Source organism: Streptomyces finlayi, assembly GCF_014216315.1.
Lineage (GTDB): Bacteria > Actinomycetota > Actinomycetes > Streptomycetales > Streptomycetaceae > Streptomyces > Streptomyces finlayi_A.
Window position 1 is genome coordinate 3,028,146 of the sequence record NZ_CP045702.1, and the last position, 55,316, is coordinate 3,083,461.

64 protein-coding genes, 4 tRNA genes and 1 pseudogene (2 of these 69 cut by a window edge) are annotated in these 55,316 nt (G+C 67.2%); 13 read left to right on the plus strand and 56 right to left on the minus strand.

Translation table 11 applies throughout. The features are described 5' to 3' along the window. A protein-coding gene (locus tag F0344_RS13770) for an ATP-binding cassette domain-containing protein (RefSeq protein ID WP_185299075.1) crosses the window boundary here: on the minus strand, nt 1–509 show its beginning. Its footprint begins 1,114 nt before the window's first position; 509 of the gene's 1,623 nt are visible here — the first part of the coding sequence; the start codon lies at nt 507–509; its stop codon lies beyond the left edge, outside the window. A gap of 228 nt (nt 510–737) precedes the next feature. On the opposite strand from F0344_RS13770, the gene F0344_RS13775 reads away from it, so the two are divergent. Further along, nucleotides 738–1,592, plus strand: a complete 855-nt coding sequence (locus F0344_RS13775; RefSeq protein WP_185299076.1) for a hypothetical protein — start codon at nt 738–740, stop codon at nt 1,590–1,592. An 18-nt stretch (nt 1,593–1,610) separates the two neighbouring features. On the opposite strand, the gene truA is transcribed toward F0344_RS13775, so the two are convergent. From truA to F0344_RS13940, 33 genes are all read right to left on the minus strand, one after another. After that, nucleotides 1,611–2,465, minus strand: coding sequence for a tRNA pseudouridine(38-40) synthase TruA (gene truA, locus F0344_RS13780; RefSeq protein WP_185299077.1), 855 nt, complete (start codon nt 2,463–2,465; stop codon nt 1,611–1,613). A 78-nt stretch (nt 2,466–2,543) separates the two neighbouring features. Continuing rightward, nucleotides 2,544–3,074 (minus strand): 50S ribosomal protein L17, encoded by a 531-nt coding sequence (rplQ, locus tag F0344_RS13785; RefSeq protein WP_185299078.1) that lies wholly within the window; start codon nt 3,072–3,074, stop codon nt 2,544–2,546. A 235-nt stretch (nt 3,075–3,309) separates the two neighbouring features. Continuing rightward, the gene (locus F0344_RS13790) at nt 3,310–4,332 is read right to left on the minus strand and encodes a DNA-directed RNA polymerase subunit alpha (RefSeq protein WP_024755423.1); all 1,023 of its coding nucleotides are present in this window, start codon (nt 4,330–4,332) and stop codon (nt 3,310–3,312) included. Between the two features lie 135 nt (nt 4,333–4,467). After that, nucleotides 4,468–4,872 carry a 30S ribosomal protein S11 gene (gene rpsK / locus F0344_RS13795; RefSeq protein ID WP_006376016.1) on the minus strand — a complete coding sequence of 135 codons (405 nt, stop codon included), beginning with the start codon at nt 4,870–4,872 and terminating at the stop codon, nt 4,468–4,470. A gap of 72 nt (nt 4,873–4,944) precedes the next feature. Continuing rightward, on the minus strand, nt 4,945–5,325 hold the full coding sequence (gene rpsM, locus F0344_RS13800) for a 30S ribosomal protein S13 (RefSeq protein WP_185299079.1): 381 nt from the start codon (nt 5,323–5,325) through the stop codon (nt 4,945–4,947). 198 nt (nt 5,326–5,523) lie between these two features. Then, nucleotides 5,524–5,637: a 50S ribosomal protein L36 gene (gene rpmJ / locus F0344_RS13805; protein ID WP_003956441.1), complete on the minus strand. Its 114-nt coding sequence runs from the start codon at nt 5,635–5,637 to the stop codon at nt 5,524–5,526. 60 nt (nt 5,638–5,697) lie between these two features. Beyond that, nucleotides 5,698–5,919: a translation initiation factor IF-1 gene (infA, locus tag F0344_RS13810; protein ID WP_014047798.1), complete on the minus strand. Its 222-nt coding sequence runs from the start codon at nt 5,917–5,919 to the stop codon at nt 5,698–5,700. A gap of 289 nt (nt 5,920–6,208) precedes the next feature. Beyond that, nucleotides 6,209–7,045, minus strand: a complete 837-nt coding sequence (map, locus tag F0344_RS13815; RefSeq protein WP_185299080.1) for a type I methionyl aminopeptidase — start codon at nt 7,043–7,045, stop codon at nt 6,209–6,211. Between the two features lie 122 nt (nt 7,046–7,167). After that, on the minus strand, nt 7,168–7,827 hold the full coding sequence (locus F0344_RS13820) for an adenylate kinase (protein ID WP_185299081.1): 660 nt from the start codon (nt 7,825–7,827) through the stop codon (nt 7,168–7,170). Further along, entirely contained in the window at nt 7,827–9,146 is a 1,320-nt protein-coding gene (gene secY, locus F0344_RS13825) for a preprotein translocase subunit SecY (RefSeq protein ID WP_185299082.1), read from the minus strand. The genes F0344_RS13820 and secY overlap by 1 nt, the downstream gene beginning before the upstream one ends. A gap of 224 nt (nt 9,147–9,370) precedes the next feature. Beyond that, nucleotides 9,371–9,826: a 50S ribosomal protein L15 gene (gene rplO / locus F0344_RS13830; protein ID WP_185299083.1), complete on the minus strand. Its 456-nt coding sequence runs from the start codon at nt 9,824–9,826 to the stop codon at nt 9,371–9,373. A gap of 1 nt (nt 9,827) precedes the next feature. Further along, a complete protein-coding gene (gene rpmD / locus F0344_RS13835) occupies nt 9,828–10,010 on the minus strand; it encodes a 50S ribosomal protein L30 (RefSeq protein ID WP_185299084.1) in 183 nt (60 codons plus the stop codon). Beyond that, the gene (gene rpsE, locus F0344_RS13840) at nt 10,010–10,615 is read right to left on the minus strand and encodes a 30S ribosomal protein S5 (protein ID WP_185299085.1); all 606 of its coding nucleotides are present in this window, start codon (nt 10,613–10,615) and stop codon (nt 10,010–10,012) included. Before rpsE ends, rpmD begins: the two co-directional genes overlap by 1 nt. 47 nt (nt 10,616–10,662) lie before the next feature. After that, nucleotides 10,663–11,046: a 50S ribosomal protein L18 gene (gene rplR / locus F0344_RS13845; RefSeq protein WP_073718380.1), complete on the minus strand. Its 384-nt coding sequence runs from the start codon at nt 11,044–11,046 to the stop codon at nt 10,663–10,665. A gap of 3 nt (nt 11,047–11,049) precedes the next feature. After that, on the minus strand, nt 11,050–11,589 hold the full coding sequence (gene rplF / locus F0344_RS13850; RefSeq protein WP_185299086.1) for a 50S ribosomal protein L6: 540 nt from the start codon (nt 11,587–11,589) through the stop codon (nt 11,050–11,052). A 21-nt stretch (nt 11,590–11,610) separates the two neighbouring features. Beyond that, the gene (gene rpsH / locus F0344_RS13855) at nt 11,611–12,009 is read right to left on the minus strand and encodes a 30S ribosomal protein S8 (RefSeq protein WP_014154584.1); all 399 of its coding nucleotides are present in this window, start codon (nt 12,007–12,009) and stop codon (nt 11,611–11,613) included. Nucleotides 12,010–12,233: 224 nt separating this feature from the next. Next, on the minus strand, nt 12,234–12,419 hold the full coding sequence (locus F0344_RS13860) for a type Z 30S ribosomal protein S14 (RefSeq protein WP_003948630.1): 186 nt from the start codon (nt 12,417–12,419) through the stop codon (nt 12,234–12,236). 2 nt (nt 12,420–12,421) lie between these two features. Next, on the minus strand, nt 12,422–12,979 hold the full coding sequence (gene rplE / locus F0344_RS13865) for a 50S ribosomal protein L5 (protein ID WP_185299087.1): 558 nt from the start codon (nt 12,977–12,979) through the stop codon (nt 12,422–12,424). Continuing rightward, on the minus strand, nt 12,979–13,302 hold the full coding sequence (gene rplX, locus F0344_RS13870; RefSeq protein WP_018550616.1) for a 50S ribosomal protein L24: 324 nt from the start codon (nt 13,300–13,302) through the stop codon (nt 12,979–12,981). Before rplX ends, rplE begins: the two co-directional genes overlap by 1 nt. 2 nt (nt 13,303–13,304) lie before the next feature. Next, nucleotides 13,305–13,673 (minus strand): 50S ribosomal protein L14, encoded by a 369-nt coding sequence (rplN, locus tag F0344_RS13875; RefSeq protein WP_003966950.1) that lies wholly within the window; start codon nt 13,671–13,673, stop codon nt 13,305–13,307. Nucleotides 13,674–13,779: 106 nt separating this feature from the next. Further along, nucleotides 13,780–14,064: a 30S ribosomal protein S17 gene (gene rpsQ, locus F0344_RS13880; RefSeq protein ID WP_185299088.1), complete on the minus strand. Its 285-nt coding sequence runs from the start codon at nt 14,062–14,064 to the stop codon at nt 13,780–13,782. After that, complete coding sequence (rpmC, locus tag F0344_RS13885; protein ID WP_014047786.1) at nt 14,064–14,288, minus strand: 50S ribosomal protein L29; 225 nt, start codon at nt 14,286–14,288, stop codon at nt 14,064–14,066. The genes rpsQ and rpmC overlap by 1 nt, the downstream gene beginning before the upstream one ends. Then, a complete protein-coding gene (gene rplP / locus F0344_RS13890; RefSeq protein ID WP_014154587.1) occupies nt 14,288–14,707 on the minus strand; it encodes a 50S ribosomal protein L16 in 420 nt (139 codons plus the stop codon). Before rplP ends, rpmC begins: the two co-directional genes overlap by 1 nt. Nucleotides 14,708–14,712: 5 nt before the next feature. Then, a complete protein-coding gene (rpsC, locus tag F0344_RS13895) occupies nt 14,713–15,564 on the minus strand; it encodes a 30S ribosomal protein S3 (protein WP_185299089.1) in 852 nt (283 codons plus the stop codon). Beyond that, nucleotides 15,564–15,911, minus strand: coding sequence for a 50S ribosomal protein L22 (gene rplV / locus F0344_RS13900; RefSeq protein WP_026290933.1), 348 nt, complete (start codon nt 15,909–15,911; stop codon nt 15,564–15,566). Before rplV ends, rpsC begins: the two co-directional genes overlap by 1 nt. A gap of 42 nt (nt 15,912–15,953) precedes the next feature. Continuing rightward, the gene (rpsS, locus tag F0344_RS13905) at nt 15,954–16,235 is read right to left on the minus strand and encodes a 30S ribosomal protein S19 (protein ID WP_103509564.1); all 282 of its coding nucleotides are present in this window, start codon (nt 16,233–16,235) and stop codon (nt 15,954–15,956) included. A 12-nt stretch (nt 16,236–16,247) separates the two neighbouring features. Next, a complete protein-coding gene (gene rplB / locus F0344_RS13910) occupies nt 16,248–17,084 on the minus strand; it encodes a 50S ribosomal protein L2 (protein ID WP_073718388.1) in 837 nt (278 codons plus the stop codon). A 40-nt stretch (nt 17,085–17,124) separates the two neighbouring features. After that, entirely contained in the window at nt 17,125–17,460 is a 336-nt protein-coding gene (gene rplW / locus F0344_RS13915) for a 50S ribosomal protein L23 (protein WP_185299090.1), read from the minus strand. Further along, nucleotides 17,460–18,110: a 50S ribosomal protein L4 gene (rplD, locus tag F0344_RS13920; protein WP_185299091.1), complete on the minus strand. Its 651-nt coding sequence runs from the start codon at nt 18,108–18,110 to the stop codon at nt 17,460–17,462. The genes rplW and rplD overlap by 1 nt, the downstream gene beginning before the upstream one ends. Nucleotides 18,111–18,114: 4 nt before the next feature. Next, nucleotides 18,115–18,759, minus strand: a complete 645-nt coding sequence (gene rplC, locus F0344_RS13925; protein WP_185299092.1) for a 50S ribosomal protein L3 — start codon at nt 18,757–18,759, stop codon at nt 18,115–18,117. A gap of 14 nt (nt 18,760–18,773) precedes the next feature. Then, on the minus strand, nt 18,774–19,082 hold the full coding sequence (gene rpsJ / locus F0344_RS13930) for a 30S ribosomal protein S10 (protein WP_003948644.1): 309 nt from the start codon (nt 19,080–19,082) through the stop codon (nt 18,774–18,776). A gap of 563 nt (nt 19,083–19,645) precedes the next feature. After that, nucleotides 19,646–19,855: a DUF397 domain-containing protein gene (locus F0344_RS13935; protein ID WP_185299093.1), complete on the minus strand. Its 210-nt coding sequence runs from the start codon at nt 19,853–19,855 to the stop codon at nt 19,646–19,648. Next, nucleotides 19,852–20,733, minus strand: a complete 882-nt coding sequence (locus F0344_RS13940) for a helix-turn-helix domain-containing protein (protein ID WP_185299094.1) — start codon at nt 20,731–20,733, stop codon at nt 19,852–19,854. Before F0344_RS13940 ends, F0344_RS13935 begins: the two co-directional genes overlap by 4 nt. Before the next feature lie 163 nt (nt 20,734–20,896). On the opposite strand from F0344_RS13940, the gene F0344_RS13945 reads away from it, so the two are divergent. The 4 genes and pseudogenes from F0344_RS13945 to F0344_RS13960 form a co-directional block, all read left to right on the plus strand. Continuing rightward, complete coding sequence (locus F0344_RS13945; RefSeq protein ID WP_185299095.1) at nt 20,897–21,322, plus strand: ATP-binding protein; 426 nt, start codon at nt 20,897–20,899, stop codon at nt 21,320–21,322. Nucleotides 21,323–21,620: 298 nt separating this feature from the next. Beyond that, complete coding sequence (locus F0344_RS13950; protein WP_185299096.1) at nt 21,621–22,607, plus strand: helix-turn-helix domain-containing protein; 987 nt, start codon at nt 21,621–21,623, stop codon at nt 22,605–22,607. Nucleotides 22,608–22,641: 34 nt separating this feature from the next. Continuing rightward, nucleotides 22,642–23,532 (plus strand): hypothetical protein, encoded by an 891-nt coding sequence (locus tag F0344_RS13955; protein ID WP_185299097.1) that lies wholly within the window; start codon nt 22,642–22,644, stop codon nt 23,530–23,532. 68 nt (nt 23,533–23,600) lie between these two features. Beyond that, nucleotides 23,601–24,488, plus strand: a pseudogene (locus tag F0344_RS13960) (PIG-L family deacetylase); the annotation flags it as partial. Between the two features lie 104 nt (nt 24,489–24,592). Here F0344_RS13960 and tuf read toward each other — a convergent pair. The 13 genes from tuf to F0344_RS14025 form a co-directional block, all read right to left on the minus strand. Continuing rightward, nucleotides 24,593–25,786 (minus strand): elongation factor Tu, encoded by a 1,194-nt coding sequence (gene tuf / locus F0344_RS13965; RefSeq protein ID WP_185299098.1) that lies wholly within the window; start codon nt 25,784–25,786, stop codon nt 24,593–24,595. A gap of 159 nt (nt 25,787–25,945) precedes the next feature. Continuing rightward, on the minus strand, nt 25,946–28,075 hold the full coding sequence (gene fusA / locus F0344_RS13970; protein WP_185299099.1) for an elongation factor G: 2,130 nt from the start codon (nt 28,073–28,075) through the stop codon (nt 25,946–25,948). Between the two features lie 38 nt (nt 28,076–28,113). Then, nucleotides 28,114–28,584, minus strand: a complete 471-nt coding sequence (rpsG, locus tag F0344_RS13975) for a 30S ribosomal protein S7 (protein ID WP_014154599.1) — start codon at nt 28,582–28,584, stop codon at nt 28,114–28,116. Between the two features lie 2 nt (nt 28,585–28,586). After that, nucleotides 28,587–28,958 (minus strand): 30S ribosomal protein S12, encoded by a 372-nt coding sequence (rpsL, locus tag F0344_RS13980; protein ID WP_003948652.1) that lies wholly within the window; start codon nt 28,956–28,958, stop codon nt 28,587–28,589. A gap of 456 nt (nt 28,959–29,414) precedes the next feature. Then, entirely contained in the window at nt 29,415–33,314 is a 3,900-nt protein-coding gene (locus F0344_RS13985; RefSeq protein ID WP_185299100.1) for a DNA-directed RNA polymerase subunit beta', read from the minus strand. Between the two features lie 94 nt (nt 33,315–33,408). Beyond that, nucleotides 33,409–36,894, minus strand: a complete 3,486-nt coding sequence (rpoB, locus tag F0344_RS13990) for a DNA-directed RNA polymerase subunit beta (RefSeq protein WP_185299101.1) — start codon at nt 36,892–36,894, stop codon at nt 33,409–33,411. Nucleotides 36,895–37,511: 617 nt separating this feature from the next. Then, entirely contained in the window at nt 37,512–37,895 is a 384-nt protein-coding gene (gene rplL, locus F0344_RS13995; RefSeq protein WP_185299102.1) for a 50S ribosomal protein L7/L12, read from the minus strand. 84 nt (nt 37,896–37,979) lie between these two features. Beyond that, nucleotides 37,980–38,537, minus strand: coding sequence for a 50S ribosomal protein L10 (gene rplJ / locus F0344_RS14000; RefSeq protein WP_185299103.1), 558 nt, complete (start codon nt 38,535–38,537; stop codon nt 37,980–37,982). Nucleotides 38,538–38,941: 404 nt separating this feature from the next. Further along, complete coding sequence (rplA, locus tag F0344_RS14005) at nt 38,942–39,664, minus strand: 50S ribosomal protein L1 (protein WP_185299104.1); 723 nt, start codon at nt 39,662–39,664, stop codon at nt 38,942–38,944. Between the two features lie 81 nt (nt 39,665–39,745). After that, a complete protein-coding gene (gene rplK / locus F0344_RS14010; protein WP_073740413.1) occupies nt 39,746–40,180 on the minus strand; it encodes a 50S ribosomal protein L11 in 435 nt (144 codons plus the stop codon). A gap of 174 nt (nt 40,181–40,354) precedes the next feature. Continuing rightward, the gene (nusG, locus tag F0344_RS14015; RefSeq protein ID WP_185299105.1) at nt 40,355–41,236 is read right to left on the minus strand and encodes a transcription termination/antitermination protein NusG; all 882 of its coding nucleotides are present in this window, start codon (nt 41,234–41,236) and stop codon (nt 40,355–40,357) included. A 73-nt stretch (nt 41,237–41,309) separates the two neighbouring features. Next, a complete protein-coding gene (gene secE, locus F0344_RS14020) occupies nt 41,310–41,597 on the minus strand; it encodes a preprotein translocase subunit SecE (RefSeq protein ID WP_185299106.1) in 288 nt (95 codons plus the stop codon). A 106-nt stretch (nt 41,598–41,703) separates the two neighbouring features. Further along, nucleotides 41,704–41,776: transfer RNA gene (locus F0344_RS14025), tRNA-Trp, on the minus strand. A gap of 216 nt (nt 41,777–41,992) precedes the next feature. On the opposite strand from F0344_RS14025, the gene F0344_RS14030 reads away from it, so the two are divergent. After that, nucleotides 41,993–43,219, plus strand: a complete 1,227-nt coding sequence (locus F0344_RS14030) for a pyridoxal phosphate-dependent aminotransferase (RefSeq protein WP_185299107.1) — start codon at nt 41,993–41,995, stop codon at nt 43,217–43,219. A gap of 131 nt (nt 43,220–43,350) precedes the next feature. Continuing rightward, entirely contained in the window at nt 43,351–44,364 is a 1,014-nt protein-coding gene (locus tag F0344_RS14035; RefSeq protein WP_185299108.1) for an adenosine deaminase, read from the plus strand. A gap of 119 nt (nt 44,365–44,483) precedes the next feature. Here the strand turns inward: F0344_RS14035 and F0344_RS14040 are convergent, their stop codons facing one another. The 8 genes from F0344_RS14040 to F0344_RS14075 form a co-directional block, all read right to left on the minus strand. After that, nucleotides 44,484–45,539 (minus strand): UDP-N-acetylmuramate dehydrogenase, encoded by a 1,056-nt coding sequence (locus tag F0344_RS14040; protein ID WP_185299109.1) that lies wholly within the window; start codon nt 45,537–45,539, stop codon nt 44,484–44,486. Nucleotides 45,540–45,608: 69 nt separating this feature from the next. Beyond that, on the minus strand, nt 45,609–47,042 hold the full coding sequence (locus tag F0344_RS14045; RefSeq protein ID WP_185299110.1) for an MFS transporter: 1,434 nt from the start codon (nt 47,040–47,042) through the stop codon (nt 45,609–45,611). A gap of 182 nt (nt 47,043–47,224) precedes the next feature. Continuing rightward, nucleotides 47,225–47,806, minus strand: coding sequence for a TetR/AcrR family transcriptional regulator (locus tag F0344_RS14050; protein WP_185302676.1), 582 nt, complete (start codon nt 47,804–47,806; stop codon nt 47,225–47,227). A gap of 112 nt (nt 47,807–47,918) precedes the next feature. Continuing rightward, complete coding sequence (locus tag F0344_RS14055) at nt 47,919–48,347, minus strand: MaoC family dehydratase (RefSeq protein WP_185299111.1); 429 nt, start codon at nt 48,345–48,347, stop codon at nt 47,919–47,921. Then, the gene (locus F0344_RS14060; protein WP_185299112.1) at nt 48,347–48,799 is read right to left on the minus strand and encodes a MaoC family dehydratase N-terminal domain-containing protein; all 453 of its coding nucleotides are present in this window, start codon (nt 48,797–48,799) and stop codon (nt 48,347–48,349) included. The genes F0344_RS14055 and F0344_RS14060 overlap by 1 nt, the downstream gene beginning before the upstream one ends. A gap of 102 nt (nt 48,800–48,901) precedes the next feature. Next, nucleotides 48,902–49,066 carry a 50S ribosomal protein L33 gene (gene rpmG, locus F0344_RS14065; protein WP_158989327.1) on the minus strand — a complete coding sequence of 55 codons (165 nt, stop codon included), beginning with the start codon at nt 49,064–49,066 and terminating at the stop codon, nt 48,902–48,904. Between the two features lie 90 nt (nt 49,067–49,156). Next, a tRNA-Met gene (locus F0344_RS14070) sits at nt 49,157–49,229 on the minus strand. Nucleotides 49,230–49,274: 45 nt separating this feature from the next. Beyond that, nucleotides 49,275–49,347 (minus strand) — tRNA-Thr (locus tag F0344_RS14075). 331 nt (nt 49,348–49,678) lie between these two features. Here F0344_RS14075 and F0344_RS14080 point away from each other — a divergent pair. Both F0344_RS14080 and F0344_RS14085 read left to right on the plus strand, forming a co-directional pair. Further along, entirely contained in the window at nt 49,679–51,019 is a 1,341-nt protein-coding gene (locus F0344_RS14080; RefSeq protein ID WP_185299113.1) for an amidohydrolase family protein, read from the plus strand. 34 nt (nt 51,020–51,053) lie between these two features. Then, nucleotides 51,054–51,710 (plus strand): SDR family oxidoreductase, encoded by a 657-nt coding sequence (locus F0344_RS14085; protein WP_185299114.1) that lies wholly within the window; start codon nt 51,054–51,056, stop codon nt 51,708–51,710. 179 nt (nt 51,711–51,889) lie between these two features. Here F0344_RS14085 and F0344_RS14090 read toward each other — a convergent pair. Then, nucleotides 51,890–51,971: transfer RNA gene (locus F0344_RS14090), tRNA-Tyr, on the minus strand. Between the two features lie 163 nt (nt 51,972–52,134). On the opposite strand from F0344_RS14090, the gene F0344_RS14095 reads away from it, so the two are divergent. The 4 genes from F0344_RS14095 to F0344_RS14110 form a co-directional block, all read left to right on the plus strand. Beyond that, nucleotides 52,135–52,623: a YajQ family cyclic di-GMP-binding protein gene (locus F0344_RS14095; RefSeq protein ID WP_185299115.1), complete on the plus strand. Its 489-nt coding sequence runs from the start codon at nt 52,135–52,137 to the stop codon at nt 52,621–52,623. Nucleotides 52,624–52,869: 246 nt separating this feature from the next. Further along, the gene (locus F0344_RS14100) at nt 52,870–53,400 is read left to right on the plus strand and encodes a methylated-DNA--[protein]-cysteine S-methyltransferase (RefSeq protein ID WP_185299116.1); all 531 of its coding nucleotides are present in this window, start codon (nt 52,870–52,872) and stop codon (nt 53,398–53,400) included. 49 nt (nt 53,401–53,449) lie between these two features. After that, nucleotides 53,450–54,103 (plus strand): alpha-ketoglutarate-dependent dioxygenase AlkB family protein, encoded by a 654-nt coding sequence (locus tag F0344_RS14105; protein ID WP_258049939.1) that lies wholly within the window; start codon nt 53,450–53,452, stop codon nt 54,101–54,103. A 63-nt stretch (nt 54,104–54,166) separates the two neighbouring features. Continuing rightward, a protein-coding gene (locus F0344_RS14110; protein WP_185298508.1) for an IS1182 family transposase crosses the window boundary here: on the plus strand, nt 54,167–55,316 show its 5' portion. 431 nt of this gene lie beyond the right edge of the window; only the first 1,150 of its 1,581 coding nucleotides appear in the window; its start codon is at nt 54,167–54,169; its stop codon lies beyond the right edge, outside the window.

Sequence of the window (55,316 nt, forward strand, 5' to 3'; positions counted from 1 at the left end):
CGCTTCTGCTCACCCCCACTGAGCGTCCGCAGCTCACGCCACTGCGCCTTCTCGTACGGGACGCCGAGCGCCGCCATCGTGCACATGTCCCACAGGGTCTCGGCCTCGTACCCCCGCACCTCCGCCCAGTCACTGAGCGCCTGCGCGTACGCCATCTGCGCGGCCTCGTCGTCGACGGTGAGGATCAGCCGCTCGGCGGCGTCGACGGCCGCGGCCGCGTCCCTGATCCTCGGCTGGGCCACGGACACCAGCAGGTCCCGTACGGTCCGCTCGTCCCGCACCGACCCCACGAACTGGGCCATCACCCCGAGCCCGCCACTCACCGACACCGAACCGCCGTGCGGCTGGATCTCACCGGCCAGCAGCCGCAGCAGCGTCGTCTTGCCCGCGCCGTTCGCCCCGACGAGAGCGACGACGGCGCCGTCCGCGACCCGGAACGAAGCATCGCCGAGCAGCACCCGCCCGTCCGGTAGGTAGTACTCCAGGTGCCCTGCTTCAAGATGTCCCATACCCAGCATTGTCACGGCCCGCGAAGCCCTGGCCCAACCGGTTTTGCCGCGGTCTTGGACCGACCGGCACATGGGGGGTGGAAGAAGGAGCGGGGCTGGGTACGTGCAGCTGCAAGGCGGAGGATTGAGGCAACGCGGAGCGTTGGTGATTGACGACAACGCCGCAGATGTGCGTGCCCAGCCCCGCGACGCCGCCCCCCATGTGCCGGTCGGTCTAGGATTCGCCGCATGAGCATTGGTCAAGGGGGGCCCTCCTGGGGGCCGGGGGGCAGTCACACGCCGGACTGGGCGGCGCTGGCCGAGGAGTCGGCCGCGCGCAGCCGGCGCAGGAAGTGGCTGATGATCGGCGGCGGCGCGCTGGCCACCGCGGCGGTCGCCGCGATCGTGGCCACGGCCGTGATCACGGCCAACGGCGACGACGGTCCGGCCCGGTCGGAGAAGAACGCGAGCGAGCTGCCCGCGCCCGCCGAGCTGCCCGAGGAGACCGCCACACCCGAACCGTCGTTCTCCTCGGTGGCGCCGCCGCCACCGCCGGACCCGAAGGACTACATCTCCGACGCCAGGAAGGACAAGGCGCCGATCACCGCCGACGCCTTCTTCCCCGGCAAGCGTCTGACCATGGGCGACCGGGTCCACATCAAGGGCGCGACGGCACAGACCCGCAACTGCGCCGGGACCACCCAGGGCGCGCTCGGCTCCATCCTCACCAGCAACCGCTGCGAACAGGTCATCCGCGCCACCTACCGCAAGGACGGCGTGGCGGTGACGGTCGGCCTCGCCGTCTTCAAGACCGAGGCACAGGCCAAGAAGGCCGCACAGCAGGCATCGGGCGGCATCGCCTCGCTCAACGGCGCCGGCGTCCCCACCTTCTGCCGCGGCGGCTCGGTGTGCCGCCGTACCGCCAACTCCTACGGCCGCTACGCCTACTTCACCGTGAGCGGCTTCACCGACGGCAGGAACGTCACCAAGGCGGACGCCGACGTGTTCGCGGTCGGCGACGACCTGACGAACTTCACGTTCCGTCAGATCCGTCACCGGGGCGAGGTCCAGGCGTCGGCGGACATCGGCGCGCCCGTCGGCTGACCGGCACCGCCCGGGGGCTCAGCAGCAGCCGCCCCCGGGCAACGTCCGTACGTTCCGGGCCTCCACCGCCCGCGCCGCCAGCAACGCGTCGGCGGGATAGGCGACTTCCTCCAGCGTCAGCCCGTGCGGCCTGACCACATGCACCGCGGGGTCCCGCACCCGCGCAGCCAGTACCTCCGCGGGCCACCGGGCGGGCCGGCGCCCGTCCCCCACGAACAGGGCCGCACCGATCAGCGCCCGCACCATGTTGTGGCAGAAGGCGTCCGCCTGCACGGTCGCCGTCATCACACCGGACGCCTCGCCCCGTACCCAGTCGAACTTCTGGAGCGTACGGATGGTCGTCGCACCCTCGCGCTTCTTGCAGTACGCGGCGAAGTCGTGCTCGCCCACCATCGGCGCCGCCGCCTCGTTCATCGCGTCCACGTCCAACGGCCTGTCGTGCCACAGGACGTGGCCCCGCAGCAGCGGGTCCACCCCGCCCGGCCGGTCCGCGACCCGGTACGCGTAACGCCGCCACAGCGCCGAGAACCGCGCGTTGAAGCCGGCCGGCGACTCGGCTGCCCGCCAGATCCGCACGTCCTGCGGCATCCGTCCGGCCATGCGCCGCAGCAGCTTCTCCTCGTGCTCGGCCCACACCTCGGCCGGCAGATCGACGTGCGCGACCTGCCCCCGGGCGTGCACCCCGGCATCGGTACGCCCGGCGACGGTCAGGTCGTACGTACGCGAGGACCGCGTCACCGTCCTCAGCGCATCCTCGATCTCCCCCTGCACCGTGCGCCTGCTGGTCTGCTTCGCCCAGCCGGAGAAGTCCTTCCCGTCGTACGAAAGGTCCAGCCGTACCCGTACGAAACCGGGCTCCACCTCGTCACTCACCCGCGCATCCTCTCAGAACAGAACGGGCCCGCATCGCCCCGAAGGGAGATGCGGGCCCGTCCAGTGGTCTCAGAACGCTCAGGCGTCCTTGCCGTCCACATCAGCCGCTGCCGCGGCGGGCGCGTCGGCCTCGGCGGCCGGCTTGGCGTCCTCGACGGACTCGGCCGGGGCCTCGTCCTTCTTGAGGGAGTCTTCCTTGACCGCACGCTTCGTCGCGGCCTCGGCCTCACCGGTGGCCTGCTGCGCCACGGTCAGCGCCTCGACCAGCTCGATGACCGCCATCGGGGCGTTGTCGCCACGACGGTTGCCGATCTTGGTGATACGGGTGTAACCACCGGGGCGGTTCTCGTACCGCGGGGCGATCTCGGTGAAGAGCGTGTGCACGATGCCCTTGTCCGTGATCGACTGCAGCACCAGGCGACGGTTGTGGATGTCGCCCTTCTTCGCCTTGGTGATGAAACGCTCGGCGACGGGGCGCAGGCGGCGAGCCTTGGCCTCGGTCGTCGTGATGCGGCCGTGCTCGAACAGCGACTTCGCGAGGTTGATGAGAAGAAGCTTCTCGTGCGCAGCGCTGCCGCCCAGACGGGCGCCCTTGGCGGGCTGAGGCATGGTATTTCTCCTTGTGTGCTGCACCGGCCGTATCAGGTACCGGTGTCAGTTCCCGCGAGGCGGCCGCCCCGCGGAAGTTCTTGCTCGCCGTGGCTCTCATCGGACAACAGCCCGAAATCAAGCGCTACGGCTCTCGCCGGACATCAGCCAAAATCAAGCCCGTCCGGCGATTGAGGACAAAGGCCCTCGGCCCGGCCGGGGCGCCCAATGATCCGGGCACCCCCGCCGGAGGCGATCAGTACTGCTCGGTCTCCACGAAACCGGCGTCCGCGTCGTCGTCCGCGCCGAACGCGTCAGCCGCGGCCGTCGGGTCGAAGCCGGGAGGCGAGTCCTTCAGCGCGAGGCCCATACCGGCCAGCTTCGCCTTGACCTCGTCGATCGACTTCGCACCGAAGTTGCGGATGTCGAGCAGGTCGGCCTCGGAACGAGCCACGAGCTCACCCACGGAGTGGATGCCCTCGCGCTTGAGGCAGTTGTACGAGCGGACCGTGAGCTCGAGCTCCTCGATCGGCAGCGCCAGATCGGCGGCGAGCGCGGCGTCCGTGGGCGAGGGGCCCATGTCGATGCCCTCGGCGTCGATGTTGAGCTCGCGCGCCAGACCGAACAGCTCGACCAGGGTCTTACCGGCCGACGCCATGGCGTCACGGGGACGCATGGCCTGCTTGGTCTCGACGTCGACGATCAGCTTGTCGAAGTCGGTGCGCTGCTCGACACGGGTCGCCTCGACCTTGTACGTGACCTTGAGCACCGGGGAGTAGATGGAGTCGACCGGAATCCGGCCGATCTCCTGGCCCGCCTGCTTGTTCTGGACGGCGGAGACGTAGCCGCGACCGCGCTCGACGGTCAGCTCCATCTCCAGCTTGCCCTTGCCGTTCAGCGTGGCCAGGACGAGGTCCGGGTTGTGGACCTCGACACCGGCCGGCGGGGCGATGTCAGCGGCGGTGACCAGACCGGGGCCCTGCTTGCGCAGGTACATCACGACGGGCTCGTCGTGCTCCGAGGAGACGACGAGCTGCTTGATGTTGAGGATGAGGTCGGTGACGTCTTCCTTGACGCCCGGCACGGTGGTGAACTCGTGCAGGACACCGTCGATGCGGATGGACGTGACAGCCGCACCCGGGATCGAGGAGAGAAGAGTCCGGCGCAGGGAGTTGCCGAGGGTGTAACCGAAGCCCGGCTCCAGCGGCTCGATCACGAACCGGGAGCGGAACTCGTCGACGACCTCTTCGGTCAGCGACGGACGCTGAGCGATCAGCATGAGGAGAATCCTTCAGTCGTGGGCACCCACTATTTGATGCCCTACAGATGGAACAAGGATACGGGCGGTACGCCTCGAAGAGACATACCGCCCGGACCTGGAAGAAACGCAACAACCGTTACCGGCCGTCGTGCGTCAGACGCGACGACGCTTCGGCGGGCGGCAGCCGTTGTGCGGCGTCGGGGTGACGTCCTGGATCGAACCGACCTCGAGGCCAGTGGCCTGGAGGGAGCGGATCGCGGTCTCGCGGCCGGAGCCCGGACCCTTGACGAAGACGTCAACCTTGCGCATGCCGTGCTCCTGCGCGCGGCGGGCGGCCGACTCGGCGGCCATCTGCGCGGCGAAGGGGGTGGACTTGCGCGAGCCCTTGAAGCCGACGTGGCCGGCGGAGGCCCAGGAGATCACGTTGCCCGCGGGGTCCGTGATCGAGACGATGGTGTTGTTGAACGTGCTCTTGATGTGCGCGTGCCCATGAGCGACGTTCTTCTTTTCCTTGCGACGCACCTTCTTGGCTGCGCCCTGACGACCCTTGGGGGGCATGTCTTTACTCCAGATGGAGAGGGGAGGTGATCGGTCCTACAGCGAAGACCGCTGGATAGCGTCCGCTGAGGACTACTTCTTGCCCGGCTTCTTCTTACCGGCGATCGCGCGACGCGGGCCCTTGCGGGTACGCGCGTTGGTGCTGGTGCGCTGACCGTGCACCGGCAGACCACGGCGGTGACGGATGCCCTGGTAGCAGCCGATCTCGATCTTGCGGCGGATGTCACCCTGGATCTCGCGGCGGAGGTCACCCTCGGTGCGCAGGTTGGCGTCCACGTACTCGCGGATCTTGACCAGGTCCTCTTCGGCCAGGTCACGAACGCGGGTGTTCGGGTTCACGCCGGCGCTGGCGAGGATCTCCTTGGACCGGGTACGCCCGATGCCGAAGACGTAGGTGAGGGCAACCTCCACGCGCTTTTCGCGCGGGATGTCAACACCTGAAACGCGTGCCATTCAATGGCTCCAGTTGTTATGTCGGGGGTCTTCCACAGTGTCACTCCCGGCCGCCGACCTCTCGTACGAAGTACTGAGGTGGTACGTCCGGGTCCCCGGCCCCCGCCGGAGGTGTCGTCAGCCGAAGCGTGGACGGGCACTGCGTATGTACGAATTACGTGCGTCGCGCGAAGTCTGCGAGATGCAGGGGGTCGTGCTTCAGCCCTGGCGCTGCTTGTGGCGCAGGTTGTCGCAGATGACCATGACCCGACCGTGACGGCGGATCACCTTGCACTTGTCGCAGATCTTCTTGACGCTCGGCTTGACCTTCATGGGATGTCAGGTTCTCCGGGTCAGTGCCATCACCGCGCCGAAGCGCGATGCGGGCAAGATCTACTTGTATCGGTAGACGATCCGGCCACGCGTCAGGTCGTACGGAGAGAGCTCCACCACGACCCTGTCATCCGGGAGGATACGGATGTAGTGCATCCGCATCTTGCCGCTGATGTGCGCGAGGACCTTGTGACCGTTCTGGAGCTCCACCCTGAACATCGCGTTCGGGAGAGACTCGATCACGGTGCCCTCAATTTCGATGGCACCTTGCTTCTTGGCCACGCTTCGCCTTTCGAATCGGCTACCTTGATCGACTTCGGCTTCCATATGCGGACACACGGATGCACGAGAGCCGACGAGTCAGTCTACGTCAGCGGATCCGAAAAGACGAATCCGTCAAGTTTGCCCAGCCACGGTGATCCTTAGACCTGCTGGGCGGCCCTGTCATCACCCCAGGGGGTCCGGCGCCGCCTCGATCCCGGCCCCTCCCCCACGCAGCCCTCGCGGGCTCGGCGCCGGAGCGCCTCACAGCTTCGGTCCGCCGCGCCGAGCTCCGCCCGCCGGCAGGCGGTCACCCCAGGGGGTCCGGCGCCGCCTCGATCCCGTACTGCGCCAGCTTCTCGCGGCCGCAGTCGGGTGACGTGAGGACCAGGGGGCCCTGCTCCGTCAGAGCGATCGAGTGCTCCCAGTGCGAGGACCAGGTGCCGTCGGTCGTCAGGACCGTCCACTCGTCCGCCAGGACCTTCGTCTGCGCCGTACCGAGGGACACCATGGGCTCGATGGCCAGGCAGACGCCCGGGACCAGCTTGATGCCCTTGCCGCGCTTACGGGAGACGTAGTTCAGCAGGTGCGGGTCCATGTGCATCTCGGTGCCGATGCCGTGGCCGCCGTAGTCCTCGATGATCCCGTACTTGCCGGTGGCCGGGCGGGGCTGGCGGCGGATGTAGGACTCGATCGCCTTGGAGATGTCGACGAGGCGGTTGTTCACCTTCATCGCGGCGATGCCGGCCCACATCGACTCCTCGGTCACCCGGGACAGCTCCACGAGCTCCGGGGCGTGACCGGTGCCGACGAACGCGGTGTACGCGGCGTCGCCGTGCCAGCCGTCGATGATCGCGCCGGCGTCGATCGAGATGATGTCGCCGTCCTTGAGGACCGTCTTGTCGTCCGGGATGCCGTGCACGACGACCTCGTTGACCGAGGTGCAGATGGTCGCGGGGAAGCCGCCGTACCCGAGGAAGTTCGACTTGGCGCCGTGGTCGGCGATCACCTTGCGCGCGACCTCGTCGAGGTCCTTGGTGGTGGCGCCGGGCACGGCCGCCTCGCGGGTGGCGGCGTGAATGGCAGCGACCACCAGGCCCGCCTCGCGCATCTTCGCGATCTGCTCGGGAGTCTTGATCTGCACCATTGCTCGGCGCCTCTCTACGTCTGTGGGATACGGGTGCGGCGTATCCCAAGATACGGCGCAAACAGTCGGCCGCGACGCCTGTGAGGCGCCGCGGCCGACTGTGAAGGTGCTACGGGGAGGTCTCAGCCCTCGTCGGACTTCTCGAGCGCCTCCATGGCCCGCTCGGTCACATCGGTGACCTTGCCGAGCGCGGAGATGGTGACCACCAGGCCCTGGGCCCTGTAGTAGTCGATGATCGGCTCGGTCTCCGTGTGGTAGACCTCCAGCCGGGTCCTGACCGTCTCCTCGCTGTCGTCGTCCCGCTGGTACAGCTCGCCGCCACAGGCGTCGCAGACGCCCTCGGTCTTCGGCTGGTTGTACGTCACGTGGAAGACGTGCGCGCTGTCGTTCCGGCAGATACGGCGGCCGGCGATGCGCTTGACCACCTCGTCCTCGGGGACCTCCAGGTCCAGGACCGCGTCCAGCTTCACGCTCTCGTTCCGGAGAATCCCGTCGAGAGCCTCGGCCTGTCCCACGTTGCGGGGAAAACCGTCGAGCAGAAAGCCGTCGACGGCGTCAGGCTGGGACATGCGGTCCTTGGCCATCCCGATGGTGACCTCGTCCGGCACCAGCTGCCCCGCGTCCATGTAGGAGCGGGCCTGCTTGCCAAGGTCTGTGCCCTGGCTGATGTTGGCGCGGAAGAGGTCGCCCGTGGAGATGTGCGGAATCGACAGGTTCTGGGCAAGGTACGCAGCCTGCGTTCCCTTACCGGCACCGGGCGGCCCGACGAGGACGATTCGCATCAGCGGAGGAACCCTTCGTAATTGCGCTGCTGGAGCTGACTCTCGATCTGCTTCACGGTTTCCAGACCAACACCCACGATGATGAGGATGCTCGTCCCGCCGAACGGGAAGTTGGCGTTCGCGCCGCCGAAGCCTGCCAACGCCATCGTCGGCACAAGAGCGATCAGACCCAGATACAGCGAGCCCGGCCAAGTGATCCTGTTGAGTACGTAACTCAGATACTCGGCGGTCGGGCGACCAGCCCGGATGCCCGGGATGAAGCCACCATACTTCTTCATGTTGTCCGCGACTTCCTCGGGGTTGAACGAGATCGCCACATAGAAGAAGGCGAAGAACACGATCAACAGGAAGTACGTCACGATGTAGTACGGGTGGTCACCCTTGACGAAGTGGTCCTGGATCCACGTCGCCCAGCCCGCGGTGGAGCTGGAGAACTGCACGATCAGGGCCGGGATGTAGAGCAGCGAAGAAGCGAAGATGACGGGAATCACACCCGCCTGGTTCACCTTCAGCGGGATGTACGTGGACGTACCGCCATAGGACCGGCGCCCGATCATGCGCTTCGCGTACTGCACCGGGATACGGCGCTGGGCCTGCTCGACGAAGACGACGAGCCCGACCATCACGAAGCCGATCAGGATGACGGTGGCGAACTCGATCCAGCCGTCCGCGAGCTTGCCGCTCGTCTTGATGGCCCACAGTGCGCCGGGGAAGCTGGCCGCGATCGAGATGAACATCAGGATCGACATACCGTTGCCGATGCCCTTGTCGGTGATGAGCTCACCGAGCCACATCACGGCGGCAGTTCCGGCGGTCATGGTGAGAACCATCACTACCGTGGTGAAGATCGACTGGTTCGGAACGATCTGATCAGCGACAGGACAGCCACTGAACAACGCCCCGCTGCGGGCGGTTGCCACCAGGCCCGTGCCCTGGAGGATGGCGAGCGCCACGGTCAGATAACGCGTGTACTGCGTGATCTTTCCCTGGCCCGACTGTCCCTCCTTCTTGAGGGCTTCGAGCCGGGGGATGACGACGGTCAGCAGCTGAAGAATGATGCTGGCCGTGATGTACGGCATGATGCCGAGCGCGAAGATCGTGATCTGCAGCAGTGCACCACCGCTGAACATGTTCACCAGGCCGAAGAGGCTGTTGTTGCCCTTGCTTGCCTGATCAACACAGGTCTGGACGTTCTCGTAGCTCACTCCCGGTACGGGAATGTGTGCCCCGAGACGGTAGAGCACGATGATGCCGAGCGTGAAGAACAGCTTCTTGCGCAGGTCGGGCGTCTTGAACGCCCGGGCGAACGCGGTGAGCACGGTGCCTCCTGCGACCCCCGCGCAATGCGTAGAGGTGACGGTCTTGAGGATCGACGATTAGGTAACAGTCAAAGGTCCCCGGGCGGACGCCCAGGGGGTTAGCACACAACAACGCTGGCCACCTTACCGGCGACCATGCCCCCCTAGGAACGACCAACCGGGGATGCCCCATATGAGAGGCATCCCCGGTCGGATGTTCAGGCCACCAGCTTGTCCGAGTTGTCTCAGACGAGCTCGGTGACAGTGCCGCCCGCAGCGGCAATCTTCTCCTTGGCGGAGCCGGAAACGGCGTCAACCGAAACCTGCAGTGCCACGGAGATCTCGCCCTGTCCGAGGACCTTGACGAGGTGGTTGTTGCGCACAGCGCCCTTGGCGACCAGACCGGCCACCGTGACCTCTCCACCCTCGGGGTAGAGCGTCGCGAGCTTGTCCAGGTTCACGACCTGGTACTCCGTGCGGAACGGGTTCTTGAAGCCCTTGAGCTTCGGGAGACGCATGTGGAGGGGCATCTGCCCACCCTCGAAGCGCTCCGGAACCTGGTAACGAGCCTTCGTACCCTTGGTACCACGGCCTGCGGTCTTACCCTTGGACGCCTCACCACGACCCACACGGGTCTTGGCGGTCTTGGCGCCCGGGGCAGGCCGGAGGTTGTGGGCCTTCAGCGGGCTGTTCTCCGCCATGTCAGTCAACCTCCTCAACCGTCACGAGGTGGCGGACGGTGTTAGCCATTCCGCGGAACTCGGGGCGGTCCTCCTTGACAACCGTGTCGTTCAGGCGCTTGAGCCCGAGCGAACGCAGGGTGTCACGGTGGTTCTGCTTGCTACCGATGTACGACTTGGTCTGCGTGATCTTGAGGCGAGCCATCAGACACCCGCTCCCGCAGCACGTGCACGCAGCAGAGCCGCGGGGGCGACGTCCTCGAGGGGCAGACCACGGCGAGCCGCGATCTCCTCGGGACGCTGCAGGCCCTGAAGGGCCGCCACGGTCGCATGCACGATGTTGATCGGGTTCGAAGAACCGAGCGACTTCGACAGGATGTCGTGAACGCCGGCGCACTCCAGAACGGCGCGCACCGGGCCACCCGCGATCACACCGGTACCGGGGGAAGCAGGCTTGAGCAGAACGACGCCCGCAGCCTTCTCGCCCTGGATCGGGTGAGGGATGGTGCCCTGGATACGCGGAACCTTGAAGAAGCTCTTCTTGGCCTCTTCAACGCCCTTGGCGATGGCCGCGGGAACTTCCTTGGCCTTGCCGTATCCGACACCGACGGTGCCGTCACCATCGCCTACCACGACAAGCGCGGTAAAGCTGAAGCGACGACCACCCTTCACAACCTTGGCGACGCGGTTGATCGCGACGACGCGCTCGACGTACGCGGTCTTCTCGGCGGCAGGGCCACCGTCACGGCCCTTCCGGTCCCGCCGCTCGCCGCCACCGGCACCGCTTCCGCGGCGCTGGGGTCCAGCCATTGGAATTACCTCTCTCTGTTACGTCCGCTGTGCGTAGGAACCGGGGCTTAGAACTTCAGCCCGGCTTCACGGGCGGCGTCAGCCAGAGCGGCAATCCGCCCGGCGTACTGGTTACCACCGCGGTCAAACACGACGGCCTCGACGCCTGCGGCCTTGGCGCGCTCGGCGACCAGGGCCCCGACCTGCTTGGCCAGGGCGCTCTTGTCACCCTCGCCACCACGGATGGAGGCGTCCAGGGTCGATGCCGAGGCGAGCGTGTGGCCCGCCACGTCGTCGATGACCTGAGCCACCATGTGGCGGTTGGAACGCGTCACAACCAGGCGCGGCCGCTCCGGCGAACCGGAGATGTGCTTGCGGACGCGGATGTGGCGGCGCTTGAGGGCGGCACGCTTGTAGGCGTCACCCTTGGCGATCTTTACACCGTATGCCATGGCTTACTTACCCGCCTTTCCGACCTTGCGGCGGACAACCTCGCCGGCGTACTTGACGCCCTTGGCCTTGTACGGGTCCGGCTTCCGCAGCTTGCGGATCTTCGCGGAGACCTCGCCGACCTTCTGCTTGTCGATGCCCTCGACACTGAACTTCGTGGGCGACTCGACCTTGAAGGTGATGCCTTCAGGGGCCTCGATGAGGATCGGGTGGCTGTAGCCCAGGGCGAACTCCAGGTTGGAGCCCTTCGCCTGAACTCGGTAACCGACACCGCTGATCTCGAGCGCCTTGCTGTATCCCGCGGTCACGCCGGTGATCATGTTCGCCACCAGCGTGCGGGACAGGCCGTGAAGGGCCTTGTTCTGACGCTCGTCGTTAGGGCGGACGACGCTGAGCACGCCGTCCTCACCCTTGGTGACCTCGATCGGCGCGGCGACGGTGTGCGAGAGGGTGCCCTTGGGGCCCTTCACCGCTACCGTGCGGCCATCGATGGTGACGTCCACACCGGCGGGAACCTGGATGGGGAGCTTGCCGATTCGCGACATGAGCTATTCCTCCGTTCCCGACTACCAGACGTAGGCGAGGACTTCCCCACCTACGCCCTTCTTGCTGGCCTGCTGGCCGGTCAGGAGACCGTGGGACGTGGAGATGATCGCCACGCCCAGGCCGCCGAGAACCTTCGGCAGATTGGTGGACTTTGCGTATACACGCAGACCCGGCTTCGAAATCCGCTTGATGCCGGCGATCGAGCGCTCGCGGTTCGGGCCGAACTTCAGCTCGAGAACGAGGCTCTTGCCGACCTCGGCGTCCTCGACCTTCCAGCCGGTGATGAAGCCCTCCTGCTGGAGGATCTCCGCGATGTGCGACTTGATCTTGCTGTGCGGCATTGCGACATCGTCGTGATACGCCGAGTTCGCGTTGCGCAGACGAGTGAGCATGTCTGCGATGGGATCAGTCATGGTCATGAGTTGGCCTTCGGCCTCTCTCGCCGGGGTTTCCTGTATGCGCCATCCCTCTCCCCACTCAGTGGCGGGACGGGTGCGGTGCGGGGACCTACGGCGTAGTAAGTCGGTCTAGGGCGGCAGGCGCCCAACCCCACAAGCCTACGGCATGTAAGGCGGGGCTCCTGCCGACCAGATACTTACCGAGAGTCTCCGGGTATTCCCAACGCCCAAAGGGCGAAGGAGAATTACCAGGAGCTCTTGGTCACGCCCGGCAGCTCGCCACGGTGAGCCATCTCACGAAGGCACACGCGGCACAGGCCGAACTTGCGGTAGACGGAGTGGGGCCGGCCGCAGCGCTGGCAGCGGGTGTACCCGCGCACGCCGAACTTCGGCTTGCGGGCGGCCTTAGCGATCAGAGCCTTCTTCGCCACGGTCAGTTCTCCTTGAACGGGAAGCCGAGGTGACGAAGGAGGGCACGACCCTCGTCGTCGTTGGTCGCCGTGGTGACCACGGTGATGTCCATGCCCCGGACCCGGTCGATCTTGTCCTGGTCGATCTCGTGGAACATGACCTGCTCCGTGAGACCGAAGGTGTAGTTGCCACGGCCGTCGAACTGCTTCGGCGACAGGCCGCGGAAGTCACGGATACGCGGAAGCGCGAGCGACAGCGTACGGTCCAGGAACTCCCACATGCGGTCACCACGAAGGGTGACGTGGCAGCCGATCGGCTGCCCCTCGCGCAGCTTGAACTGCGCGATCGACTTGCGGGCCTTGGTGACGGCCGGCTTCTGACCGGTGATCGTGGTGAGGTCCTTGACGGCCCCGTCGATCAGCTTGGAGTCGCGGGCGGCGTCGCCCACACCCATGTTGACCACGATCTTGACCAGACCGGGAACCTGCATGACGTTCTCGAAGGAGAACTCCTCACGCAGCTTGCCGGCGATTTCCTCGCGGTAGCGCGTCTTGAGACGCGGCGCTGTGGTGGTAGTCATCAGATGTCCTCACCGGTGCGCTTGGCAACACGGATCTTGTTGCCCTCGTCGTCAAAGCGGTAACCGACGCGAGTAACGACCTTGTTGCCGTCCTTCTCAACAACCAGCTGCACGTTGCTGACGTGGACGGGAGCCTCGGTCGTCACAATGCCACCGGTCTGCGAACCGCGAGCGGTCTGACCGGCCTTCGTGTGCTTCTTGACCCGGTTGACACCCTCGACGAGGACGCGGTCCTGAGCAGGGTAGGCAACGATGACCTTGCCCTGCTTGCCCTTGTCCTTACCGGTGATGACCTGAACCAGGTCGCCCTTCTTGATCTTCATGCTTACAGCACCTCCGGCGCGAGCGAGATGATCTTCATGAACTTCTTCTCGCGCAGCTCACGGCCCACCGGGCCGAAGATACGGGTGCCGCGGGGGTCGCCGTCGTTCTTCAGAATGACGGCAGCGTTCTCGTCGAAGCGGATGTACGAGCCATCCTGACGACGACGCTCCTTGACGGTGCGAACGATGACGGCCTTGACGACGTCACCCTTCTTCACGTTGCCACCGGGGATCGCATCCTTGACGGTGGCGACGATGACGTCACCGATGCCCGCGTAGCGGCGACCCGAGCCACCGAGAACACGGATGGTGAGAATTTCCTTCGCACCCGTGTTGTCGGCGACACGAAGTCGCGACTCCTGCTGGATCACGTCTATCTCCTGATCGTCTGCCGGTTCCCGGCGGGGGTCACTCCGTTACGGAGCGGACCCCCACCGAGCCTGGCGGAACTGTCCTGAGGGGAAACCCCCTCAGGGATTACTTGGCCTTCTCGAGGATCTCGACGATGCGCCACCGCTTCGACGCGGACAGCGGCCGCGTCTCCATGATGATCACACGGTCGCCGACGCCGGCAGAGTTCTGCTCGTCGTGGGCCTTGAGCTTGTTCGTACGGCGGATGACCTTGCCGTACAGCGCGTGCTTGACGCGGTCCTCGACAGCGACGACGACGGTCTTGTCCATCTTGTCGCTGACGACGAGACCCTCACGGGTCTTGCGGAAACCGCGCTGCTCAGTCGTCTCAGTCACATTCTTCTCGCTCATCAGACGCTCTCCACCGTCTCGATGCCGAGCTCGCGCTCGCGCATCAGGGTGTAGATCCGGGCGATGTCCTTACGGACGGACTTGAGCCGACCGTGGTTCTCGAGCTGGCCCGTCGCCGCCTGGAAGCGGAGGTTGAACAGCTCTTCCTTGGCCTCGCGGAGCTTGTTGAGGAGCTCCTCGTTGCCCAGTTCGCGCAGCTCGGACGCCTTGGTACCGGCCGACATCACGACTCACCTGCCTCGCGCCGAACGATCCGGCACTTCATCGGAAGCTTGTGAGCAGCGCGGGTAAGCGCCTCACGAGCAATCTTCTCGTTCGGGTAGGACAGCTCGAACATCACGCGACCCGGCTTGACGTTCGCGATCCACCACTCGGGAGAACCCTTACCGGAACCCATGCGGGTCTCGGCAGGCTTCTTCGTCAGGGGGCGGTCCGGATAAATGTTGATCCAGACCTTCCCGCCACGCTTGATGTGGCGGGTCATCGCGATACGAGCTGCCTCGATCTGGCGGTTCGTCACGTACGCCGGGGACAGCGCCTGGATGCCGTACTCGCCGAACGCAACCTGCGTGCCACCCTTGGACATTCCGCTGCGCTTCGGGTGGTGCTGCTTGCGGTGCTTGACCCTACGGGGGATCAGCATTTCGGTCAGGCCTCCGTTCCGGTGCTCTCAGCCGGAGCAGCGGCGACGGGAGCGTCGGCCTTGGGGGCCTCCGCTGCCGGCGCGGACTGCTGCGGCTTGCGGCCTCCGCGACCGCCACGCTCGCCGCCACCACCGCTGCCACTGCGGCCACCGCGGCCGGCGGGGCGCTCAGCGCCACGGGCCGGACGGTTGCCGGCACGGGCTGCGGCGTTCTCGGCGCGGACCTCGGCGATGTTCTTGACGTCGCCCTTGTAGATCCAGACCTTCACGCCGATACGGCCGAAGGTCGTCTTGGCCTCGAAGAAGCCGTAGTCCACGTTCGCGCGGAGCGTGTGCAGGGGCACGCGGCCCTCGCGGTAGAACTCCGAGCGGGACATCTCGGCGCCGCCGAGGCGACCGCCGCACTGGATCTTGATGCCCTTGGCGCCGGCCTTCATCGTGCTCTGCATGCTCTTACGCATCGCACGACGGAAGGAGACACGGGAGGAGAGCTGCTCGGCGACGGCCTGGGCCACCAGCTGAGCGTCCACCTCGGGGTTCTTGACCTCGAGGATGTTCAGCTGGACCTGCTTGCCGGTCAGCTTCTCCAGCTCGCCACGGATGCGGTCGGCCTCGGCGCCACGGCGACCGATGACGATGCCCGGGCGGGCGGTGTGGATGTCGACACGGACGCGGTCGCGGGTGCGCTCGATCTCAACCTTCGAGATACCGGCACGCTCCATGCCCTTCGTCATCATGCGACGAATGGCAACGTCTTCCTTGACGTAGTCCGCGTACAGCTTGTCGGCGTACCAACGGGACTTGAAGTCCGTGGTAATGCCGAGCCGGAACCCATGCGGGTTAACCTTCTGGCCCATTACCGGGTTCCTTCCTTGCTGCTGACGACCACGGTGATGTGGCTGGTCCGCTTACGGATCCGGTAGGCACGGCCCTGAGCACGCGGTCGGAACCGCTTCAGGGTCGGGCCCTCGTCCACGTACGCCTCGCTGATGACCAGCGAAGAGGCGTCAGGGTGGTCGTAGTTGTGTGCAGCGTTGGCAATGGCGCTGTCAAGCACCTTGCCAACCGGCACGCTCGCGGCCTGCGGGGCGAAACGCAGGACCGCCTGAGCCTCCGTGGCATCCATGCCACGGATGAGGTCCACCACTCGGCGGGCCTTCATGGGCGTGACGCGGATGTACCGCGCCTGGGCCCTGGCTTCCATGGTTGTCCCTTCGGTGTTAGTCATAGTCGTTTCCACCCCGCGCTAGCGGCGCTTCGACTTCCGGTCGTCCTTGACGTGGCCGCGGAAGGTGCGAGTCGGCGAGAACTCGCCGAGCTTGTGGCCGACCATCGACTCGGTGACGAACACCGGGACATGGATCTTGCCGTTGTGCACCGCGATGGTGTGACCCAGCATGGCCGGGACGATCATCGAGCGACGGGACCAGGTCTTGATGACGTTCTTGGTACCTGCGTCGTTCTGTACGTCCACCTTCTTGATGAGGTGGCCGTCGACGAAGGGCCCCTTCTTGAGACTGCGCGGCATCTAAACCCGCTCCTAGCGCTTCTTGTTCGTCTTGCGGCGGCGGACGATGTACTTGCTCGATGCCTTCTTCGGCGAGCGAGTACGACCCTCCTTCTGACCCCACGGCGAGACCGGGTGACGTCCACCGGAGGTCTTGCCTTCACCACCACCGTGCGGGTGGTCAACCGGGTTCATCGCGACACCGCGGACGGTCGGGCGAACGCCCTTCCAGCGCATACGGCCGGCCTTGCCCCAGTTGATGTTCGACTGCTCGGCGTTGCCGACCTCACCAATGGTGGCGCGGCAGCGGGCGTCGACCAGCCGGATCTCTCCGGACGGCATACGAAGGTGGGCCATGGTGCCCTCCTTCGCCAGCAGCTGCACGGAAGTACCCGCGGAACGGGCGAACTTCGCGCCGCCGCCGGGCCGAAGCTCGATGGCGTGGATGGTCGTACCGACCGGGATGTTGCGCAGCGCGAGGTTGTTGCCCGGCTTGATGTCTGCGGCCGGACCGTTCTCGACACGGTCACCCTGCGACAGGCCACGCGGGGCGACGATGTAACGCTTCTCGCCGTCCGCGTAGTGCAGCAGCGCGATGCGCGCGGTGCGGTTCGGGTCGTACTCGATGTGCGCGACCTTGGCCGGCACGCCGTCCTTGTCGTGACGACGGAAGTCGATCACACGGTAGGCGCGCTTGTGTCCGCCACCCTGGTGGCGAACAGTGATCCGACCGGCGTTGTTACGGCCGCCCTTGCTGTGCAGGGGGCGGACCAGCGACTTCTCCGGCGTGGACCGCGTGATCTCGACAAAGTCGGCGACGCTGGAGCCACGACGGCCCGGGGTCGTCGGCTTGTACTTGCGGATTCCCATTTCTCAGTCCTCGTCCGATTCCGGACGATCCAGACCGCCGTTAGGCGGTCGGACCGCCGAAGATGTCGATACGGTCGCCCTCGGCAAGGGTCACGATGGCGCGCTTGGTGTCAGCGCGCTTGCCGAAGCCGGTCTTGGTGCGCTTGCGCTTACCCTGCCGGTTGATCGTGTTGACCCCGGTGACCTTGACCGAGAAGACCGCTTCCACGGCCTGCTTGATCTGGGTCTTGTTGGAGCCGGGCGCGACGATGAACGTGTACTTGTTCTCGTCGAGCAGCGCGTAGCTCTTCTCGGAGACAACCGGCTTGACGAGAACGTCACGCGGGTCCGAGTAGGTCTTGCTCGTGATGGTGCTGGTAACGGTCGCCTCGCTCATCAGGCGTCGCTCCCTTCGGTCTCAGCGGTCTGGGGGCCAGACACGAAGGACTCGAAAGCGGCCTGAGTGAAGACCACGTCGTCAGAGACGATCACGTCGTACGTGTTCAGCTGGCCCGGCTCCAGGATGTGCACCTGGGGCAGGTTGCGTGCGGACAGCCACGCGGCCTCGTCGGCGCGGTCGACGACCAGGAGCACGTTCGCACGCTCCGAGATCTTGCCGAGCAGCGTCTTCGCGGCCTTCGTGGAAACTCCACCCTCGACCACGCCGGTGACGACGTGGATGCGGGAGTGACGCGCCCGGTCGGAGAGGGCACCGCGGAGAGCGGCGGCCTTCATCTTCTTCGGGGTGCGCTGCGAGTAGTCGCGCGGCTTCGGGCCGTGGACGACGCCACCGCCCACGAACTGCGGCGCACGGGTCGAACCCTGGCGGGCGCGGCCGGTGCCCTTCTGGCGGTAAGGCTTACGGCCACCACCACGGACTTCACCGCGGCGCTTGGTCGAGTGCGTGCCCTGACGGGCAGCTGCCAGCTGTGCGACAACGACCTGGTGGATCAGCGGAACGCTGGTCTTCGCGTCGAAGATCTCCGCGGGGAGCTCGACGGTACCGGCCTTGTCGCCTGCCGGCGAAAGGATGTCAATGGTGCTCATTACCTCAAGCCCCCTTGGCCGCGGTACGGACCAGGACGAGGCCGCCGTTCGGACCGGGGACTGCGCCCTTGATGAGCAGCAGACCCTTCTCCGCGTCAACCGCGTGGATGGTCAGGTTCTGGGTGGTGACGCGCTCGTTACCCATCCGGCCGGCCATGCGCATGCCCTTGAAGACACGCCCAGGGGTGGCGCAGCCACCGATCGAACCGGGGGAACGGTGCTTGCGCTGGACGCCGTGACCGGCGCCGAGACCCTTGAAGTTGTGACGCTTCATGACACCGGCGAAGCCCTTGCCCTTGCTCTTGCCCGTGACGTCAACCTTGACGCCGGACTCGAACACCTCGGCAGTGATCTCCTGGCCCAGCGTGTACTCGCTGGAGTCAGGGGTGCGGAGCTCCACCAGGTGGCGGCGCGGGGTCACGTCGGCCTTGGCGAAGTGACCCTTGAGGGGCTTGTTCACCTTGCGCGGGTCGATCTCGCCGAAGGCGATCTGGACCGACTCGTAGCCGTCGCTGTCGTTCGTACGAACCTGCGTCACGACGCACGGCCCGGCCTTGACGACGGTCACCGGGACAACCCGGTTGTTCTCGTCCCAGACCTGGGTCATGCCGAGCTTCTCGCCCAGGACGCCCTTGATGCTCTTGCTCATCTCGGCCCGTCCCCTCAGAGCTTGATCTCGATGTCGACGCCAGCCGGCAGGTCGAGGCGCATCAGCGAGTCAACCGTCTTCGGCGTGGGGTCGAGAATGTCGATGAGGCGCTTGTGCGTGCGCATCTCGAAGTGCTCGCGAGAGTCCTTGTACTTGTGCGGCGACTTGATGACGCAGTACACGTTCTTCTCAGTGGGCAGCGGCACCGGGCCTGCGACCGACGCACCAGTGCGGGTCACCGTCTCGACGATCTTCTTCGCCGAGGAGTCGATGACCTCGTGGTCGTAGGCCTTGAGCCGGATGCGGATCTTCTGTCCCGCCATGGCTACTAGTAGTCCTGTCTCTCATAACGCTCTGGAACCCGGGGGTTCTCGGAACTCCGTCTCCGACCCACGCGGTCGGGCGTGTCGCATCCCCTCTACGAAAATCTCCCGAAGGAAATCCCAACCAAGGGGGTGCGGGCCCACAGACCTCGCGAACCGGGGGCGGAACACCCACCGGGTGCCTGGCCGGCGCCCTGCTGAACTTCCCGAAAGATTCCCGTACGTCCGACCCGCATGGGGTCGACGAGTACCGTGGGACTCGCTTCCGGTCCTCCCGGCGGGAGGCGCGCAACATTGACACTCAACCGAGCAACCTGGTCAGTGTGCCATACGGGGCGCGAGCCTGGCCAATCGGGCCGGGGATCTTACCCCCCGTGGTCGGATGGTCAAACGCGGGCACACATGGACAGGCCCCGTTCGCCTTCCCCGGCGGCTCACGGCCGGCTCGTCCCCGTACGAAATCGTTCCCGGGTCGTCACCGAGGTGACCCTCCGCGGTCTCCTCCGAAGACCCCGCCCGCACTCACTGACAAGGAGGAGCGGGGGCGCGACCACGTTTCAGGATCAGCGTCCGGCGGCGTACGGGACGAAGCCCGCCCATGCCCCTGGTGCGAAGGCGAGCCTCGCCCCCTGCGCGTTCTTGGAGTCGCGCACGTGTACCGAGCCGAGGGCCGCCGCCACCTCGACACAGTCGCCTTCGTTGCCGTTGCTGCTGTAGCTGCTCTTGAACCAGGCCAACCCAGAAACGTCTTGCGCGGAAGTCCTGCGGATCATGTCTCTCCCAGCACTTGCTCGATGAGGGCCAGAGTCTCCCGGGGCCTGAGAGCCTCGGCCCGGATGATGCCATACCGCAGTTCGAGGATACGGAGTTGCTTCGCGTCGGTCACGCGACGCCCGTTGAACGCCCCGTGGGAACGTCCCACCGCTGTACCGTCCTTGAACTTCAGCACGTCGATGTCACCGTCCATCCCAGGATGCGCCTCTCGATGCGTAGGCATCACCTGGAGGGTCACATTCCGGAACTGCCCGATTTCCAGCAACCGCTCGAGCTGTCGTCGCCACTCCAGTAGGCCCCCAATGGGTCGCCTGAGTGATGACTCCTCCTGGACGAAACTGAGGGCAGGTGCAGGCGCCCTCTCGAAGATCGCTTGTCGGGCCACACGTGCGGCCACCATCCGTTCCACCTCGTCCTGCGAGTACGGGGGCTGCCTAGCCTCAAACAGCGCCCGCGCATGACCCGGGGTCTGCAACAGCCCGTGCAGACCATGCGCCACATAGGCCGCGATCTCGACCGACCTCGCTTCCACGCCCGCCAGGTCCCGCACCTTCTTCGGGTACCGGACCGCTGCCAGATCCTGCTTCATCGCAGCGATCTTCCCGCCCGCGCCGCACACCTCGTCCACCTTGTCCAGGAACTCCGGCCGAGGGATCCGCCGCCCGCCCTCCACCTTGTAGACCAGGTCCTCCCCGTACCCGATCGCCACCCCGAGCTCACCGGCCCGCATCCCGGCCGCCTCCCGCCAGGCCTTGATCTGGCGCCCCACGGCGGCGACCACCGCGACGCCCGACTCGTCCTCGGGATCGACGTCCCAGCCGGGCTCGTCCGCCCCGCCGACGCCATTCCGCTCCGTACCGATCCCGTCCACACTCATCCGTGCCCCACTTCCGACGTGCGTGCCGTTCTTCCTCAACCGCGTCTGTTCCCCGCACGTCACTCCGGACAGCCGGGACAGCACTGGACAAGCCCGGGACAGTCACCGTACGCAAGGGCTCAGTCACTGGGCACGGTACGCAGGCCCGGCCACGCTGAATGATGTGAACCAACAAGCCGCCACCCCCCAACTCCGCACCACCGAACGCACGTTCACGGTGCTGCTCTCCCCCACCCGCCGAGGCGCCCGGCTGGCCCGACTCCTCGCCGTGGCCCATCTCGACCTCTGGGGACTGCCCTCGGAGTCGGCCGCGCACATCGTCGCGGAGCTCACCACCAACGCCTCGGTCCACGGACGGGTATCAGGCCGGGACTTCCGACTGCGCCTCACCGTCCGCGAGGACAGCCGACTGCGCATCGAGGTCACCGACGCCCGGGGTGACCGCCTGCCCGTCGCAACGGCCCCCGACCCACACGCGGAGGGCGGGCGCGGCCTGCTCATCGTCGAGGCCCTCGCCGACCGCTGGGGCGTCATTCCGGGCCCGGTCCCCCGTAAAACGGTCTGGGCGGAGCTCGACCTCGCACCGTGACCGACTCCACCGGGTCGCGGACACCCACGACCCGGTCGGCCACGGCCCGGTGACCCGCGACGCGGCCACCCACGACGTCTAAAGGCTTTTAAAGAACTCGGGAAACAACCCAACCAAACCCCACCCCACCCCCGCCCTGACCTGCATCACTCGCACGGGTGACATATCGCAACAGGGCTGGATTCGGGCCGGGTTGGCTGGCATATGCTCGCCGCGACAACCACAGACACGAGACGGCCCCCGCCGGGACTGCGAATCCCGGCCGGGGGCCTGACCACGAGGAAGAAGCACCTTCCCGATGGATACCCCGCAGGTTATCGCGCCCCCGTGCGCCCAGCCCGGCTCCCCCGGCACCCAGACCGACGTCACGCCGACATCCGGCGTCCTCCACGTCAACGTCCGCCACATCTCCGGCTTCACGGTCATCGGCAACCACCTCGCCCAGCACCGCGGCCTCTCCCTCACCGCGATCGGGCTCGCCGTACACATCCAGTCCCTGCCCGCCGGGGCCAAGGTCAGCATCAAGGTACTCACCGCCCGCTTCCCGGAGAGCGAAGCCCGCATCGCCGCCGCCCTGCGCGAACTGGAAGCCACCGGCTATCTCCACCGCAGCCGCGTGCGCCTCCCCGACGGCCGCATGGTCACGCGCACGGTCTCCTACAACCAACCCGGCGCCATCGCTCTCGCGCCACAACCGCTGCCGCGCCCCCGGCCCCGCCGCAGCGAGCCCCCAGCCCCCCTCACCGTCCCGCCACCCGCGCCGCCACGCGACGCAGCCGCCCCGACCACCGCCCCGGAACCCCTGCCTCCGGCAGCCCCCGTCTACCTACCGGCACCCACGGCCCCGAGGAAACAGCCCCCGCCGCTCCCCCATCCCCACGCACCCACCGAGGAGCTCCACCGGGCCGCCACAGCGCTCCTCGCCGACCTCCGCCGCAGCTCGCCCCAACTCACCCTCCCCGAGACGGAAATCGAGACACTCGCCCCTGGCGTCGCCGCCTGGCTCGAACGCGACGCCCATCCCGACACCATCCGCCACGCGCTCACCAGCGACCTCCCGACCCCCGTCAAACACCCGGCGAAGTTCGTCCGCAGCCGCATCACCACGCTCCTGCCACCCCCACTCCCCGGCACCGCGGACCTCACCCCGCCCCGCCGCAAGGTCATCGTCATCCCGCTCCAGAACTGCGACACGTGCGACCGCGCCTTCCGCGCCACCGCCCCAGGACACTGCCGCGGCTGCCGAGTCGACGCGCACCAGGACCCGCACACAGCCGCAGCCTGACAGCCACGGCCGCCCTCACCCCGAACGGACCCACATGGTCAGCTCGCCCCACGAAGCAATGCACCGCATCTTCCAGGAGTACCCCGGCCTCTTCTCCCGCGTATCCGAAGTCCTCGGCGTCAACATCCCGCCGCCCACCTCAGCCACCGTCCTTCCCACCGACCTCACAGAGAACAGCCCCGTCGAACGCCGTGTCGACACCCTCCTGCGCATCGACACCCAGTACGACGGCCCCTTCCTCCTCGCCATCGAGGCCCAAGGCAAGAAGGACCCACGCAAGACCGCGAGCTGGCCCTACTACGTCAGCTATCTCCACAACAGATACGGCGCCCTGCCCGTCCTGCTCCTGGTCGTCTGCCAGGACCACGCCACCGCCCAATGGGCCGCGCGCCCCATCACCATCGGCCTCCGCCAATGGCAGACACTCACCCTCAACCCACTCGTCGCCGGCCCGCACAACATGCCCGTCATCAAGAACGTCGCCGAGGCCCGCAAGGACCTCGCACTCGCCACTCTCGCCGCCATCACACACGCCGACGATCCAGACGTCGGTGCCATACTGAAAACGCTCTCCGCCGCACTGCGTGACGCACCCGAAACCATCGCCGACCCCATCGTCGAACTCACCGCACAGGGCCTGGGCACCCGCCCGGCCGCACAACAGTGGAGGAACCTGGTGGCCGTGGACACCTCTTTCTACAAGTCCTTCATGTCGGAAGAAATCCGGGACGAAGGCCGAACCGAAGGCCGAACCGAAGGCCGAGCCGAAGGCCTCCTGCTGATCCTCGAAGCACGCGGCATCGCCCTCACCGACGAGCTCCGGCAGAAGATCACCACCTGCACCGACCCCCGCCTGCTGAACCAGTGGCTCCAACACGCCGCCACGGCCACCACCACCGAAGAGGTCTTCGCCGAGGGGCACTGACCGGCCAGGTTCGCGGACAGTAGCGGGGGAGCCCTTCTCCCCCGCTACTGTCCGAAGTCTCCGCGGGCGTCCGATGGCGCGAGAGCGCCCCCGGCAGCGGCGTCTGGCTGGGGCCGGACGACCTCGGCGGCGGCCCGCTCGCCCCCGTGCTCGGCACGGCGGCGCTCGCCGACGGACGACAGCTGCTGTTCGGGCTGCGCTTCTCCGCGCTCGGCGGGCACGGCAGCGACAACGAGCGCGAGATCGTGCTCCTCGAACAGCGCTCCCCCGGCGGCGGGTTCCGTGCCTGGCGCGGCCTCGGCAATCCGGCCGGGGGGCACGACCACGGACGCCGGATCGGCATACCGGTGGCCGTCGCCGCCCCGGACGGTCAGGTCCACCTCTTCGTACGGAACGCCGAGGGCGGGGTCAGTACGCGGGTGCGGAACGCCTCCGGACGGTGGAGCGGCTGGCGGGACACCGGCGGCGGGCCGGTGCAGGACGGGTTCGGGACCGCCGTCGACGGGGCCGGCCGCGTCCATGTCTTCGCTGCGGGCCATCACGCGGTGCACCACTGGACGCAGGACGCGCCCGGCGACCCGCTGACCGCCCGCACCCAGCTCGACCGGGCGCTGGGACCCGGTGTGGCGCCGACGGCGCTCACCGCCGCCGACGGGACCGTGGAGGTGTTCTACCGGGCGGAGGCCGACTCCGGACTGACCGCGGTGGACTCGTCGGGCGCCGCCGTGGAGCGCGGGGACTTCCGCGGGTACGGGCCCCTCACCGCAGCGGCCTCCCCGTACGGCACCGTCCTGCTCGGTCGCACCGAGGAAGGCCTGGTCCAGCTCCGTACGGACCGAGGGCTTCACGTACGCACGCGGGGGCCCGCGGCCCTCGACGGCGCCGCGCTCCACCTCGACGCCGAAGGACGGCCGGGCGTGGTGGGTCTGGGCCCGGACGCCGCGCCCTGGACCTAGGGACCGGGCACACGCAAGAGGGGCCCCGGTCCACCGCTTGCGCGGCGGGCCGGGGCCCCTCTTGGTGCTCTTGTGCGGAGCGACCAGGTCAGACGGTCAAGTGACTACTTGACGATCTGGGTGACCTGGCCGGCGCCCACGGTCCGGCCACCCTCACGGATGGCGAACTTCAGGCCCTCTTCCATGGCGACGGGCTGGATCAGCGAGACGTTCATGAGGGTGTTGTCGCCCGGCATGACCATCTCGGTGCCCTCGGGAAGGGTCACAACGCCCGTTACGTCCGTGGTACGGAAGTAGAACTGCGGGCGGTAGTTGTTGAAGAACGGGGTGTGACGGCCACCCTCGTCCTTCGACAGGATGTAGGACTGCGCCACGAACTCGGTGTGCGGCGTGACCGAACCCGGCTTGATGATGACCTGGCCGCGCTCGACGTCCTCGCGCTTGATGCCACGAAGAAGCAGACCGACGTTCTCACCGGCCTGGCCCTCGTCGAGCAGCTTGCGGAACATCTCGATACCGGTGACCGTGGTGGTGACCTTCTCGGTCTTGATACCGACGATGTCGACGGTCTCGTTGACCTTGAGGACACCACGCTCGATACGACCGGTGACGACGGTGCCACGACCGGTGATCGTGAAGACGTCCTCGATCGGCATGAGGAACGGCTTCTCGACGTCACGCTCGGGCTGCGGGATGGACTCGTCGACGGCCTTCATCAGGTCGAGGACGGTCTGGCCCCACTCCTTGTCACCCTCAAGAGCCTTGAGCGCCGAGACCTTGACGACCGGAAGGTCGTCGCCCGGGAACTCGTACTCGGAGAGGAGCTCACGAACCTCGAGCTCGACGAGCTCCAGGATCTCCTCGTCGTCCACCATGTCGGCCTTGTTCAGCGCGACGACGATGTAGGGGACGCCGACCTGGCGGGCCAGGAGCACGTGCTCCTTGGTCTGCGGCATCGGGCCGTCGGTGGCCGCGACCACGAGGATGGCGCCGTCCATCTGCGCCGCACCCGTGATCATGTTCTTGATGTAGTCGGCGTGCCCGGGGCAGTCGACGTGCGCGTAGTGACGCGACTCCGTCTGGTACTCCACGTGCGCGATCGAGATCGTGATACCGCGCTGACGCTCTTCGGGAGCCTTGTCGATCTGGTCGAAGGCCGAGGCCTCGTTCAGGTCGGGGAACGCGTCGTGCAGCACCTTGGTAATGGCGGCCGTGAGGGTCGTCTTACCGTGGTCGATGTGACCGATGGTGCCGATGTTGACGTGCGGCTTAGTCCGCTCGAACTTTGCCTTCGCCACTGGGGTCCTCCTGAGTGGTTCTGTACGCCTTGCTTCATCGGCGCCAGGTGATCTTTGCTGGGATGCCGGGGCCCGGGGACATGCGGCGCGGCGCTCTCGCGCCGCTTCGCATGCCCCACCGGACTCCGGTGATAAGCCTAAAGCGTCAACTCGGGGGAGTTACTCGCCCTTGGCCTTCGCGATGATCTCCTCGGCGACGTTCCGCGGAACCTCGGCGTAGGAGTCGAACTGCATCGAGTAGCTTGCGCGACCCGAGGTCTTGCTGCGGAGGTCTCCGACGTAGCCGAACATCTCCGAGAGGGGCACGAGGCCCTTCACGACGCGAGCGCCGCTGCGCTCCTCCATGGCCTGAATCTGGCCACGGCGGGAGTTGAGGTCGCCGATCACGTCACCCATGTAGTCCTCGGGCGTGGTGACCTCGACGGCCATCATCGGCTCGAGAAGCACGGGGGACGCCTTGCGGGCACCCTCCTTGAACGCCTGCGAACCGGCGATCTTGAAGGCGAGCTCCGAGGAGTCGACCTCGTGGTAACCACCGTCGAGAAGGGTGACGCGGACGCCGACCATCTCGTAACCGGCCAGGATGCCGAACTGCATGGCTTCCTGGGCACCCGCGTCCACCGAGGGAATGTACTCACGGGGGATGCGGCCACCGGTGACCTTGTTGACGAACTCGTAGGACGAGTCGCCACCCTCGATGGGCTCGAGGGCGATCTGCACCTTCGCGAACTGGCCGGTTCCACCAGTCTGCTTCTTGTGCGTGTAGTCAATGCGCTCGACGGTCTTGCGAATCGTCTCGCGGTAGGCGACCTGCGGCTTGCCGACATTCGCCTCGACGCGGAATTCACGCCTCATGCGGTCGACGAGCACCTCGAGGTGAAGCTCGCCCATACCACCGATGATGGTCTGGCCGGTCTCCTCGTCGGAGTGCACCTGGAAGGAGGGGTCCTCCTCCGAGAGGCGCTGGATGGCGACACCCAGCTTCTCCTGGTCGCCCTTGGACTTGGGCTCGATGGCGACCTGAATGACCGGTGCCGGGAAGTCCATGGACTCCAGGATGACCGGGTTCTTGTCGTCACACAGCGTCTCACCGGTGGTGGTCTGCTTCAGGCCCATGACGGCGACGATGTCGCCGGCGCCCACCGAGGGGATCTCCTCACGCTTGTTCGCGTGCATACGGTAGATCTTCCCGATGCGCTCCTTCTTGCCCTTGACCGAGTTCAGCACCGCGGTGCCGGCCTCGAGGCGACCGGAGTAGATCCGGACGAAGGTGAGCTTGCCCAGGTGCGGGTCGCTCGCGATCTTGAACGCCAGGCCGGAGAACGGCTCGTCGTCCGACGGCTGACGCTTGACGACCTTCTCCGGGTCCTTGACGTCGTGGCCTTCGATGGCCTCGACGTCCAGGGGCGAAGGCAGGTAGCGGACGACCGCGTCGAGCAGGGGCTGAACGCCCTTGTTCTTGAACGCCGTGCCACAGAACACCGGGGTGACGGTGACGGAGTCGGCCGAACCCTTCGACGCGAGGGTGATACGGCGGATCGCCGCGTAGAGCTGGTCCACGGAAGGCTCGACGCCCTCCAGGTACAGCTCCATCATCTCGTCGTCGTTCTCGGAGACGGCCTCGAGCAGCTTGCCGCGCCACTCCTCGGCCGCCTCGACGTGGGTGTCCGGGATGTCGACAGTGTCGTACATCTCGCCCTTGGCGGCCTCTTCCGACCAGACAAAGGCCTTCATCGTCACGAGGTCGACGACGCCCTTGAAGTCGGCTTCGGCGCCGATGGGAAGCTGCATGACCAGCGGAACCGCACCGAGGCGGTCGATGATCATGTCGACACAGCGGTGGAACTCAGCACCGGTGCGGTCGAGCTTGTTGACGAAGCAGATACGCGGCACGCCGTAGCGGTCCGCCTGACGCCAGACAGTCTCGGACTGGGGCTCGACACCCGCCACGCCGTCGAACACGGTGACGGCACCGTCGAGGACGCGGAGCGAACGCTCCACCTCGACGGTGAAGTCGACGTGACCGGGGGTGTCAATGATGTTGATCGTGTGATCGACTTCATTGAGCGGCCAGTGGCAGGTCGTCGCGGCAGACGTGATCGTGATGCCGCGCTCCTGCTCCTGCTCCATCCAGTCCATCGTGGCAGCGCCATCGTGGACTTCACCGATCTTGTAGCTCACACCGGTGTAGAAGAGGATCCGCTCGGTGGTGGTCGTCTTGCCCGCGTCGATGTGGGCCATGATCCCAATGTTGCGGACCTTGGCCAGGTCAAGCGAAGTGGTGGCCATAAGGCTCAATCTTCTCTCGGTCTCGATGGGGTAAGCGACTACCAGCGGTAGTGCGCGAAGGCCTTGTTCGACTCGGCCATCTTGTGGGTGTCCTCGCGCTTCTTGACGGCAGCGCCAAGACCGTTGGAGGCGTCGAGCAGCTCGTTCATGAGGCGCTCGGTCATCGTCTTCTCGCGACGGGCGCGGGAGTAACCCACGATCCAGCGCAGCGAGAGGGTGGCGGCGCGACCGGGCTTGACCTCGATCGGCACCTGGTAGGTGGCGCCACCGACACGGCGGGACTTGACCTCGAGCGAGGGCTTGACGTTCTCAAGCGCGCGCTTCAGCGTGATGACCGGGTCAGCGCCGGTCTTCTCGCGGAGGCCTTCCATGGCGCCGTACACGATCCGCTCGGCGGTGGAACGCTTACCGTCGAGGAGGATCTTGTTGATCAGCGAGGTGACAAGAGGAGAGCTGTAGACCGGGTCGATGATGACCGGGCGCTTCGGGGCGGGGCCCTTACGAGGCATTCTTACTTCTCCTTCTTGGCGCCGTAACGGCTTCGGGCCTGCTTGCGGTTCTTGACACCCTGGGTGTCGAGCGAGCCGCGGATGATCTTGTAGCGAACACCCGGCAGGTCCTTCACACGGCCACCACGCACGAGCACGATGGAGTGCTCCTGCAGGTTGTGTCCCTCACCCGGGATGTAGGCCGTGACCTCGATACCGGAGGTCAGACGCACACGCGCGACCTTACGGAGCGCCGAGTTCGGCTTCTTCGGGGTGGTCGTGAACACTCGCGTGCAGACGCCACGCCGCTGGGGCGAACCCTCGAGCGCGGGCGTCTTGTTCTTCTCGACCTTGTCCTGCCGGCCCTTCCGGACCAGCTGCTGGATCGTAGGCACTACTTCTCCGGTTTCTGTGTGCCGTTCGTTGAAACTAACCTGGAACACACCGACCCACGCGGTCGGGTGTGTCGAATACTGCAAGCTCCTGCCCGAAGGCAGGAGAAGCGCAGATTGCGGTGGCCACTTACGGACTCGCGATGCGGTTGAGGACACGCACCCGAGCCCAGGCACACCCCAGGCACAAGGCTTGAGCGTACCTACCTCATCGACTCCGGTCAAAACAAATGCTGTCCGGCACAACCGGCCCCCGCCTCGGCGGTCCCGCACGAGCGGCACAGCACCACTCCCCCGCCCGCCGGGCCCCCGTCCGGCCGACCTCACGGCAGCGACCGCGCAGAGGACCGGCAGAGGGCCGTGACGACGGTACGCCGCCGCTCGCCGGCCCCCGGGATACGCCGGAGGGCGGCCACCCCGCAACGGGATGACCGCCCTCCGGTCGTTCAAGCGACTCGCTTACTGGTTGTACGGACCGTAGTCGTAGTCCTCCAGCGGAACGGCCTGGCCGGAGCCCGTGCCGAACGGCGAGTAGTCGATGTCGTCGTAGCCGACGGCCGAGTACATCGCGGCCTTGGCTTCCTCGGTCGGCTCGACCCGGATGTTGCGGTAGCGGGACAGACCCGTACCGGCCGGGATGAGCTTACCGATGATGACGTTCTCCTTGAGGCCGATCAGGGAGTCCGACTTGGCGTTGATCGCCGCGTCGGTCAGAACCCTGGTCGTCTCCTGGAAGGACGCCGCCGACAGCCACGACTCGGTGGCGAGCGAGGCCTTGGTGATACCCATCAGCTGCGGACGGCCGGAGGCGGGGTGACCGCCCTCGGTGACCACACGACGGTTCTCGACCTCGAACTTCGACCGCTCGACCAGCTCGCCCGGCAGCAGCTCCGCGTCGCCGGACTCGATGATCGTCACACGGCGGAGCATCTGCCGGATGATGATCTCGATGTGCTTGTCGTGGATCGACACGCCCTGCGAGTTGTAGACCTTCTGGACTTCGCCGACCAGGTGGATCTGGACCGCGCGCTGACCGAGGATCCGCAGCACGTCGTGCGGGTTGGTCGCACCGACGGTGAGCTTCTGGCCCACCTCGACCGCGTCGCCCTCGCCGACCAGCAGACGGGCACGCTTGGAGATCGGGAACGGCGTCTCCTCGCTCCCGTCGTCCGGGGTGACGACGAGCTTCTTCGTCTTCTCGGTCTCCTCGATCCGGACGCGGCCCTTGGCCTCCGAGATCGGGGCGACGCCCTTGGGCGTACGCGCCTCGAAGAGCTCGACGACACGCGGCAGACCCTGCGTGATGTCGTCACCCGCCACACCACCGGTGTGGAAGGTACGCATCGTCAGCTGGGTACCGGGCTCACCGATGGACTGGGCGGCGATGATGCCGACCGCCTCACCGATGTCGACCAGCTTGCCGGTGGCGAGCGAGCGTCCGTAGCAGAAGGCACAGGTGCCGACCGCGGACTCACAGGTCAGGACCGAACGGGTCTTGACCTCCTCGATGCCGGCGCCCACCAGGGCGTCGATCAGGACGTCTCCCAGGTCGACGTTGGCAGGCGCGATGACCTTGCCGTCGATGACGACGTCCTCGGCGAGCATGCGGGCGTACACCGAGGTCTCGACGTCGTCCGTCTTGCGGAGCACGCCGTCGGCACCCTTGACCGCGATCTTCAGCTTGAGGCCGCGGTCGGTGCCGCAGTCCTCCTCGCGAATGATCACGTCCTGCGAGACGTCCACCAGACGACGGGTCAGGTAACCCGAGTCGGCGGTACGCAGGGCGGTGTCCGCCAGCCCCTTACGGGCACCGTGCGTGGAGATGAAGTACTCCAGAACGGTGAGGCCCTCACGGAAGGACGCCTTGATGGGACGAGGAATCGTCTCGTTCTTGGCGTTGGACACCAGACCACGCATACCGGCGATCTGACGCATCTGCATCATGTTTCCTCGGGCACCCGAGTCAACCATCATGAAGATGGGGTTCGTCTTGGGGAAGTTCGCGTTCATCGCCTCGGCAACCTCGTTGGTCGCCTTGGTCCAGATCGCGATGAGCTCCTGCGTGCGCTCGTCCTTGGTGATCAGACCGCGCTCGTACTGCTTCTGGACCTTCTCGTCCTGGTCCTCGTAGCCCTTGACGATGGCCTTCTTGGCCTCGGGGACGACGATGTCCGAAACGGCGACGGTGACGCCGGAACGGGTGGCCCAGTGGAAGCCCGCCGCCTTCAGGTTGTCGAGCGTCGCCGCCACGATGACCTTGGGGTAGCGCTCGGCGAGGTCGTTGACGATCTCGGAGAGCTGCTTCTTGCCGACCGAGTAGTCGACGAACGGGTAGTCCTCGGGCAGCAGCTCGTTGAAGAGCGCGCGCCCCAGGGTCGTCCGCGTCCGGAAGGTGTCACCCGGCTGGTACTCGGGCTCGCCCTCCTCGGCGACCGGCGGCACCCAGCCACGCGGCGGGATGGTGCCCACCGGGAAGCGGATGTCGACGGGCGACTGGAGCGCCAGCTCGCCGGAGTCGAACGCCATGATCGCCTCGGCCGTGGAGCCGAACGCGCGGCCCTCGCCCTTGGTGTCACGGAGCTCACCGTCGGTGGTGAGGAAGAACAGACCCAGCACCATGTCCTGGGTCGGCATGGTGACGGGACGACCGTCGGCCGGCTTCAGGATGTTGTTGGAGGACAGCATCAGGATGCGGGCCTCGGCCTGCGCCTCCGCGGAGAGCGGAAGGTGCACGGCCATCTGGTCACCGTCGAAGTCCGCGTTGAACGCGGTGCAGACGAGCGGGTGGATCTGGATGGCCTTGCCCTCGACCAGCTGGGGCTCGAAGGCCTGGATGCCGAGGCGGTGCAGCGTCGGCGCACGGTTCAGCAGAACCGGGTGCTCGGCGATGACCTCTTCCAGGACGTCGTACACGACCGTGCGGCCGCGCTCGACCATGCGCTTGGCGCTCTTGATGTTCTGCGCGTGGTTCAGGTCGACCAGGCGCTTCATCACGAACGGCTTGAAGAGCTCCAGCGCCATGGCCTTGGGAAGACCGCACTGGTGCAGCTTCAGCTGCGGACCGACGACGATCACGGAACGCGCGGAGTAGTCCACACGCTTACCGAGAAGGTTCTGACGGAAACGCCCCTGCTTGCCCTTGAGCATGTCGCTCAGGGACTTCAGCGGGCGGTTACCGGGACCGGTGACCGGGCGACCGCGGCGGCCGTTGTCGAACAGTGCGTCGACGGCCTCCTGCAGCATCCGCTTCTCGTTGTTCACGATGATCTCGGGGGCACCGAGGTCAAGGAGACGCTTGAGGCGGTTGTTGCGGTTGATCACACGGCGGTACAGGTCGTTCAGGTCGGAGGTCGCGAAGCGGCCACCGTCCAGCTGCACCATCGGACGCAGGTCCGGCGGGATGACCGGCACGCAGTCGAGCACCATGCCCTTGGGCTTGTTGCTGGTCTGCAGGAACGCGGAGACGACCTTGAGGCGCTTGAGCGCACGGGTCTTCTTCTGGCCCTTGCCGGTACGGATGATCTCGCGGAGGCGCTCGGCCTCCTCGTCGAGGTCGAACGACTCCAGGCGCTTCTGCAGAGCAGCGGCACCCATGCAGCCGTCGAAGTACGTGCCGAAGCGGTCACGCAGCTCGCGGTAGAGCAGCTCGTCGCCCTCGAGGTCCTGGACCTTGAGGTTCTTGAAGCGGCTCCACACCTCGTCGAGGCGGTCGATCTCGCGCTGCGCACGGTCACGCAGCTGCTTCATCTCGCGCTCGGCACCTTCGCGCACCTTGCGGCGTACGTCGGCCTTGGCGCCCTCGGCCTCGAGCTCGGCCAGGTCGGTCTCGAGCTTCTTGGCGCGGTTCTCCAGGTCGGAGTCGCGACGGTTCTCGACCTGCTGACGCTCGACGGAGACGTGTGCCTCCAGCGAGGGCAGGTCACGCGTACGGCGCTCCTCGTCCACGAACGTGATCATGTACGCCGCGAAGTAGATGACCTTCTCGAGGTCCTTCGGAGCGAGATCAAGCAGGTAGCCGAGGCGCGACGGGACGCCCTTGAAGTACCAGATGTGGGTGACGGGGGCGGCAAGCTCGATGTGGCCCATCCGCTCACGACGCACCTTGGCGCGAGTGACCTCGACGCCGCAGCGCTCACAGATGATGCCCTTGAATCGGACACGCTTGTACTTGCCGCAGTAGCACTCCCAGTCCCGGGTCGGACCGAAGATCTTCTCGCAGAAGAGTCCGTCCTTTTCGGGCTTGAGCGTGCGGTAGTTGATGGTCTCCGGCTTCTTCACTTCGCCGTGCGACCAAGTCCGGATGTCGTCCGCGGTGGCAAGGCCGATCCGCAGCTCGTCGAAGAAGTTGACGTCGAGCACTTGTCGTCAATCCCTCTTTCAGGGTCGAGTGTCAAACATGGTCTGAACGGTCCGGGGCGGCCGGGGCCTCACGAGGAGGCCCCGGCCAGGCCCGTCAGACCTCTTCGACGCTGCTCGGCTCACGCCGGGACAGGTCGATACCGAGCTCTTCCGCAGCGCGGAAGACGTCCTCGTCCGTGTCGCGCATCTCGATGGACATGCCGTCCGAGGACAGCACCTCCACGTTGAGGCAGAGCGACTGCATTTCCTTGATGAGCACCTTGAAGGACTCGGGAATGCCGGGCTCGGGGATGTTCTCGCCCTTGACGATGGCCTCGTAGACCTTCACGCGGCCGGTCACGTCGTCGGACTTGATGGTCAGCAGTTCCTGGAGGGCGTAGGCGGCGCCATAAGCCTCAAGCGCCCACACCTCCATCTCACCGAAGCGCTGGCCACCGAACTGAGCCTTACCACCCAGCGGCTGCTGGGTGATCATGGAGTACGGACCCGTCGAACGAGCGTGGAGCTTGTCGTCGACGAGGTGGTGGAGCTTCAGGATGTACATGTAACCGACCGAGACCGGTTCCGGGAACGGCTCGCCGGAGCGGCCGTCGAACAGGTTGGCCTTGCCCGAGGGCTGGACCAGCCGGTCTCCGTCGCGGTTCGGGATCGTGGCCTTGAAGAGGCCGGTGATCTCGTCCTCACGGGCACCGTCGAAGACCGGGGTCGCGACGTTGGTGCCCGGGGCGACCTTGTCGGCGCCGATGGTCTGCAGGCGCTGGGCCCACTCGTCACCGAGGCCGGAGACGTCCCAGCCGCGGCTGGCGAGCCAGCCGAGGTGGATCTCCAGGACCTGTCCCGGGTTCATTCGGGACGGGACACCCAGGGGGTTGAGGATGATGTCGACCGGGGTGCCGTCCTCCAGGAACGGCATGTCCTCGATCGGCAGGATCTTCGAGATGACGCCCTTGTTGCCGTGACGGCCGGCGAGCTTGTCACCATCGGTGATCTTGCGCTTCTGCGCGACGTAGACGCGGACCAGCTGGTTCACGCCCGGCGGCAGCTCGTCGCCCTCTTCGCGGTCGAAGACCCGGACACCGATGATCTTGCCGATCTCACCGTGCGGGACCTTCAGCGAGGTGTCGCGCACCTCGCGCGCCTTCTCACCGAAGATCGCACGGAGCAGACGCTCCTCCGGCGTCAGCTCGGTCTCGCCCTTGGGCGTGACCTTGCCGACGAGGATGTCTCCGGCCGTGACCTCGGCACCGATACGGATGATGCCGCGCTCGTCGAGGTCCGCGAGGACCTCTTCGGAGACGTTCGGGATGTCCCGGGTGATCTCCTCCGGGCCGAGCTTGGTGTCACGGGCGTCGACCTCGTGCTCCTCGATGTGAATCGAGGAGAGGACGTCGTCCTGTACGAGGCGCTGCGAAAGAATGATCGCGTCCTCGTAGTTGTGACCCTCCCACGGCATGAACGCCACGAGCAGGTTCTTGCCGAGGGCCATCTCACCGTTCTCGGTGGCCGGTCCGTCGGCGAGTACCTGTTCGGCGACGACCCGGTCGCCCTCGGAGACGACAACCTTCTGGTTGACCGAGGTGCCCTGGTTGGAGCGCATGAACTTGGCGATGCGGTACGTGGTGTACGTGCCGTCGTCGTTCGTGACGGTGATGTAGTCCGCGGAGACCTCCTGGACCACACCGTCCTTCTCCGCCTTGAGCACGTCACCGGCGTCGGTGGCGCAGCGGTACTCCATGCCCGTGCCGACGAGCGGCGCCTCGGACTTGATGAGCGGCACCGCCTGACGCATCATGTTCGCGCCCATGAGGGCACGGTTGGCGTCGTCGTGCTCCAGGAAGGGGATCATCGCGGTGGCGACGGACACCATCTGGCGCGGCGAGACGTCCATGTAGTCGACGTCCGTGCCAGGCACGTAGTCGACCTCTCCGCCACGACGGCGGACCAGGACGCGCGGCTCGGTGAAGCGCAGCTCCTCGGAGAGGAGCGCGTTCGCCTGGGCGATGACGTAACGGTCTTCTTCGTCGGCCGTGATGTAGTCGACGTCGTCCGTGACCTGACCGTCGACGACCTTGCGGTACGGCGTCTCGATGAAACCGAACGCGTTGACGCGTCCGTACGAGGCGAGCGAACCGATCAGACCGATGTTCGGGCCTTCAGGGGTCTCGATCGGGCACATGCGTCCGTAGTGGGACGGGTGCACGTCACGGACCTCGAAGCCGGCCCGCTCACGGGACAGGCCACCCGGGCCAAGAGCCGACAGGCGGCGCTTGTGGGTGAGACCCGACAGCGGGTTGTTCTGGTCCATGAACTGCGACAGCTGGCTGGTGCCGAAGAACTCCTTGATGGAGGCGACGACCGGCCGGATGTTGATCAGGGTCTGCGGCGTGATGGCCTCGACGTCCTGGGTCGTCATCCGCTCACGCACGACGCGCTCCATACGAGCCAGACCCGTACGGACCTGGTTCTGGATGAGCTCGCCGACGTTACGCAGACGACGGTTGCCGAAGTGGTCGATGTCGTCGGTCTCGACGACGATCTCCCGGCCCGACTCCCCGACCGTCTCGGTCTCGCCCGCGTGCAGCTTGACCAGGTACTTGATCGTCGCGATGACGTCGTCACTGGTGAGCACGCCGGCGTTCAGCGGCTCGTCGGCGCCGAGCTTCTTGTTCACCTTGTAGCGGCCGACCTTCGCGAGGTCGTAGCGCTTCGGGTTGAAGTAGAGGTTCTCGAGCAGCGTCTGAGCAGCCTCGCGGGTGGGCGGCTCGCCCGGGCGCAGCTTGCGGTAGATGTCGAGAAGCGCGTCGTCCTGGCCCTGGGTGTGGTCCTTCTCCAGGGTGGCGCGCATGGACTCGTACTCGCCGAACTCCTCGAGGATCTGCTCGGTGGTCCAGCCGAGAGCCTTCAGGAGAACGGTGACGGACTGCTTGCGCTTGCGGTCGATGCGGACACCGACCATGTCGCGCTTGTCGATCTCCATCTCCAGCCAGGCACCCCGGGAAGGGATGATCTTGGAGGAGAAGATGTCCTTGTCGGACGTCTTGTCGATGGAGGAGTCGAAGTAGACACCCGGCGAGCGGACCAGCTGCGACACGACGACACGCTCGGTGCCGTTGATGACGAAGGTGCCCTTGTTGGTCATGAGCGGGAAGTCGCCCATGAAGACCGTCTGGGACTTGATCTCGCCGGTCTCGTTGTTGGTGAACTCAGCGGTGACGAAGAGCGGCGCGGCGAACGTGAAGTCGCGCTCCTTGCACTCTTCGATGGAGTTCTTCGGGGGCTCGAAGCGGTGGTCGCGGAACGTAAGCGACATCGACCCGGAGAAGTCCTCGATCGGTGAAATCTCCTCGAAGATTTCCTCCAGGCCGGACTTGGTGGGGACGTCTTGTCCACTGTCCAGAGCAGCCTCGACGCGAGCCTTCCAGGCGGCATTACCGAGGAGCCAGTCAAAGCTCTCGGTCTGCAGCGCGAGGAGGTTCGGAACCTCGAGGGGCTCCTTGATCTTTGCAAAAGAGATGCGCAGCGGGGCGGTGCTGGCGCCGTGGTTCGTATTCGCGGTCGAGGCGTTGCGCGAGGCGGCCAAGAGGGGGTCCTTCCGAGGGCTCGGACTCACTACGCGCGTACCGGTCCCAAGTGGACACGTAAACAGGCCGTTCCCGAATCAGCCATGAATGGCCAGGTCAGAGATGGACGGTCGTCGGTGCTCAGATGGGTATGCCCCTGGTGACGGGCAGGAGGCAGCTAACAGGCAGCGCAAAGGGTCAGTGTAGCCAAGTGCCACACTGATGTCCAGTCGGGGTTCTCAGAGACCCACGTTGCTCTCAACAGCTGTTCTCAACACCTATGCCTAGCCCTCGCGCGGGGTGCGCACTGCATTACTGCCCTCTTCACGCTCGATCCATGCCTCGGATACGGATCGATGTGACGACGCGTCCTGAGAATTGCGCGCCGCGTGCGGTTCGTCAAGGCCCCTCAGCCGGAACGAGGTCCCGGCGTCATCCTCAGACCGCCCAAGAACGCCTGCTGGCGGCCCCTGAGAGGCGCACGGCGAAGATCACGATACTCGTCACCGGCAGAAGAGCAACACAGGCGCCACGGGTACGCCAAAGGGCGACCACCCGAACGGGTGATCGCCCTTTGCGATGTGACATCCCCGCCTTGCGGCAGAGACGGTCCTGAGGAGTCAGATGACTCGCAGGGTCACTTGACCTCGACGGAGGCGCCGGCGGCCTTGAGGGACTCGGCAGCCTTCTCGGCGGCCTCCTTGGCGACCTTCTCGAGGACGGGCTTCGGGGCGCCGTCCACGAGGTCCTTGGCCTCCTTGAGGCCCAGCGAGGTCAGCTCACGCACGACCTTGATGACCTGGATCTTCTTCTCGCCGGCACCGGTGAGGATGACGTCGAACTCGTCCTGCTCGGCCTCGGCCTCAGCGGCGGGGCCGCCCTGGGCGGGACCGGCAACGGCGACGGCCGCGGCGGCGGTGACGTCGAACTTCTCCTCGAACGCCTTAACGAACTCGGAGAGCTCGATGAGGGTGAGCTCCTCGAACTGGGCGAGCAGGTCTTCCTGGCTGAGCTTCGCCATGATGGCGGGTCCTTCCACTAATTCGGCAGGTGCCGGAGGTATGTGACGGCGGGCGTACGTGGTGCCCGCTGGACTGCCGAGTGGTTACTCGGAAGCCTCGGCGGGAGCCGGCGTACCGGCACCGCCCTGCTCTTCGAGCTTGACGCGAAGCGCTTCCGCGGTGCGGACGAACTTCGACGGCAGAGCCTGGAAGAGCTGCGCAGCCTGAGTCTGCTTGCCCTTCATGGCGCCGGCCAGCTTGGCGAGCAGAACCTCGCGGGACTCGAGGTCCGCGAGCTTCTTGATCTCATCGGCGGACAGCGCCTTGCCGTCAAGGACACCGCCCTTGATGACGAGGTTGGGGTTCTCCTTGGCGAAGTCACGAAGACCCTTCGCCGACTCCACCGGGTCACCGGTGATGAAGGCAACCGCCGTCGGACCCGAGAACAGGTCGTCCAGCGTGTCGATCCCGGCCTCGTTGGCCGCAATCTTGGTCAGCGTGTTCTTCACCACGGCGTACTGGGCGTTCTCACCGAGCGAACGGCGCAGCGTCTTGAGCTGCGCCACGGTGAGACCCCGGTACTCGGTCAGCACAGCGGCGTTCGAGCTGCGGAACTGGTCCGTCAGCTCGGCTACCGCGGCAGCCTTGTCGGGCCTTGCCATGAGCGTCGGCCTCCTTCCGGGTGATGAGGACCGCTCAGAAGGAACCGGGAAAAACAAAACGCCCCGGCACAGGTGCCAGGGCGTAGCTCAACCGCACGAAGTCCGGGAGCTTTCCACAGTCACCTGCGCAGGTCGTCCGTTCTTCACGGATCCTTCGGTCACCGGTCCCTCTTACGAGAGCCCAGCAACGACCAGCGGTCTTTGGCTTCTTGAGGAGACTACGCGACCCGGGGCACGCGGAGCAAATCCGTGCCGTTCCGAGCAGTGCGGGAGGTTTGGAACGCGGTCGTCCGGGCTCTCCGGCGCCGGAAACGCCCCCGCGGGAACGGGGACGGGCCCCGTACCTCGGAAGGTACGGGGCCCGTCGGAATGCCGTGACGCGGCTACCGGGTGAGCACGGGGGCTCAGACGGAGGCCGGGTCCTCCTCGACGAGGAGGTTGCGCACGCGGTTGGAGTCCAGCGGGATGCCGGGGCCCATCGTCGTGCTCATGACCGCCTTCTTGATGAAGCGGCCCTTCGCTGCGGACGGCTTCAGACGGAGGATCTCCTCCAGCGCCGCGGCGTAGTTCTCGACCAGCTTCGTCTCGTCGAAGGAAACCTTGCCGATGATGAAGTGCAGGTTCGAGTGCTTGTCGACGCGGAACTCGATCTTGCCGCCCTTGATGTCGTTGACAGCCTTGACGACATCGGGGGTGACGGTGCCGGTCTTCGGGTTCGGCATCAGACCACGCGGACCGAGCACGCGGCCCAGGCGGCCGACCTTGCCCATGAGGTCCGGAGTGGCGACGACGGCGTCGAAGTCCAGACGGCCCTTCGCCACCTCGTCGATGAGCTCGTCGGAGCCGACGATGTCGGCGCCCGCGGCTTCCGCGGCCGCAGCACGGTCACCGGTCGCGAAGACCAGGACCCGGGCGGTCTTGCCGGTGCCGTGCGGGAGGTTCACGGTGCCACGGACCATCTGGTCGGCCTTGCGAGGGTCAACACCCAGGCAGAACGCGACCTCGACGGTGCCGTCGAACTTGGTGGCGGCGGTGTCCTTGGCGATACGGACGGCCTCGAGCGGGGCGTAGAAACGCTCCCGGTCGATCTTTGCGTCCGCAGCGCGGAGGTTCTTGCTGCGCTTCACTTCTACTCCTGTGGTTTCAGAGTGTGGAGTCGTGGTGCGGACCAGCGCTTGGTCCTACCACTGAGGGCTTGAAGGGCTGGATCAGCCTTCGACCGTGATGCCCATGGAACGGGCGGTGCCAGCGATGATCTTCGACGCGGCGTCGAGGTCGTTGGCGTTCAGGTCGGGGAGCTTCGTCGTGGCGATCTCGCGGACCTGGGCAGCCGTCAGCTTGGCGACCTTGGTCTTGTGCGGCTCGCCGGAGCCCTTGTCCACACCCGCGGCCTTGAGGATCAGCTTGGCGGCCGGCGGAGTCTTCGTGATGAAGGTGAAGGAGCGGTCGTCGTAGACCGTGATCTCCACCGGCACGACCATGCCACGCTGCGACTCGGTCGCGGCGTTGTAGGCCTTGCAGAACTCCATGATGTTGACGCCGTGCTGGCCCAGCGCGGGACCGACCGGCGGCGCCGGGTTGGCCGCACCGGCGTTGATCTGGAGCTTGATAAGCCCCGTGATCTTCTTCTTCTTGGGAGGCATTGCTCTCTCCGGGTCCTAGTGAGAGTTTTTCGCCGACATCCAGTTATCCGGATGCAGGCATACCGCGCAACGATAACGGGTATAGCCGCGCGACCAAAAACGAGCAGGTCAGACGGCTGCGAAAGCCGGTCTGACCTGCTCGGTAGGCATGTGACCAGAAAGCTGCGGAAGCCGCTAGTTCTTCTGGATCTGGTCGAAGCTGAGCTCGACCGGGGTCTCGCGACCGAAGATCTCGACGAGGCCCTTGACCTTCTTCGAGTCGGCGTTGATCTCGTTGATCGTCGCCTGGAGCGTCGCGAACGGGCCGTCGGTGACGGTGACCGAGTCACCCACCTCGAAGTCCAGCACCTGGACCTCGACCTTGCGGGACGGAGCGGGCTTGCCCTCGGCCTCGGCCGCCTCGCGGGCCGCCTTCTCCTCGGCCTCGGGGGCGAGCATCTTGACGATCTCGTCGAGGGTCAGCGGGTACGGGTCGTAGGCGTTGCCCACGAAGCCGGTGACGCCGGGGGTGTTGCGGACAACGCCCCAGGACTCGTTCGTCAGGTCCATGCGCACCAGGACGTAACCCGGGAGCTTGTTCTGACGGACGTTCTTCCGCTCACCGTTCTTGATCTGAACGATCTCTTCCTCGGGGACTTCCGCCTGGTAGACGAACTCCTCGACGTTGAGGGAGACGGCGCGCTGTTCGAGGTTGGCCTTCACGCGCTTCTCGTAACCGGCGTACGTGTGGATGACGTACCACTCGCCGGGGAGAGTGCGGAGCTCCTCACGGAGGGCGGTGACGGGGTCGACGGGGGCGGCCGGCTCGGCCTCTTCCTCGTCGGCACTCTCGTCGTCGGCGAGCTCCTCGTCGGACGCCTCGTCCGCGGACTCATCAGCGTCGGACTCGACGTGCACGGCGTCCTCCTCGGAGGACTCACCCGCGGCTTCGTCGGCAGCTTCGGCCTGGTCGGGCTCCACGGAATCCGCCGCCTCAACGATGTCGAGCTCGTCCTCGGCGGACTCGACGGCGTCCACCGTAGGCTCGGCGGCGTCGTTCAGGTTCGGGTCAGACACGATGGCTGCTTCTTCCTGGATACAAATGGGTGGAACGTGCGAAAGGGGCGCCGGTGAGGCGCCCTCCGCGGGATCAGCCGAAGACGTACTTGACGACCCGCGCGAATCCGAAGTCAATCACGGTAACGAGACCGATCATGACGACCACGAACACGATCACCACGGATGTGTACGTCGTGAGCTGGTTGCGAGTCGGCCAGACGACCTTGCGCAACTCGGCGACGATCTGGCGGTAGAACAGCGCGAGACGGCCCAGAGGGCCCTTCTTGCCGCGCTTACCGCCCTTCCGAGTCTTCTTCTTCGACTCAGGGGCTTCATCCTCGGCATCAGGCATGTCGATGGAGCCCACGGCGTCCGTCACGCTACTCACCTGATTCCGGGTCGTGGCCGTGCCGCGCCCGGGGGAGCCGCACGACTGTGCAATGAAGTACGTACATGCGCACACATCCTGGCGAAGACGTGTGAAGCAGGGCCGGAGGGACTTGAACCCCCAACCGCTGGTTTTGGAGACCAGTGCTCTACCAATTGAGCTACGACCCTTTGTGGTTTCCACCAACCTACCGCATTGCCTCCCGGATGGACCGGGCGCGAGAACGGTGTGACCGGTGAAGGCCAACGACAGGTGAGTGTACGTGCTCAGGGCCGCCGCGTCGAACAGATAGGAACCGACCGTTCCTGTCCGCATGCTGTCCGAGTGCTGTCCGGTCCCTGAAACCCGTGTGCCGACGCCTTTTCCGGTCTGGGAGCATGGGCGCCATGAGCGCTGCAACTTCTCCCTCCGAGCGTCGGGTCTCCGCCCGCATCGGTGCGATTTCCGAGTCCGCGACCCTCGCCGTCGACGCCAAGGCCAAGGCCCTGAAGGCCGCCGGCCGTCCGGTGATCGGCTTCGGCGCCGGTGAGCCCGACTTCCCGACGCCCGACTACATCGTCGAAGCGGCGGTCGAGGCATGCCGCAACCCGAAGTACCACCGCTACACCCCGGCCGGCGGGCTCCCCGAGCTCAAGGCCGCCATCGTAGAGAAGACGCTGCGCGACTCCGGCTACGAGGTCGACGCGTCCCAGGTCCTGGTGACCAACGGCGGTAAGCAGGCCATCTACCAGGCATTCGCCGCGATCCTCGACCCGGGCGACGAGGTCATCGTCCCGGCCCCCTACTGGACCACCTACCCGGAGTCGATCCGTCTCGCAGGCGGTGTCCCCGTCGAGGTGGTGGCCGACGAGACCACCGGTTACCGGGTCTCCGTAGAGCAGCTCGAAGCGGCGCGCACCGAGCGCACGAAGGTCGTCCTCTTCGTCTCGCCGTCCAACCCGACCGGCGCCGTCTACAGCGCGGCCGACGCCGAGGCCATCGGCCGCTGGGCCGTCGAGCACGGCCTGTGGGTGATGACCGACGAGATCTACGAGCACCTCGTCTACGGCGACGCCACGTTCACCTCGCTCCCGGCGGTCCTGCCCGAGCTGCGCGACAAGTGCATCGTCGTCAACGGTGTCGCCAAGACGTACGCGATGACCGGCTGGCGTGTCGGGTGGATCATCGGCCCCAAGGACGTCGTGAAGGCGGCGACCAACCTCCAGTCGCACGCCACGTCCAACGTCTCCAACGTCGCCCAGGTCGCAGCGCTGGCCGCCGTGTCCGGGAACCTGGACGCGGTCGACGAGATGCGCACCGCCTTCGACCGTCGCCGCGGGACCATCGTGCGGATGCTCAACGAGATCGACGGTGTCGTGTGCCCGACCCCCGAGGGCGCGTTCTACGTGTACCCCTCGGTGAAGGGCCTGCTCGGCAAGGAGCTCCGCGGCAAGCGTCCGGCCACCTCCGTCGAGCTCGCGGCGCTCATCCTGGACGAGGCCGAGGTCGCCGTCGTACCGGGCGAGGCGTTCGGTACACCCGGCTATCTGCGGCTGTCGTACGCGCTCGGTGACACGGACCTCGTCGAGGGCGTCACACGGCTCCAGAAGCTCCTGAGCGAGGCCAAGGACTGACGGTCCCCCGCCTCACCCGTCGAACAGGCAGACCCCCGGCTTCCGTCCGGGGGTCTGCTTTTTTGTTCGATGACCGTCCCAAGAGGGAAAGCGGCTACCGCGAGGCCCGGCCCGTGCGGCAGGATCCTGGGATGGAGCGCGATGTACGTCAGTTGCCCAAGGCCCACCTGCACCTGCACTTCACCGGGTCGATGCGGCCCACGACGCTGCTGGAACTCGCCGACAAGTACGGCGTGCACCTGCCCGAGGCGCTGACCGGGGGCGAGCCGCCGAGTCTGCGGGCGACGGACGAGCGGGGCTGGTTCCGTTTCCAGCGGCTCTACGACATCGCCCGGTCCTGTCTCCGCTCGCCGGAGGACATCCAGCGGCTCGTGCGCGAGGCCGCCCAGGAGGACGTCGCGGACGGCTCGGGGTGGCTGGAGATCCAGGTCGACCCCACCTCGTACGCCCCGCTGCTCGGCGGGCTGATCCCGGCGATCGAGATCATCCTCGACGCGGTGGACTCCGCGGCCCGGGACACCGGGCTCGGTATCCGGGTCGTCATCGCGGCCAACCGCATGAAGCATCCGCTGGACGCGCGCACGCTGGCACGGCTGGCCGTGCGGTACGCCGACCGCGGTGTCGTCGGCTTCGGGCTCTCCAACGACGAACGCCGCGGCATGGCCCGTGACTTCGACCGGGCCTTCGCCATCGCCCGCGAGGGCGGCCTGCTCGCGGCCCCGCACGGCGGCGAGCTGTCCGGTCCTTCGAGCGTCCGGGACTGCATGGACGACCTCGACGCGTCCCGTATCGGGCACGGTGTACGGGCCGCCGAGGACCCCCGGCTGCTGTACAGGCTGGCGGAGCGCGGGGTGACCTGCGAGGTCTGCCCGGCCTCCAACGTGGCACTCGGGGTCTACGAGAAGCCTGCGGACGTCCCCGTCCGCACGCTCTTCGACGCGGGCGTGCCGATGGCGCTCGGCGCGGACGATCCGCTGCTCTTCGGCTCCCGGCTGGCCGCCCAGTACGACTTCGTACGGCGGCACCACGCCTTCACCGACGAGGAGCTGGCCGAGCTGGCACGGCAGTCCGTACGGGGGTCGGCGGCGCCGTCGGACGTACGGGAGAAGCTGCTCGGCGGCATCGACGCGTGGCTGCTCGGCTGATCCGCCGGCTCGGCTGATCGGCGGCTCCGGCCGTCACCTGGTGCCGCCCCGCCTCCGTCGCCTGCCGTACGAACCGGGCGGTGCGCATGGTGATGGGGCAGTCCTGGCCCAAGCCATGGTCAGAGGGCGATGCCGACCGTCACCGGCTCGTTCACGAGCGTGACGCCGAACGCCTCGTGGACGCCTGCCACCACCTCGCGGGCAAGGGCCAGCAGGTCTTCGGTGGTCGCGTCGCCCCGGTTGGTGAGGGCGAGCGTGTGCTTGGTGGAGATCCGGGCCGGGCCGGTGCCGAACCCCTTGGTGAACCCGGCCCTGTCGATCAGCCAGGCCGCGGAGGTCTTGGTGTTGCCGTCGGCCGCGGGGAACGCGGGCGGCGTCACGTCGTCGCCCAGGCGGTCCTTGGCGCGGGCGAGGAACGCCTCGTACTGCGCCGGGTCCAGGACGGGGTTGGTGAAGAAGGACCCGGCCGACCAGGTGTCGTGGTCCTCGGGGTCCAGGACCATGCCCTTGCCCGCGCGGAGCCGGAGGACCGTTTCCCGGGCATCCGCCGCCGCAACGCGCTCTCCCTGCTCCACGCCCATGACGCGTGCCGTCTCGGCGTACCGCAGGGGGGCGGACAGACCGCCGGCGTCCTCCAGCTCGAAGCGGACGCGGAGCACCACGTAGCGGTCGGGTTCGGCCTTGAAGCGGCTGTGCCGGTACGAGAAGGCGCACGCGGCGTTCGCAAGGGTGACCGTCTCCCGGGTACGGCGGTCGTAGGCGACGACCTCCGAGATGGTGGAGGACACCTCCTGCCCGTACGCACCGACGTTCTGGATCGGCGTCGCACCCGCGGAGCCCGGGATTCCGGCCAGGCACTCGATGCCCGCGAGGCCCGCTTCCACGGTGCGTGCGACGGCGTCGGTCCAGACCTCGCCGGCGGCCAGCTCCAGCGTCGTACCGGACAGGGCGAAGCCCTGGGTCGCGATACGCAGCGCGGTGCCCTCGAAGCCCTTGTCCCCGATGACGAGGTTGGAGCCGCCGCCGATCACCAGGAGTGGCGTGGACGTCTCGTCGGCCTCGCGCACGGCGGCGACCACCTCGGCATCGGTGGTCGCCGTGAGGAGGCGGGTCGCGGGGCCGCCGAGCCGGAAGGTGGTCAGGGGGGCGAGGGGGGCGTCGTGGAGTTCCTGCACGGGGACAAGAGTACGGTCCGTGGGCCCACCGCTCGGGCGGGGCCACGGACCGTAGGGCAGCGCGGCCGGTCAGGCGGCGACAGTGGTCCGGTCCTCGGCCGGTTCCGGGGCCGGGGTCTCGGCGGTGGCGCGGCGGCCGGGGATCATCAGGGCGACGAGCGCGCCGAGAGCCACGGCTCCGGAGCCGATCCAGAGGGCGGGAACGGTCCCGTCCGAGAACGCCTGGGGCGATTCGAACCCGCCCCGGGCCGCGAAGACGGACGCGAGCACGGCGACTCCGAGCGCTCCGCCGACCTCCCGCAGCGCGTTGTTGGACCCGGAGGCGATGCCCTGCTCGTCGTCGCGGACGCTGGACATCACGAGGCTGGCGGCGGGGGCGAAGTACATCGCCATGCCGATGCCTCCGACGATCAGACCCGGCAGCTGGGCGGCGTAACTCACATCGGGTGCCAGGATTATCGCGAAGAGCGCGAGCCCGAGGGCCTGGAGCGCGAGCCCGGTCACGACGACGGGGCGGCCGCCGTAGCGGTCGGAGAGGTAGCCGGCGATCGGGGCCACCAGCATCGGCATTCCGGTCCACGGCAGCATCCGGAGACCGGCCTCGGTGGGCGTGTAGCCGAGCCCGCTCTGCAGGAACTGGCTGAGCAGGAAGATCGACCCGAACATTCCCAGGAACATCAGCAGGCCGGCGATGTTGATCCCGAAGAAGGCGCGGTCGCGGAACAGGCGCATGGGGAGCACGGGGTTCTTCGCAACTAAGCCGTGCCGCACGAACCAGGCCAGGAGCGCGGTTCCGATGATCAGGCCCGTCAGGACGGTGGGACTGGTCCAGCCGTCGCCCGCGGCGCTGACGAGTGCGTAGACGATGCCGAAGAGGCCGGCGCTGACGAGGAGGGTGCCGGGGAGGTCGAGCCGGGCGTCCGGGGCGGAGGACTCGCGCAGGCGCAGCCGGGCCACCGGGAGCAGGATCAGTCCGATCGGGACGTTCAGCCAGAAGATCCACTGCCAGGAGACGTGTTCGGTGAGGCTGCCTCCGACGAGCGGCCCGCTGGCGACGGCGAGTCCGGTGACGGCGCCGAAGATGCCGAGGGCCATGCCGCGCCGGGCGGGCGGGACGGCTGCGGTGAGCAGGGTGAGGGTCAGCGGCATCATGATCGCCGCACCGACGCCCTGGACCGCGCGGAAGGCGATGAGTTCGCTGATCCCGGGCGAGAGGGCGGCCGCGGCGGAGGCGGCGGTGAAGATGCCGAGTCCCACCATGAAGAGCCGGCGGCGGCCGAAGCGGTCACCGAGTGCGGCGCCGGTCATCAGCAGTACGGCGAAGGTGAGCGTGTAGGCGTTCACCGTCCATTCGAGCTCTTCGAGTCCACCGCCGAGACTCTCCTTGATGGACGGCAGGGCGGTGGTCACGACGAGGTTGTCCAGGGCGGCCATGAAGCTCGCGATGCTGGTGATGACGAGAGCCCAGACCGCTCCCCCGCGGCCGGCTGTGTGCTGGTCCACTACCCCTCCATGGGTTAGTTATCGATGACTAACTTCGCTGGACAGAAAACCGGGCCGGGCCCGGGCGGAGCTGCGCACTCGATGGATCCGGCAGGGATCGATCCATGACGGGGCCAGACAGTGGATCGGGCGGGATCAGTGGGTCGGGCGGGATCAGTGGGTCGGCGGGACAGTCCATCGCGTCATCCGGTCGCCATCCGGTCATCCGGCGCGGACGCGGCCGTCGGCCTGGCCGAGGGATAGAACCCGGACCAGACGCGGTGGTCCGCCGGAAAGCCCAGCGAGGCCAGGGTGTTCACGAGCATCCCGTACGCCAGGAACGTGGTGGTCTCGTGCTGGTCCGCCCCGAGGACGACGTGGATCTCGTCCCACATCGCGGCCCAGCTCCGGCGAATCGACTCGCCGAACTCGCGGTCTCCCGACGCCTCGGCCGCCGCGACGGCCGCGTACGTCTGCATCTGCATCAGCAGCTTGTCCGCGTCGTCGACGATGAGCCGCTGATAGGCCCTCGCCATGGCGTGGAGCGCTTCCTCCGCCTCCAGCCCCTCGGCGGCTTCCATGAACACCTGGCGGGTGTCCCTGAGGCAGCGTTCGGAGGCGGCAAGGAACATGGCCTGCTTGTTGGGGAAGAGACGGAAGAGATACGGCTGCGAGACGCCGACCCGTTTGGCGATCGCCTCCGTGGACGTGCCGTTGTACCCACCGCGGGCGAACTCGGCGATCGCCGCCCGCACGGCGCTCTCGCGCCGGTCCTCCGCACTCATCCTGGTCATGGAATTAAGTTATTGGCTGATCACTAACTTGGCAAGCGAGTGACCGTAAACACGTAAGGGGCGCCCCTCCTGGAGGGACGCCCCTTACGCACAGCTATGGCCTTCAGGCGAGCCGGACCACGGCGCGGGACATGCCCAGCACCTTCTGGCCGTCACTCACGGCCGTCAGGTCGACCCGCACCTGGTTGTCGTCCAGCAGGGCGGCCACCTTGCCGCTGACCTCGACGAGCACACCCTTGTCATCGTTCGGGACGACGACCGGCTTGGTGAAACGCACGCCGTACTCGACGACCGCTCCGGGGTCGCCGACCCAGTCCGTGACCACACGGATCGCCTCGGCCATGGTGAACATGCCGTGCGCGATCACGTCCGGCAGCCCGACCTCGCGCGCGAACTTCTCGTTCCAGTGGATCGGGTTGAAGTCGCCGGAGGCTCCCGCGTACTGAACCAGCGTCGCGCGGGTGACCGGGAAGGACTGCGCCGGCAGCTCCGTACCGACCTCGACCGACTCGTAGGACACCTTCGCCGTCATCACGCCTCCTCGGCGGCGCGGGCCACCAGCTTCGTCCAGGCGGTCACCACGTGCTCGCCGGCCTCGTCGTGGACCTCACCGCGGACGTCCACGATGTCGTTGCCCGCTAGGGACTTGATGCCCTCGATCGTCGAGGTGACCGTGAGCCGGTCCCCCGCCCGTACCGGACGCATGTACGCGAACTTCTGATCCCGGTGCACCACACGGCTGTAGTCCAGGCCCAGCTGCGGGTCCCGCACGACATCGCCCGCGGCCTTGAACGTGATGGAGAAGACGAAAGTCGGCGGGGCGATCACATCGGCGTGACCGAGAGCGGCCGCCGCCTGCGGATCGGTGTACGCGGGATTCGTGTCGCCCACCGCCTCGGCGAACTCGCGGATCTTCTCCCGGCCGACCTCGTACGGGGTGGTGGGCGGATAGGTCCGTCCCACGAAGGACTGGTCGAGCGCCATGGGCTCGTTCCCTCCTGATGCAAAGACGAAGGGGCCGGAGTGCGGCCCTGAGAAACGACACGAGGCCGCCCCCAATGGGGACGGCCTCGTGAACGAGCCTGTTTAGCGGGTTTCGCGGTGCGCGGTGTGCGACTTGCAGCGCGGGCAGTGCTTCTTCATCTCAAGACGGTCCGGGTTGTTACGCCGGTTCTTCTTGGTGATGTAGTTCCGCTCCTTGCACTCCACGCAGGCCAGCGTGATCTTCGGGCGGACGTCGGTGGCAGCCACGTGAGTGCTCCTTGGACGGACAGGATGGACGGATGAACGCAAAAAAGAGTAGCCGATCGAAGGACCGACCCCACAATCGGCTACCGTAAGTAGCGGTGACCGGACTTGAACCGGTGACACAGCGATTATGAGCCGCTTGCTCTACCGACTGAGCTACACCGCTTTGATGACGAGTCCCCCCGCCGAAGCGGGGTTTCCCGATCACCAGAGCCCCAATGCGGAATCGAACCGCAGACCTTCTCCTTACCATGGAGACGCTCTACCGACTGAGCTATTGGGGCGAGCGATGAAGACATTACACGGTCTGTGGCCGTCGCCCAAATCCGTTTCCATGGGCTTCTTCCCGGCGTCACCCGGACCCGCATCCAGCCCCTTGATCAAGGCCCTGACCAGGGCCTTGATCGGACTCCTGAGCGAGCTCCCGAACAGACTCCCGGCCGGGCCGCTGTCCGGCCACGCACCCCGTCGACCCGTCGCCGGACAACGGCCCGGCCGGCTGACGGGCGGCCACGCCGGTACGACTATTGAGCTCCTCATCGAAGCGGGCCGGGCACCGCCCTAGGCTCGACTCACTCTGCGTGAGCGCCACCCCCTCCAGGAGCCAGGAGCACGATGCCCGACAGCCAGCCGCGGCGGCCCGACGACAGCGCGGCCGGCCCCGCGAGCAGCCCCGCCGCGGGCTCCACCCCCGACCCGGCACCGGTGCTGTGCGGCGCCCGGCTCACCGACGGCCGCATCGTGGACGTACGGCTCGGTGGCGGCCGTATCGAAGCCGTCGGCACCGCCGGCAGCCTGGCCGCCCGCGGGACCCGTGTGGACCTGCGTGGCTATCTGCTGCTGCCGGCGCCCGTCGAGCCTCACGCGCACAGCGACACGGCACTCACCGCCGACAGTGCCGGGCCCGACAGCCCGGGCCCGGCATCCCATCTCCCCGAGGACATCCAGCGGCGCGCCACCGAGGCCGCCCTGCTCCAGGTCGGCCACGGCGCGACCGCGCTGCGCTCCCACGTGCGCATCGGGGACGTCCAGGGGCTCGCGCCGCTCGAAGCCGTCCTCCAGGCCCGGCGCGCACTGCGGGGGCTCGCCGACCTCACCCCCGTCGCCGTACCCCGGCTGCTCACCGGCGTCGCGGGGGCCGACAGCCTCGCCATGCTGCGCGACGCGGTGAAGATGGGCGCGGGTGTGGTCGGCGGCTGCCCGGACCTCGATCCGGACCCGGCCGGATACGCCGAAGCCGTTCTGGAGATCGCCGCCGAGCACGGCTGCCCGGTGGATCTGCACACGGACAGTGACGACCCGGCCCGGCTGGCGCGGCTCGCGGCCATGGCGGGCGGGCTGCGTCCCGGCGTCTCCATCGGCCCGTGCGGAGGTCTGTCGCACCTGCCTCCGGAAGCCGCCGTCCGCGCCGCCGACCAGCTGGCGGCCGCCGGAGTGACTGTCATCTGCCTCCCACAGGGCGGCTGTTGCGGTGCCCAGCGCCGGGGCTCCGCACCCGTACGGCTGCTGCGGGCCGCCGGGGTCCGGGTCGCGGCGGGCAGCGGTGCGCTGCGGGACGCCGTCAACCCCGTGGGCCGCGGCGACCCCCTCGAGGCCGCCTACCTCCTGGCCTCCCAGCACGGCCTGCGCGCCGAGCACGCCTACGAGGCCGTCTCAGCGGCGGCCAGGGCGGCCATGGGGCTGCCTGAGGTGCGCGTCGAGGCGGGCTTCCCCGCCGAGCTGCTCGCCGTGCGCGGGGAACGGCTCGCGGGTGTGCTCTCCCTGGCGTACAGCAGGATCGTGATCCACCGGGGCCGGGTGGTCGCGCGGACCAGCGCGGTACGCGAGTACTGCGACTCGGAGGTGGCGGTCGCGCTCGATCTGCCCCGCCAGGGCCGCGTCGGGAAGGTGCCGCCTTCGGATGGTTCCTGCCCGCCGGATGCCGGACCGGGCCAGGGTCCCGGGCATGGGACGTGAGCACGGCCGCCCGTCGCGGCGTACGGTCGGGAGCATGCGCATTGTCATCGCAGGTGGACATGGTCAGATCGCGCTGCGGCTCGAGCGGCTGCTCGCTGCACGCGGAGACGAGGCGGTAGGGATCATCCGCAATCCCGAACAGGCGGACGATCTCCGGGACGTGGGCGCCGAACCGGTCGTCCTCGACCTGGAGTCGGCTTCCGTCGAGGAGACCGCGGAGGTGCTGCGCGGCGCGGACGCCCTGGTGTTCGCCGCCGGGGCGGGCCCGGACAGCGACCCCACCCGCAAGGACACGGTCGACCGGGGAGCGGCGGTGCTCTTCGCCGACGCCGCGGAACGGGCGGGCGTGCGGCGCTACGTGGTGGTTTCGTCAATGGGCGCCGATGCCGGCCACCCCGGCCACGAGGTGTTCGACATCTATCAGCGCGCCAAGGGCGAGGCCGACGAATACGTACGTTCCAGGCCCTCGCTGGACTGGACGATCCTGCGCCCGGGCATGCTCACGAACGACGCCGGCACCGGCCAGATCCTGCTGGCGGCCTCCACGGGCCGCGGCCCGGTACCGCGCGACGACGTGGCCGCCACGCTCGCGGAGCTTCTGGACACCCCGGCCAGCGCGGGCCTCACCCTGGAGCTCATCTCCGGGAACGTGCCGCTGACGGTCGCGGTGAAGGGCATCGCGGGCAACTGACTGGTTTTCGGCGGATGTTGCGGCCAACAAGTCCGGGTCGGCGCACGGGTGGACGACCAGGAGGCCGCAGCGACCGGCCGGGCTCCTCGGCGAGTAGTGCCGACGCGACGCAGACATGGCGCCCATGCAAAAGGGCCCGTGAACAGCATCTCTGCTGTTCACGGGCCCTCTCGTTCGTGTGGCGGCGCCAGGGTTCGAACCTGGGTAGGCTGAGCCGGCAGATTTACAGTCTGCTCCCTTTGGCCACTCGGGCACGCCGCCTCGAACACCGCCTCGGCGGTCCGTGAGGACTCCTTGGCGACGACGTAAACACTACCTGATGACTGGGGGTGCTCCGCTACCCAGTTGATCAGCACGTTCGACGGGCCGGGATGGCTAGGCTTTGGGCGTACCCGAACGCATTCGACGCAAGGAGCCACACGTCATGGCCGACTCCAGTTTCGACATCGTCTCGAAGGTCGAGCGGCAGGAGGTCGACAACGCCCTCAACCAGGCCGCCAAGGAGATCTCGCAGCGCTACGACTTCAAGGGCACGGGCGCCACGATCTCGTGGTCCGGCGAGAAGATCCTGATGGAGGCGAACGGCGAGGAGCGGGTCAAGGCCATCCTCGACATCTTCCAGTCCAAGCTGGTCAAGCGCGGTATCTCGCTGAAGGCACTGGACGCGGGCGAGCCGCAGCTCTCCGGCAAGGAGTACAAGATCTTCGCCACGATCGAGGAAGGCATCTCCCAGGAGAACGCCAAGAAGGTGGCGAAGATCATTCGCGACGAGGGCCCCAAGGGCGTCAAGGCGCTCGTCCAGGGCGACGAGCTGCGGGTCAGCTCGAAGAGCCGGGACGACCTGCAGGCCGTCCAGTCCCTGCTGAAGGAGAAGGACCTCGACTTCGCGGTGCAGTTCGCGAACTACCGGTAGTGCGGTGACTGCCTCGGGGCAGTCACCGACGGGGCGGGCGTGCCGGTCGGCGCGGTCGCCCCGTATGCGTTGCGGGTGGGTGCCGGGTGTCGATGCCGGGTTCTGGGTGATGATGCGGGCGGTTGGCGCGGGCGGTTGAGTACGGGTGGTGGATGTGATGTCCGAATTCCGCCGGTCGTTCCGCGGTGCGGGTCGGAGAATCGGCAGGGCAGGGCAGGAAGCGATACGGCGAGGAGTGAGACGGTCATGACGATGTACGCGAGGGTCGGCAGCCCGCTGGGTGAGCTGCTGCTCGTCGGCGAGCGGCAGGCCGGAGCAGCAGCCGGGGTTCCTGGCCTCTCCGGTGTCGCGCTGGCTTCGCTGTCCCTGCCGGGTCAGAAGGGCGGTTCGGAGGTCCAGGACGGCTGGGCCCACGAACCTGAGGCGTTCGCCGGGATCGCCGGTCAGCTGGCGGCGTACTTCGACGGGCGGCTGACCCGTTTCGACATCCCGTACGCCGACGGTGTGGGCACGGACTTCCAGCGGCGTGTCTGGAAGGCGCTGGACTCCATTCCGTACGGGGAGACGGTGTCGTACGGCCAGGTGGCCGAGCAGATCGGTTCGGCCGGGCCGGGCGTACGGGCCGTGGGGACCGCGATCGGACGCAACCCGCTGCTGATCGTGCGGCCCTGTCACCGGGTCATCGGTGCGGACGGCGAGCTGCGCGGCTATGCGGGCGGGGTGGAGAGCAAGAAGCGGCTGCTGGGGCTTGAGGGTGCCCCGCTGGCCGGACGGTGAACACGGCGCGCAGGATGGCTTCTCCGCTCAGGTGAAGGGTGGTGTCCCGGTGTCAGGTCTTTTTCCGCGGCCTCGGACCGTCGTGGCCCCTGGTGCCGTCCATGTGCCCGACTGGCTCTCGGCGGAACGGCAGCGGGAGTTGGTCCAGGCGTGCCGGGAGTGGGCCCGGGGGCCGGTGCCTTTGAGGCACATGGTGCTGCCGGGTGGTGGCGTGATGTCCGTCAGGTCGCTGTGCCTGGGGTGGCACTGGCAGCCTTACCACTATGCGCGCACGGCCGGTGATGTGAACGGCGCGCGGGTCGCCCCGTTCCCCGGCTGGCTCGGCGAGCTGGGACGGGCGGCGGTGGCCGAGGCGTACGGGGACGAGCGTGCCGCCGAGGCGTACGCACCGGACACCGCGCTGATCAACTTCTATGACGGCGCGGCACGGATGGGTATGCATCAGGACAAGGAGGAGCGCTCCCCGGCTCCTGTGGTGTCGCTGAGCATCGGCGACCGGTGCGTGTTCCGCTTCGGCAACACCGGGCACAGGGGACGTCCCTACACGGACGTGGAGTTGGAGTCGGGCGACCTGTTCGTGTTCGGCGGCCCGTCGCGTTACGCGTTCCACGGGGTGCCCCGGGTGTATCCGGGGACGGCCGATCCCGTGAGCGGGATGCGTGATGGCCGGCTCAATCTGACCCTGCGCGAGACCGGGCTCTAGAAGATTGCTGAAAATATTGGGTTCTGGCCCCGCTCCGGGTGGAGTGGGGCCAGTCTTGTGTTCATGCAGGGGGAATGGGCTGGGGAGAGCGTCGGCGAGGACGTGTGGGAGACGTGCCGGGAGTTGATCCCGGCCGGGAGTGTGTTCGCGTTTCTGGCTGAGCATCGCGAGGTCATCTTCCCCGGTGCCATGTTCACGGACATGTATCCCTCGACGAACGGGCGTCCCTCGTTGCCGCCGCAGGTGCTGGCCGCCACGGTGGTGCTCCAGAGCCTGCACGGGCTCTCGGATTTCGAGACGGTGCAGGAGTTGCGCTGCGATCTGCGCTGGAAGGCCGCGTGCGGACTCGGGCTGCATGACACTGCGTTTGATCCGTCATTGTTGACGTATTTCCGTCGTCGACTGCAGCGCTCCGGTGACCCGAACCGGCTGTTCGCGAAGGTCAGGGAGGTCGTCGCGGCCACCGGTGTGCTCAAGGGGAAGCAGCGCCGGGCGCTGGACTCGACGGTGTTGGACGACGCGGTCGCCACCCAGGACACGGTCACTCAGCTGGTCGCCGCGGTCCGCCGGGTGGTCCGCGAGGTCCCGGGCGCCCAGCAGGTCGCCGACCGGTGGTGCACCGCCCACGACTACACCGATCCGGGCAAACCGAAGATCGTCTGGAACGACGAGCAGGCCCGCGCCGATCTGGTCGATGCCCTGGTCACCGACGCACTGAACCTGCTGGGCCGGCTGCCCGAGCAGGAGCTGGGAGAGGCTGCGGCGCACGCGGTCGGCCTTCTCGCGCTGGTCGCCGGGCAGGACGTGGAACCCGTCGACGGCTCCGACGGGCGGGACGGGCGGTGGCGCATCGCCCGTCGCACGGTCTACGACCGCACCGTTTCCACGGTCGATTCCGAGGCCCGGCACATCCACAAGAACCGCTCCCGCCACCAGGAGGGTTTCCGTGCCCATGTGGCGTTCGAGCCCGAGGAAGGGCTGTTCACCGAGGTCGCGCTGACCGCCGGCAGCGGAGCCCACAACCACGAGGCAGCCGTCGCCCGGGATCTCCTCGCCGACGAGGAATCCCCGGTCACAGTCCTGGGCGATGCCGCTTACGGCACCGGCGAGTTACGCGAGCACCTGCAAGAGCAGGGACACCACCTGGTCCTCAAGCCACCACCGCTGCGGCCGGCCGTCCCCGGCGGTTTCACCGCCGACGACTTCGACGTCG

Coding starts and splice junctions, on each gene's coding strand:
- rpmJ (WP_003956441.1), bottom strand. CDS start 5,637: ATGAAGGTCAAGCCGAGCGTCAAGAAGATCTGCGACAAGTGCAAGGTG.
- rpmD (WP_185299084.1), bottom strand. CDS start 10,010: ATGGCTCGCCTCAAGATCACGCAGACCAAGTCGTACATCGGTAGCAAG.
- rplO (WP_185299083.1), bottom strand. CDS start 9,826: ATGGCGGAGAACAGCCCGCTGAAGGCCCACAACCTCCGGCCTGCCCCG.
- rpsC (WP_185299089.1), bottom strand. CDS start 15,564: ATGGGCCAGAAGGTTAACCCGCATGGGTTCCGGCTCGGCATTACCACG.
- rplP (WP_014154587.1), bottom strand. CDS start 14,707: ATGCTGATCCCCCGTAGGGTCAAGCACCGCAAGCAGCACCACCCGAAG.
- F0344_RS14080 (WP_185299113.1), top strand. CDS start 49,679: ATGCCCGACAGCCAGCCGCGGCGGCCCGACGACAGCGCGGCCGGCCCC.
- rplJ (WP_185299103.1), bottom strand. CDS start 38,537: ATGGCAAGGCCCGACAAGGCTGCCGCGGTAGCCGAGCTGACGGACCAG.
- F0344_RS13935 (WP_185299093.1), bottom strand. CDS start 19,855: ATGATCCGCAGGACTTCCGCGCAAGACGTTTCTGGGTTGGCCTGGTTC.
- rplV (WP_026290933.1), bottom strand. CDS start 15,911: ATGGAAGCCAGGGCCCAGGCGCGGTACATCCGCGTCACGCCCATGAAG.
- F0344_RS14035 (WP_185299108.1), top strand. CDS start 43,351: ATGGAGCGCGATGTACGTCAGTTGCCCAAGGCCCACCTGCACCTGCAC.
- rpsM (WP_185299079.1), bottom strand. CDS start 5,325: ATGGCACGCGTTTCAGGTGTTGACATCCCGCGCGAAAAGCGCGTGGAG.
- rplL (WP_185299102.1), bottom strand. CDS start 37,895: ATGGCGAAGCTCAGCCAGGAAGACCTGCTCGCCCAGTTCGAGGAGCTC.
- map (WP_185299080.1), bottom strand. CDS start 7,045: ATGGTGCAGATCAAGACTCCCGAGCAGATCGCGAAGATGCGCGAGGCG.
- F0344_RS13950 (WP_185299096.1), top strand. CDS start 21,621: ATGGATACCCCGCAGGTTATCGCGCCCCCGTGCGCCCAGCCCGGCTCC.
- F0344_RS14050 (WP_185302676.1), bottom strand. CDS start 47,806: ATGAGTGCGGAGGACCGGCGCGAGAGCGCCGTGCGGGCGGCGATCGCC.
- rplW (WP_185299090.1), bottom strand. CDS start 17,460: ATGAGCGAGGCGACCGTTACCAGCACCATCACGAGCAAGACCTACTCG.
- rplF (WP_185299086.1), bottom strand. CDS start 11,589: ATGTCGCGAATCGGCAAGCTCCCCATCCAGGTTCCCGCCGGTGTGGAC.
- rpmC (WP_014047786.1), bottom strand. CDS start 14,288: ATGTCGGCCGGTACCAAGGCGTCCGAGCTGCGCGAACTGGGCAACGAG.
- F0344_RS13820 (WP_185299081.1), bottom strand. CDS start 7,827: ATGCGAATCGTCCTCGTCGGGCCGCCCGGTGCCGGTAAGGGAACGCAG.
- rpsK (WP_006376016.1), bottom strand. CDS start 4,872: ATGCCCCCCAAGGGTCGTCAGGGCGCAGCCAAGAAGGTGCGTCGCAAG.
- rpsQ (WP_185299088.1), bottom strand. CDS start 14,064: ATGAGCGAGAAGAATGTGACTGAGACGACTGAGCAGCGCGGTTTCCGC.
- F0344_RS13790 (WP_024755423.1), bottom strand. CDS start 4,332: ATGCTGATCGCTCAGCGTCCGTCGCTGACCGAAGAGGTCGTCGACGAG.
- F0344_RS14095 (WP_185299115.1), top strand. CDS start 52,135: ATGGCCGACTCCAGTTTCGACATCGTCTCGAAGGTCGAGCGGCAGGAG.
- rplD (WP_185299091.1), bottom strand. CDS start 18,110: ATGAGCACCATTGACATCCTTTCGCCGGCAGGCGACAAGGCCGGTACC.
- F0344_RS13955 (WP_185299097.1), top strand. CDS start 22,642: ATGGTCAGCTCGCCCCACGAAGCAATGCACCGCATCTTCCAGGAGTAC.
- F0344_RS14060 (WP_185299112.1), bottom strand. CDS start 48,799: ATGGCGCTCGACCAGTCCTTCGTGGGACGGACCTATCCGCCCACCACC.
- rpsJ (WP_003948644.1), bottom strand. CDS start 19,082: ATGGCGGGACAGAAGATCCGCATCCGGCTCAAGGCCTACGACCACGAG.
- F0344_RS13775 (WP_185299076.1), top strand. CDS start 738: ATGAGCATTGGTCAAGGGGGGCCCTCCTGGGGGCCGGGGGGCAGTCAC.
- rplX (WP_018550616.1), bottom strand. CDS start 13,302: ATGAAGATCAAGAAGGGCGACCTGGTTCAGGTCATCACCGGTAAGGAC.
- rplB (WP_073718388.1), bottom strand. CDS start 17,084: ATGGGAATCCGCAAGTACAAGCCGACGACCCCGGGCCGTCGTGGCTCC.
- F0344_RS14085 (WP_185299114.1), top strand. CDS start 51,054: ATGCGCATTGTCATCGCAGGTGGACATGGTCAGATCGCGCTGCGGCTC.
- fusA (WP_185299099.1), bottom strand. CDS start 28,075: ATGGCCACCACTTCGCTTGACCTGGCCAAGGTCCGCAACATTGGGATC.
- rpsH (WP_014154584.1), bottom strand. CDS start 12,009: ATGACCATGACTGATCCCATCGCAGACATGCTCACTCGTCTGCGCAAC.
- rplR (WP_073718380.1), bottom strand. CDS start 11,046: ATGGCATACGGTGTAAAGATCGCCAAGGGTGACGCCTACAAGCGTGCC.
- rpsE (WP_185299085.1), bottom strand. CDS start 10,615: ATGGCTGGACCCCAGCGCCGCGGAAGCGGTGCCGGTGGCGGCGAGCGG.
- F0344_RS14100 (WP_185299116.1), top strand. CDS start 52,870: ATGACGATGTACGCGAGGGTCGGCAGCCCGCTGGGTGAGCTGCTGCTC.
- rplQ (WP_185299078.1), bottom strand. CDS start 3,074: ATGCCTCAGCCCGCCAAGGGCGCCCGTCTGGGCGGCAGCGCTGCGCAC.
- rplE (WP_185299087.1), bottom strand. CDS start 12,979: ATGACTACCACCACAGCGCCGCGTCTCAAGACGCGCTACCGCGAGGAA.
- rplK (WP_073740413.1), bottom strand. CDS start 40,180: ATGCCTCCCAAGAAGAAGAAGATCACGGGGCTTATCAAGCTCCAGATC.
- F0344_RS13940 (WP_185299094.1), bottom strand. CDS start 20,733: ATGAGTGTGGACGGGATCGGTACGGAGCGGAATGGCGTCGGCGGGGCG.
- F0344_RS14055 (WP_185299111.1), bottom strand. CDS start 48,347: ATGACGGCGAAGGTGTCCTACGAGTCGGTCGAGGTCGGTACGGAGCTG.
- rpsG (WP_014154599.1), bottom strand. CDS start 28,584: ATGCCTCGTAAGGGCCCCGCCCCGAAGCGCCCGGTCATCATCGACCCG.
- F0344_RS14030 (WP_185299107.1), top strand. CDS start 41,993: ATGAGCGCTGCAACTTCTCCCTCCGAGCGTCGGGTCTCCGCCCGCATC.
- rpsS (WP_103509564.1), bottom strand. CDS start 16,235: ATGCCGCGCAGTCTCAAGAAGGGGCCCTTCGTCGACGGCCACCTCATC.
- rplC (WP_185299092.1), bottom strand. CDS start 18,759: ATGAGCAAGAGCATCAAGGGCGTCCTGGGCGAGAAGCTCGGCATGACC.